54 protein-coding genes (2 of these 54 only partly in view) are annotated in these 56,300 nt (G+C 69.4%); 35 read left to right on the top strand and 19 right to left on the bottom strand.

The window, feature by feature from the left end; translation table 11 throughout:
- The 5 genes from ACIPC1_RS28410 to ACIPC1_RS28390 form a co-directional block, all read left to right on the top strand.
- Positions 1–764: the 3' portion of an ABC transporter ATP-binding protein gene (locus ACIPC1_RS28410; RefSeq protein WP_402521854.1), read on the top strand. Its footprint begins 7 nt before the window's first position; 764 of the gene's 771 nt are visible here — the last part of the coding sequence; the start codon falls outside the window, past its left edge; its stop codon occupies positions 762–764.
- Between the two features lie 7 nt (positions 765–771).
- On the top strand, positions 772–1,710 hold the full coding sequence (locus ACIPC1_RS28405) for an LLM class F420-dependent oxidoreductase (RefSeq protein ID WP_402521851.1): 939 nt from the start codon (positions 772–774) through the stop codon (positions 1,708–1,710).
- 9 nt (positions 1,711–1,719) lie between these two features.
- Positions 1,720–2,217, top strand: a complete 498-nt coding sequence (locus tag ACIPC1_RS28400; RefSeq protein WP_402521849.1) for a glutathione peroxidase — start codon at positions 1,720–1,722, stop codon at positions 2,215–2,217.
- A gap of 217 nt (positions 2,218–2,434) precedes the next feature.
- A complete protein-coding gene (locus ACIPC1_RS28395) occupies positions 2,435–2,722 on the top strand; it encodes a DUF6355 family natural product biosynthesis protein (RefSeq protein ID WP_402521847.1) in 288 nt (95 codons plus the stop codon).
- A 74-nt stretch (positions 2,723–2,796) separates the two neighbouring features.
- Entirely contained in the window at positions 2,797–3,705 is a 909-nt protein-coding gene (locus ACIPC1_RS28390; protein ID WP_402521843.1) for a MerR family transcriptional regulator, read from the top strand.
- Between the two features lie 136 nt (positions 3,706–3,841).
- Here the strand turns inward: ACIPC1_RS28390 and ACIPC1_RS28385 are convergent, their stop codons facing one another.
- Positions 3,842–4,675 carry an IclR family transcriptional regulator gene (locus ACIPC1_RS28385; RefSeq protein ID WP_402521841.1) on the bottom strand — a complete coding sequence of 278 codons (834 nt, stop codon included), beginning with the start codon at positions 4,673–4,675 and terminating at the stop codon, positions 3,842–3,844.
- A gap of 132 nt (positions 4,676–4,807) precedes the next feature.
- On the opposite strand from ACIPC1_RS28385, the gene ACIPC1_RS28380 reads away from it, so the two are divergent.
- Genes ACIPC1_RS28380 through ACIPC1_RS28370 form a run of 3 tightly spaced genes read left to right on the top strand, consistent with a single transcriptional unit; the run spans position 4,808 to position 7,691 of the window.
- A complete protein-coding gene (locus ACIPC1_RS28380) occupies positions 4,808–5,626 on the top strand; it encodes a cupin domain-containing protein (RefSeq protein ID WP_402521839.1) in 819 nt (272 codons plus the stop codon).
- 39 nt (positions 5,627–5,665) lie between these two features.
- Positions 5,666–6,424: an HpcH/HpaI aldolase/citrate lyase family protein gene (locus tag ACIPC1_RS28375; protein WP_402521838.1), complete on the top strand. Its 759-nt coding sequence runs from the start codon at positions 5,666–5,668 to the stop codon at positions 6,422–6,424.
- Positions 6,425–6,440: 16 nt separating this feature from the next.
- A complete protein-coding gene (locus ACIPC1_RS28370; RefSeq protein ID WP_365432085.1) occupies positions 6,441–7,691 on the top strand; it encodes a DUF3500 domain-containing protein in 1,251 nt (416 codons plus the stop codon).
- Between the two features lie 215 nt (positions 7,692–7,906).
- Here the strand turns inward: ACIPC1_RS28370 and ACIPC1_RS28365 are convergent, their stop codons facing one another.
- The gene (locus ACIPC1_RS28365; RefSeq protein ID WP_365432088.1) at positions 7,907–8,527 is read right to left on the bottom strand and encodes a TetR/AcrR family transcriptional regulator; all 621 of its coding nucleotides are present in this window, start codon (positions 8,525–8,527) and stop codon (positions 7,907–7,909) included.
- A gap of 56 nt (positions 8,528–8,583) precedes the next feature.
- Here ACIPC1_RS28365 and ACIPC1_RS28360 point away from each other — a divergent pair, with 56 nt between their 5' ends.
- Positions 8,584–9,774: an FAD-dependent oxidoreductase gene (locus ACIPC1_RS28360; protein ID WP_402521835.1), complete on the top strand. Its 1,191-nt coding sequence runs from the start codon at positions 8,584–8,586 to the stop codon at positions 9,772–9,774.
- A 4-nt stretch (positions 9,775–9,778) separates the two neighbouring features.
- Complete coding sequence (locus ACIPC1_RS28355; protein ID WP_402521833.1) at positions 9,779–10,708, top strand: SDR family oxidoreductase; 930 nt, start codon at positions 9,779–9,781, stop codon at positions 10,706–10,708.
- 568 nt (positions 10,709–11,276) lie between these two features.
- On the opposite strand, the gene ACIPC1_RS28350 is transcribed toward ACIPC1_RS28355, so the two are convergent.
- On the bottom strand, positions 11,277–11,483 hold the full coding sequence (locus ACIPC1_RS28350) for a hypothetical protein (protein WP_402521830.1): 207 nt from the start codon (positions 11,481–11,483) through the stop codon (positions 11,277–11,279).
- A gap of 223 nt (positions 11,484–11,706) precedes the next feature.
- On the opposite strand from ACIPC1_RS28350, the gene ACIPC1_RS28345 reads away from it, so the two are divergent.
- From ACIPC1_RS28345 to ACIPC1_RS28305, 9 genes are all read left to right on the top strand, one after another.
- Positions 11,707–12,318 carry a TetR-like C-terminal domain-containing protein gene (locus tag ACIPC1_RS28345; RefSeq protein WP_402521827.1) on the top strand — a complete coding sequence of 204 codons (612 nt, stop codon included), beginning with the start codon at positions 11,707–11,709 and terminating at the stop codon, positions 12,316–12,318.
- A gap of 115 nt (positions 12,319–12,433) precedes the next feature.
- Positions 12,434–13,933 carry an MFS transporter gene (locus ACIPC1_RS28340; RefSeq protein ID WP_402521825.1) on the top strand — a complete coding sequence of 500 codons (1,500 nt, stop codon included), beginning with the start codon at positions 12,434–12,436 and terminating at the stop codon, positions 13,931–13,933.
- 54 nt (positions 13,934–13,987) lie between these two features.
- On the top strand, positions 13,988–14,839 hold the full coding sequence (locus ACIPC1_RS28335; RefSeq protein WP_402521823.1) for a DUF2993 domain-containing protein: 852 nt from the start codon (positions 13,988–13,990) through the stop codon (positions 14,837–14,839).
- A gap of 31 nt (positions 14,840–14,870) precedes the next feature.
- A complete protein-coding gene (locus ACIPC1_RS28330; RefSeq protein ID WP_402521821.1) occupies positions 14,871–15,476 on the top strand; it encodes a carboxymuconolactone decarboxylase family protein in 606 nt (201 codons plus the stop codon).
- Between the two features lie 26 nt (positions 15,477–15,502).
- Positions 15,503–16,423, top strand: coding sequence for a fumarylacetoacetate hydrolase family protein (locus ACIPC1_RS28325; RefSeq protein WP_402521819.1), 921 nt, complete (start codon positions 15,503–15,505; stop codon positions 16,421–16,423).
- Positions 16,420–17,670, top strand: a complete 1,251-nt coding sequence (locus ACIPC1_RS28320; RefSeq protein ID WP_402521816.1) for a VOC family protein — start codon at positions 16,420–16,422, stop codon at positions 17,668–17,670. Before ACIPC1_RS28325 ends, ACIPC1_RS28320 begins: the two co-directional genes overlap by 4 nt.
- A gap of 3 nt (positions 17,671–17,673) precedes the next feature.
- Positions 17,674–19,272: a bifunctional 3-(3-hydroxy-phenyl)propionate/3-hydroxycinnamic acid hydroxylase gene (locus tag ACIPC1_RS28315; protein ID WP_402521814.1), complete on the top strand. Its 1,599-nt coding sequence runs from the start codon at positions 17,674–17,676 to the stop codon at positions 19,270–19,272.
- Positions 19,273–19,364: 92 nt separating this feature from the next.
- The gene (locus ACIPC1_RS28310) at positions 19,365–19,793 is read left to right on the top strand and encodes an SRPBCC family protein (RefSeq protein ID WP_402521812.1); all 429 of its coding nucleotides are present in this window, start codon (positions 19,365–19,367) and stop codon (positions 19,791–19,793) included.
- 122 nt (positions 19,794–19,915) lie between these two features.
- Positions 19,916–20,515, top strand: coding sequence for a TetR-like C-terminal domain-containing protein (locus tag ACIPC1_RS28305; RefSeq protein WP_402521810.1), 600 nt, complete (start codon positions 19,916–19,918; stop codon positions 20,513–20,515).
- A 64-nt stretch (positions 20,516–20,579) separates the two neighbouring features.
- Here ACIPC1_RS28305 and ACIPC1_RS28300 read toward each other — a convergent pair whose 3' ends face one another.
- Complete coding sequence (locus ACIPC1_RS28300) at positions 20,580–22,553, bottom strand: MFS transporter (RefSeq protein ID WP_402521808.1); 1,974 nt, start codon at positions 22,551–22,553, stop codon at positions 20,580–20,582.
- Between the two features lie 243 nt (positions 22,554–22,796).
- Positions 22,797–25,331, bottom strand: a complete 2,535-nt coding sequence (locus tag ACIPC1_RS28295; protein ID WP_402521806.1) for a serine hydrolase — start codon at positions 25,329–25,331, stop codon at positions 22,797–22,799.
- 775 nt (positions 25,332–26,106) lie between these two features.
- On the opposite strand from ACIPC1_RS28295, the gene ACIPC1_RS28290 reads away from it, so the two are divergent.
- The 3 genes from ACIPC1_RS28290 (at position 26,107) to ACIPC1_RS28280 (ending at position 28,668) form a co-directional block, all read left to right on the top strand.
- On the top strand, positions 26,107–26,862 hold the full coding sequence (locus ACIPC1_RS28290; protein WP_365432135.1) for a GPP34 family phosphoprotein: 756 nt from the start codon (positions 26,107–26,109) through the stop codon (positions 26,860–26,862).
- Between the two features lie 491 nt (positions 26,863–27,353).
- Positions 27,354–28,211, top strand: a complete 858-nt coding sequence (locus ACIPC1_RS28285; RefSeq protein ID WP_402521803.1) for a helix-turn-helix domain-containing protein — start codon at positions 27,354–27,356, stop codon at positions 28,209–28,211.
- 247 nt (positions 28,212–28,458) lie between these two features.
- Positions 28,459–28,668, top strand: coding sequence for a DUF397 domain-containing protein (locus tag ACIPC1_RS28280; RefSeq protein ID WP_384381918.1), 210 nt, complete (start codon positions 28,459–28,461; stop codon positions 28,666–28,668).
- A 148-nt stretch (positions 28,669–28,816) separates the two neighbouring features.
- On the opposite strand, the gene ACIPC1_RS28275 is transcribed toward ACIPC1_RS28280, so the two are convergent.
- Positions 28,817–29,656 carry a hypothetical protein gene (locus ACIPC1_RS28275; RefSeq protein ID WP_402521801.1) on the bottom strand — a complete coding sequence of 280 codons (840 nt, stop codon included), beginning with the start codon at positions 29,654–29,656 and terminating at the stop codon, positions 28,817–28,819.
- 81 nt (positions 29,657–29,737) lie between these two features.
- Here ACIPC1_RS28275 and ACIPC1_RS28270 point away from each other — a divergent pair, with 81 nt between their 5' ends.
- On the top strand, positions 29,738–30,526 hold the full coding sequence (locus ACIPC1_RS28270; RefSeq protein WP_402521799.1) for an SDR family oxidoreductase: 789 nt from the start codon (positions 29,738–29,740) through the stop codon (positions 30,524–30,526).
- Between the two features lie 209 nt (positions 30,527–30,735).
- On the top strand, positions 30,736–32,298 hold the full coding sequence (locus ACIPC1_RS28265; protein WP_402521796.1) for a sodium:solute symporter family protein: 1,563 nt from the start codon (positions 30,736–30,738) through the stop codon (positions 32,296–32,298).
- Positions 32,299–32,524: 226 nt separating this feature from the next.
- On the opposite strand, the gene ACIPC1_RS28260 is transcribed toward ACIPC1_RS28265, so the two are convergent.
- The 3 genes from ACIPC1_RS28260 to ACIPC1_RS28250 all read right to left on the bottom strand — a co-directional run bounded on the left by ACIPC1_RS28260 (position 32,525) and on the right by ACIPC1_RS28250 (position 36,846).
- Positions 32,525–33,640 (bottom strand): ADP-ribosylglycohydrolase family protein, encoded by a 1,116-nt coding sequence (locus ACIPC1_RS28260; RefSeq protein WP_402521794.1) that lies wholly within the window; start codon positions 33,638–33,640, stop codon positions 32,525–32,527.
- A 275-nt stretch (positions 33,641–33,915) separates the two neighbouring features.
- Positions 33,916–34,263, bottom strand: coding sequence for a hypothetical protein (locus ACIPC1_RS28255; RefSeq protein WP_402521792.1), 348 nt, complete (start codon positions 34,261–34,263; stop codon positions 33,916–33,918).
- A 162-nt stretch (positions 34,264–34,425) separates the two neighbouring features.
- Positions 34,426–36,846: a tetratricopeptide repeat protein gene (locus ACIPC1_RS28250; RefSeq protein ID WP_402521790.1), complete on the bottom strand. Its 2,421-nt coding sequence runs from the start codon at positions 36,844–36,846 to the stop codon at positions 34,426–34,428.
- 107 nt (positions 36,847–36,953) lie between these two features.
- Between ACIPC1_RS28250 and ACIPC1_RS28245 the strand changes: the two genes are divergently transcribed.
- Positions 36,954–37,475, top strand: a complete 522-nt coding sequence (locus ACIPC1_RS28245) for a DUF2165 domain-containing protein (RefSeq protein ID WP_402521787.1) — start codon at positions 36,954–36,956, stop codon at positions 37,473–37,475.
- A gap of 169 nt (positions 37,476–37,644) precedes the next feature.
- A complete protein-coding gene (locus ACIPC1_RS28240) occupies positions 37,645–39,657 on the top strand; it encodes an NPCBM/NEW2 domain-containing protein (protein ID WP_402521785.1) in 2,013 nt (670 codons plus the stop codon).
- A gap of 224 nt (positions 39,658–39,881) precedes the next feature.
- Here the strand turns inward: ACIPC1_RS28240 and ACIPC1_RS28235 are convergent, their stop codons facing one another.
- Positions 39,882–42,467 (bottom strand): bifunctional FO biosynthesis protein CofGH, encoded by a 2,586-nt coding sequence (locus ACIPC1_RS28235; protein WP_402521782.1) that lies wholly within the window; start codon positions 42,465–42,467, stop codon positions 39,882–39,884.
- Between the two features lie 315 nt (positions 42,468–42,782).
- Between ACIPC1_RS28235 and ACIPC1_RS28230 the strand changes: the two genes are divergently transcribed.
- Together ACIPC1_RS28230 and ACIPC1_RS28225 are read left to right on the top strand one after the other, a co-directional pair.
- Positions 42,783–44,333 (top strand): CehA/McbA family metallohydrolase, encoded by a 1,551-nt coding sequence (locus tag ACIPC1_RS28230; RefSeq protein ID WP_402521779.1) that lies wholly within the window; start codon positions 42,783–42,785, stop codon positions 44,331–44,333.
- 119 nt (positions 44,334–44,452) lie between these two features.
- Positions 44,453–44,926: a hypothetical protein gene (locus ACIPC1_RS28225; protein WP_402521777.1), complete on the top strand. Its 474-nt coding sequence runs from the start codon at positions 44,453–44,455 to the stop codon at positions 44,924–44,926.
- Positions 44,927–45,110: 184 nt separating this feature from the next.
- Here the strand turns inward: ACIPC1_RS28225 and ACIPC1_RS28220 are convergent, their stop codons facing one another.
- The 3 genes from ACIPC1_RS28220 to ACIPC1_RS28210 form a co-directional block, all read right to left on the bottom strand.
- Positions 45,111–45,632: a hypothetical protein gene (locus ACIPC1_RS28220; RefSeq protein ID WP_402521775.1), complete on the bottom strand. Its 522-nt coding sequence runs from the start codon at positions 45,630–45,632 to the stop codon at positions 45,111–45,113.
- A 123-nt stretch (positions 45,633–45,755) separates the two neighbouring features.
- Positions 45,756–47,255, bottom strand: a complete 1,500-nt coding sequence (locus tag ACIPC1_RS28215; protein ID WP_402521773.1) for an alpha/beta hydrolase — start codon at positions 47,253–47,255, stop codon at positions 45,756–45,758.
- Positions 47,256–47,574: 319 nt separating this feature from the next.
- On the bottom strand, positions 47,575–48,012 hold the full coding sequence (locus ACIPC1_RS28210; protein ID WP_402521770.1) for an ATP-binding protein: 438 nt from the start codon (positions 48,010–48,012) through the stop codon (positions 47,575–47,577).
- Between the two features lie 210 nt (positions 48,013–48,222).
- On the opposite strand from ACIPC1_RS28210, the gene ACIPC1_RS28205 reads away from it, so the two are divergent.
- The 4 genes from ACIPC1_RS28205 to ACIPC1_RS28190 all read left to right on the top strand — a co-directional run bounded on the left by ACIPC1_RS28205 (position 48,223) and on the right by ACIPC1_RS28190 (position 50,881).
- The gene (locus ACIPC1_RS28205; RefSeq protein ID WP_402521767.1) at positions 48,223–49,074 is read left to right on the top strand and encodes a helix-turn-helix transcriptional regulator; all 852 of its coding nucleotides are present in this window, start codon (positions 48,223–48,225) and stop codon (positions 49,072–49,074) included.
- An 8-nt stretch (positions 49,075–49,082) separates the two neighbouring features.
- Positions 49,083–49,265, top strand: coding sequence for a DUF397 domain-containing protein (locus ACIPC1_RS28200; RefSeq protein WP_402521764.1), 183 nt, complete (start codon positions 49,083–49,085; stop codon positions 49,263–49,265).
- A gap of 48 nt (positions 49,266–49,313) precedes the next feature.
- Positions 49,314–49,712: a nitroreductase family deazaflavin-dependent oxidoreductase gene (locus ACIPC1_RS28195; protein ID WP_402521762.1), complete on the top strand. Its 399-nt coding sequence runs from the start codon at positions 49,314–49,316 to the stop codon at positions 49,710–49,712.
- Between the two features lie 209 nt (positions 49,713–49,921).
- Entirely contained in the window at positions 49,922–50,881 is a 960-nt protein-coding gene (locus ACIPC1_RS28190) for an alpha/beta hydrolase family protein (RefSeq protein WP_402521760.1), read from the top strand.
- A gap of 12 nt (positions 50,882–50,893) precedes the next feature.
- Here the strand turns inward: ACIPC1_RS28190 and ACIPC1_RS28185 are convergent, their stop codons facing one another.
- Positions 50,894–51,214: an EthD domain-containing protein gene (locus ACIPC1_RS28185; RefSeq protein WP_402521758.1), complete on the bottom strand. Its 321-nt coding sequence runs from the start codon at positions 51,212–51,214 to the stop codon at positions 50,894–50,896.
- Between the two features lie 77 nt (positions 51,215–51,291).
- Between ACIPC1_RS28185 and ACIPC1_RS28180 the strand changes: the two genes are divergently transcribed.
- A complete protein-coding gene (locus tag ACIPC1_RS28180) occupies positions 51,292–51,888 on the top strand; it encodes a TetR/AcrR family transcriptional regulator (RefSeq protein ID WP_402521756.1) in 597 nt (198 codons plus the stop codon).
- A 54-nt stretch (positions 51,889–51,942) separates the two neighbouring features.
- Here the strand turns inward: ACIPC1_RS28180 and ACIPC1_RS28175 are convergent, their stop codons facing one another.
- From ACIPC1_RS28175 to ACIPC1_RS28160, 4 genes are all read right to left on the bottom strand, one after another.
- The gene (locus ACIPC1_RS28175; RefSeq protein ID WP_402521754.1) at positions 51,943–52,791 is read right to left on the bottom strand and encodes an aldo/keto reductase; all 849 of its coding nucleotides are present in this window, start codon (positions 52,789–52,791) and stop codon (positions 51,943–51,945) included.
- Between the two features lie 41 nt (positions 52,792–52,832).
- Complete coding sequence (locus ACIPC1_RS28170) at positions 52,833–53,540, bottom strand: TetR/AcrR family transcriptional regulator (RefSeq protein WP_402521751.1); 708 nt, start codon at positions 53,538–53,540, stop codon at positions 52,833–52,835.
- Between the two features lie 24 nt (positions 53,541–53,564).
- Positions 53,565–54,461 carry an SDR family NAD(P)-dependent oxidoreductase gene (locus ACIPC1_RS28165; protein ID WP_402521749.1) on the bottom strand — a complete coding sequence of 299 codons (897 nt, stop codon included), beginning with the start codon at positions 54,459–54,461 and terminating at the stop codon, positions 53,565–53,567.
- Positions 54,462–54,522: 61 nt separating this feature from the next.
- Entirely contained in the window at positions 54,523–55,278 is a 756-nt protein-coding gene (locus ACIPC1_RS28160) for an SDR family oxidoreductase (protein WP_402521747.1), read from the bottom strand.
- Between the two features lie 143 nt (positions 55,279–55,421).
- On the opposite strand from ACIPC1_RS28160, the gene ACIPC1_RS28155 reads away from it, so the two are divergent.
- Both ACIPC1_RS28155 and ACIPC1_RS28150 read left to right on the top strand, forming a co-directional pair.
- The gene (locus ACIPC1_RS28155; RefSeq protein WP_402521745.1) at positions 55,422–55,652 is read left to right on the top strand and encodes a hypothetical protein; all 231 of its coding nucleotides are present in this window, start codon (positions 55,422–55,424) and stop codon (positions 55,650–55,652) included.
- On the top strand, positions 55,649–55,948 hold the full coding sequence (locus tag ACIPC1_RS28150; protein WP_402521742.1) for a type II toxin-antitoxin system PemK/MazF family toxin: 300 nt from the start codon (positions 55,649–55,651) through the stop codon (positions 55,946–55,948). The genes ACIPC1_RS28155 and ACIPC1_RS28150 overlap by 4 nt, the downstream gene beginning before the upstream one ends.
- 20 nt (positions 55,949–55,968) lie before the next feature.
- Here the strand turns inward: ACIPC1_RS28150 and ACIPC1_RS28145 are convergent, their stop codons facing one another.
- On the bottom strand, positions 55,969–56,300 hold the end of the coding sequence (locus tag ACIPC1_RS28145) for an aldehyde dehydrogenase family protein (RefSeq protein WP_402521739.1). The gene runs 1,123 nt beyond the window's last position; the window shows 332 of its 1,455 coding nt (coding positions 1,124–1,455); its start codon lies beyond the right edge, outside the window; its stop codon occupies positions 55,969–55,971.

Here is a 56,300-nt window from a genome sequence, read left to right as displayed (position 1 = left end):
GAGTACGCGGTGTGTCGAAGAGCTTCGACGGCCGCAGGGGGACCGTGGAAGCCCTGCACGACATCCAACTGGACGTCGATGACGGGGAGTTCGTCGCCATTCTGGGACGCTCCGGCTGCGGCAAGTCCACCCTGCTGAGGGTGATCGCGGGGCTGCTCCCGGCCACCTCCGGCGAGGTACGGATCGCCGGTGAGCCGGTGCGCGAGCCCCGCCGGGACGTCGCCATCCTCTTCCAGCGTCCGGCCCTGCTGCCCTGGCGGTCGGTGCTCGACAACGTGCTGCTGCCCATCGAGGTGCACGGCCGTCCCCGCCCCGAACACCGGGAATCCGCAGCCCGGTTGCTGGCAACGGTCGGCCTCGACACCCCCTTCCACAAACGTCTGCCGCACGAACTTTCCGGCGGTATGCAGCAGCGGGTGGCCCTGTGCCGGTCCCTCATCCAGCGCCCCCGCGTCATGCTGATGGACGAGCCCTTCTCGGCCCTGGACGCCCTGACCCGCGAGGAGTTGTGCGAGGTACTGCAACGCGTGCACATGGAGCACGGCTCCACGGTCGTCCTCGTCACCCACTCCATCGAGGAAGCGGTCCTGCTCGCCGACCGGGTCGTGGTGCTCAGCCCGCGCCCCGGTCAGGTCCGTACCGTCATGGACGTGCCGGTCCCCCGGCCCCGCTCCCTGGGCCACGACGCCCACGCCACCGAACTCGCCCGCTGCCGCGCCGAACTCCACGACCTGCTGCTGGCCAGTCACAGGACAGGGGTGTGAGCAGGCGATGGAGCTGCGCGTCTTCACCGAGCCGTACCACGGGGCCACGTACGACGAACTGCTGCGCGCCGCCCGGCACGCGGAGGACTGCGGCTTCGACGGCTTCTTCGTCGCCGACCACTACCACGCCATGCACTTCACCGACGCCCTGCCCGGCCCCACCGACGCCTGGACCACCCTGGCCGGACTGGCCCGCGAGACCTCGACGATCCGCCTCGGCACGCTGATGACCTCGGCCACCTTCCGACAGCCCGGCGCGCTCGCGGTCATCGCCGCCCAGGTCGACGCGATGAGCGACGGCAGAGTCGAACTCGGCCTGGGAGCAGGCTGGTTCACGCTGGACCACAGCGCGTACGGCATTCCGTTCCCGCCGCCCGCCGAGCGCTTCGAGCGGATGGAGGAACAGTTCCAGGTGATCACCGGCCTGTGGGCCACGCCGCCCGGCAAACAGTTCTCGTACGAGGGCCGCCACTACCGCCTTACCGACTCGCCCGCCCTGCCGAAGCCGGTACAGCAGCCCCGTATTCCGCTGATCGTGGGCGGCCGGGGCCCCCGCCGCACACCGGCCCTCGCCGCCCGCTACGCCGACGAGTTCAACCTGCCGTTCACCTCACCCGCGCAGAGCGCCGAGCTGTACGCCGGGGCGCGGGCCGCCAGAACCGCCGTCGGCGGACCTCCCCTGATCCTCTCGGTGTGCCTGGGTATCGCCTCCGGCCGCACCACGACGGAGATCGACGCCCGCCTCGCCCTCCTGCACGAGCCGTCCCGCCTCCCCCCGGAGGAGCCCCTGCACGGCTCCCCCGCGAGGATCGTCGACCTGCTCGGCGAGTACGCCGACCTCGGCGCATCCCGCGTGTACGTCCGCCTGCGCGACCTCTCCGACCTCGACCACCTGGAACTGCTGGCCACCGAGATCGCGCCACACCTGCGGGATAAACGGAGTTAGCATCCGTTTATGACTACTGACAACTCTGTCCTCGATGTCGAGATCGACTCCCTGCAAGGCGGTTCCGCGGACCTCGGCCAGTACCGGGGCAAGGCCGTGCTCATCGTGAACGTGGCCTCCAAGTGCGGACTGACCCCGCAGTACGCGGGCCTCGAGCGGCTGCAGGAACGGTACGCCGCGCAGGGGTTCACCGTGCTCGGCGTGCCCTGCAACCAGTTCATGGGGCAGGAGCCCGGGACCTCCGAGGAGATCGCCGAGTTCTGCTCGGCGACGTACGGCGTGACCTTCCCGCTGACCGAGAAGGTGGACGTGAACGGGGACGGGCGGCACGGGCTGTACGAGCGGCTGGTGGAGACCGCGGACGCCGAGGGGCACAGCGGAGACATCCGCTGGAACTTCGAGAAGTTCCTGATCGGACGGGACGGTGCGGTGGTGGCACGCTTCTCGCCGCAGGTCGAGCCGGAGTCGGCGGAGGTCGTGGCGTCGGTGGAGAAGGCGATCGGCTGAGTTGAGCAGGTCGGCTGAGGTCATCGGCTGAGGTCATCGACTGGTCCGTCGGCCGGACTTCTGATCCGATGATCCGGCAGCGGGGGCACCCGGAAGCGTGAACCCCGTACTCCGTCCGAGGAAAACGCTGGGCCCATGGATTGGTGATCATCGAAGCTGCCTGTGTCCGAGCCTTCCGGCTCTCGACCTGGCACTTCGCCTCCCAAGGAGATCGTCCATGAGCGTCCGCCGATTCCTGCCCACTGTCATCGCCGCCGTGGTTCCCGCCGCCAGTGCCCTGGCGCTCGTCGTCGGCGTACCGGCCACGGCGGCCGCCAACCCCTGCGGGTTCTACGCCACCGGCAGCGACGCGTTCTACAACCACTGCACGAGCGACGGTTCGCGCGTCGTCATCGAGGTGGAGGTGTTCGGGCCCAACTACGAGAGGTGCGTGGGCCCCGGCAACTCCTGGCTCGGCCGCTCCAGCAAGATCGACGGCGCGCACTACGTGGGGCGCACCTGCTGATCCAGCCTCGTATGGGTTGACCTTGCCCCTGGGGCAGGGACCAGCGTCCTGTGTCACCGGGTGGAAGGCGCCCGGTGACGGAGGATGGGCCCGTGGACCAGGAACGTTCCGAACACGCTCACGATGTGGGCGAACTGCTCACGATCGGCGCGTTCGCCGCTCGGTCGCGGCTCTCGCCCAAGGCACTTCGGCTGTACGACCGGCTCGGGCTGCTGGCCCCGGCGCACGTCGACGAGGTCAGCGGCTACCGGTACTACCGCGCCGACCAGATCGAACGCGCCCGCCTGGTGGCGCTGCTGCGCCAGCTCGACATGCCGCTCGCGCGGATCGCCGGGGTTGTCGAGACCGGCGATGCGGAGGGCTCCTTGGCCGCTGCCGCGCTGCTCGACGCGTACTGGGCGGACGCGGAGGCGCGGTTCGCTGCGCAGCGGACCCTTGCCGAATACCTCCGTGGACGGCTTTCGGGAAGGAGTTCCGAGATGTACGAGAAGTTCGTGATCGAGACGGTGGACGTGCCCGAGCAGGTGGTGCTGACGGAGTCGCGGCACACGCTCGCCGACGAGTTGCCGACGTGGATCCCGGCGTCGCTGGGGCGGCTGGAGGAGGGCGCCCGGGTCTGCGGTGGGGTGACCGCGGCGCCCTTCGTCGTCTACCACTCCGAGGTGTCCCAGGAGAGCGACGGGCCCGCCGAGTCGTGTGTGCCCGTCGCCGACGCGGACGCGGCGCGGGCGTGGGCGTCTTCGCGGGGGCGCGCCTTCGACACCCGCGTGCGGGTCGAGCCCGCGCGGCGGCTCGCGTACACCCGGCTCACCAAGGCGCAGGTCGCCCATCCGCAGATCCTTGCCGCGTTCGAGGCGGTCGAGGGGTGGATGGCCGCGCGGGGGTTGTCGTACGACGGTCCCTGTCGGGAGGTGTACTTCGCGGACTGGGATGCGGCGGGGCCGGAGGACGCGGTGTGTGATGTGGCGTTTCCGGTGAGGTGACGGGGCGGGGGCGTGGGGGTGGTTTTCGCCCCCACGCCCCCCACGCCCACGCCCCTGCCCGTCCCTTGTTCCTGGGGTTCCGCCCCAGACCCCGCTCCTCAAACGCCGGAGGGGCTGGCTGGAGTGCCATCGGGAACTACCGCGACTGCCCTTCCCGTACGGCAATGTCCGCCCGGACCCGTGCGGACAACTCGGCCGCGGCCCGGTCCAGTTCCTTCCTGACCGGGATCAGATCCGGTTCCCGCAGGGTGGTCTGGAAGGCGAGCGTCGCGATCACTCCGACCAGTGTGTCGTCGACGAGGACGGGGACGGCCATGGTGGTGGTGCCACCGTCGGTCGGCACGTCGTGGGAGACGAACTTCTCCTCGCGTGCGCGTCGGAGCTCGGGTTCGAGTTCGCCAAGGCGCGGATTCGCGGCGTGGGTTCGTCGTGCGTCCTCGGAGAACGCCAGGAATATCCGGCCCTGCGCCGAGTCGAAGACCGGAAGGGCGGAGTACAGCGGCATCGCGATCATGACGAGTCGCCGTACCGGAGTGCCGATGCGGACCAGAACGGGACTTTCGCCGTTCCATGCGGAGGCTACGGAGGTGTAGTTCGTCTCCTCGGACAGCCTCCGTAGAACCGGTTCGGCACGCCGGACGAAGGCACTGGTGAACAGCGCCGCCTCCTGCACCACCGCCGCATAGTCGAGCGTCTTGACGCCGAGCGAGTACACCCCCTGGGAGGGCTCGTAGGCGAGCAGATTGGTGGCTCGCAGAGTGATCAGGTACCGGTGCGCGGTCGCCCGGGACATGCCGAGGCGGGCGGCTATCTCCCCGAGCGTGAGTTCCGGTTCCTGGACCGTGAACAGGTTCAACACGGAGACCGCCTTCTGCACCGCCTGGATCGGCTGGACCCCGCCCGGGCGCTCGCCGTCGTCCCGGCTCACTCGCGCCTGGTCGGCGTGCACGTCCTCAGCTGATTCGGTCACGCCACCCATCTTGACAGTTCGGTGCCCGGCTTGACGGTACGGTGTCGGCGGTCTAGCGTCCGTATCGCAGAGCGATACGCTGCATATCGCAGAGCGAGCCAGTAATCTCCCCCGTCCATCCTGGAGGGCGACATGAAGCACGTAAGGCCGATCGATTTCGACTCCGCGGAAATACCTGGCGAAAAGGGGTACAGGGGCAAGATCCTCTACAGCGGCGAGACCTGCACCCTGATCGCCACTGTCGTACCGCCGGGCGCACAGGGCCCACAGAACCACGCCCATCCGGTGGACCAGCTGTACTTCGTCACCGAAGGAGAGGTGACGATCAAGCTGGGAAAGGACATACACAAGGCCGCCGCCGGCTCCGCGGTGTTCATTCCGGCCGGCGTCCCCCATCACAACTGGAATGAGGGGAGCGAGACCGAAGTGCACCTGGAGGTGCTCGCGCCCGGCAACGCCGGAATCCGGCCGCTGCTCGAATTCACCGAGTCGGACGACGCCCACGGCCTCCCTTATGCCGTGGTCGCACCCGCCCCGGAGCAGACGGTGACACTCGACGCCGGAATGACGGTCACACCCCTCCTCGGACACGAGCACGTCCTAGGGAAAGGGCAGGACCCGACCTCCAAGAACGCGCTCATCTATGTCGCGGGAATGCCCGCGGGGTCAGCCGGCCCAAGCCTCCACACGCACGCGTTCGACCAGTTCTACCTGGTGCTCGAGGGTCTGCTCAACGTGCAGATCGGGCTGAGGGAATTCACCGTCGGTCCGCAGCAGCTCGTCGTTCTGCCGGCCGGCGTTCCCCACCGGCAGTGGAACGCGGGTGCGGAAACCGAGCGGCACCTCACGATCCTCACACCTCCGCCTGCGCAGACGAGTACCGAGGAAGAACCCTGGGACCGCTCCGTCGAGCTGCGGGCGGTAGCCAACACGACGCATCTCGCGCTGTAAACCGGCCGCAAGGAAGATCCCCACGCACGGAGTCACACCATGAGCACGCTTATTTCCACCTGGTCCGCGGGCGCCACCACGCTCGGCTCCTGGACCACGCTGAACACCCCGGTGGTCGCCGAGAGCCTGGCGCTGGTCGGCCACGACTACGTATGTCTCGACCAGCAGCACGGCATCGTCAACGACGACAGCCTGGTCGCGAGCCTGATCGCTGTCGCCGCGGGCGGCGCCGCACCTCTCGTCCGCGTCTCGGCGAACGAGGCCGGCCTGATCAGCAAGGCCTTGGACAGCGGCGCCGAGGGCGTCATCGTCCCGCTGGTCAACGACGGGTCCGACGCCGAGCGCGCGGTACGGTCCTGCCGGTATCCGCCGCGCGGCGACCGCAGCATCGGGCCGATCCGCACTGCCGGCAGCGGCAGGACACGGACCTTCGCCGAGGGCACCTGCATCGTCATGGCCGAGAGCGTGTCCGCCGTGGACAACATCGACGACATCTGCTCCGTACCGGGCGTCGACGCCGTGTACGTGGGCCCGGCCGATCTCGCGGCAAGCCTCGGGGTCCCGCCCGCGCTGGGCGTCGTACCCGGTGTTCACGCCGAGGCGATCGCCAAGATTCTCGACGCCTGCGCGCGCCACGACATCGTCGCCGGTATCCACTGCGGCACCACCCAGCAGGTGATCGAGTGCGCCGAGATGGGATTCCGCATGATCACCATCTCGACCGACACCCAGCTTCTCTCCACCGCGGCCGCCGGCCGATTCGGCGAAGTCCGTTCGGCCATGGCGTCGAACTCCTGAAGGGGCAGTACCGATCATGACGGAACCCTCATACGAGAAGGCGCGCTACCGGGGCTTCGGGCCGTACCCCGACGGAATGCTGCCGCTCAGCCGCGGCGAGATGGACCTGTCGGCCATCCCCCCGGATTTTCATTCACTGCTGCCGCAGGTGCCCAAAGCGGCCGAGGAGCCGTTCGTCGGTATCACCACGGACGGACATGTCGTCCCCGGTCTTTACGCTCTCCGGGACACCGGCTGGAGTCCCGAGCCCGCCGTGAAAGCCGCCTGGGCCTTCCTCGACAGCCTCGACTCCGCGCAGCGCAAGGCCGTTCGCTTCGAGGTGGACGCGACCGAGTGGCGCATGTGGATCAACGCGTTCCCCACCTGGGACCCGCACGGTCTTCGCCTGGAGGACATCGAGCCCGGGCAGCGGGACCGCGCACTGGCGATCGTCGAGGCGTGTCTCTCGGACACCGGGTTCGCCGACACCCGGACGGCGATGAAACTGAACGCCGCGCTGGGCGAGTTGATCGACCAGTACCGCGACACCCTGACCGAATACGGCTACTACTTCGCGTTGTTCGGCACTCCGTCCCCGACCGAACCCTGGGGATGGCAGCTGTGGGGGCACCACCTCGACGTGCACTGCTTCGTCCTCGGCCGTCAACTGGTGCTCACGCCGGCCTTCATGGGCGCCGAGCCCGCGGAGGCCGACCGAGGCACGTACAAGGGACTGCGGCTTTTCGACGCGCAGCGCGAGGCCGGGCTCGAACTGCGCCGCAGCCTGCGCCCCGAACAGGCGCGGTCGGCCGTCCTCCACGAGTCGATGCGCGTCGAGGACCTCCCGCCCGATCTCGCCGGCCCGGCCGACGGCAGGCACCTCGGCGGCGCCGGCCAGGACAACCGCGTCATCCCCTACGAAGGACTGGGGGCAGGAGAACTGGCCCCCCGTCAGCGGGATCTGCTGCTCCAACTTGTGGGTACGTACGCGCACCGGCTGCCGAGCGGCCCCTCCGACGCACTGATGGCCGACGTCCTGCGCCATCTGAACGACACCCACCTCGCCTGGATCGGCGGAACCGGCGACGACGACCCCTTCTACTACCGGGTCCACAGCCCCGTCCTCATGATCGAGTACGACTGCCATCAGGGGGTCTTCCTCGACAACCCGGAGCCCGAACCGTTCCACGTGCACACCATCGTGCGGACCCCCAACGGCGGTGACTACGGACGCGATCTGCTGCGCCGCCACCTCGCGCGCCACCATGCGGGGGGCGCGGAACACTGACTCCGAGGCCGGGTCCAGGCCGAGGCGTCGGAGCCGAAGGCGGCCGGCACGGCCGCGGCCGTTGATGACCAGCTGGTCGGGATGCTGGTCGAGCGGGCCCGTACCGAGGGACTGCGGCCGACCGGCGAGGGTCTGAGGCAGACCCGCGTTTTATCGTTGAAGTGCAGCTCAGGCCCAGCCCGGCGAGTTGGACTCGCCTGACTGGGCCTCAGCCGTCAGGTTGGCCGGTCCCACTCGGAAAGGGCCGCGGCAACGTCGATTTCGGGGTCGAGGCGGGCGGCCTGACGGAGCAGTTCGGCGAGGGTCGCGACGAGCACCTCGACAAGGTCGGCCGCGGGGATCGGACGACCTTCCTGGAGCCAGCCTGCCGCGGCCTCCAGGACGGAGCCGATCCAGGAGCGCAGGACCACCCGCACCGCGGGCCGGTCCGGGTCGAGGCCGAGGACCTCGCTGAGGCCCCGGACGCCCAACTGCCGTGAGGCGTTGAGGATGGCGCGGGTGTCCGGGTCCGCACCGAGGATCAGCCCGAGATAGGCGTCCGGGTCGCGCTCGATGGAGGCGAAGTGGTCCTCGGTGAGGTGCCGGATTCGGTCGGCGGTGGGGCCGGGCGGGGGAGGGCCCTGTTCGAAGCGGCGGGCGATCTCTCGCACCGCCTCCAGGAGGATGCCTCTCTTGTTGCCGAAGTGGTGGGAGACCAGCCCGTAGGCGACTCCCGCGGCGTCGGCGAGGGCGTGCACGGACACCTCGTCGTAGGGCTTGTCGAGGAACTGCTCGACCGCCGCGTCGAGCAACTTGTTCCTGGTGGAGGCGGCGCGTTCCGCTCGGCTGGTGGTCACGTTCCCCGAGTTTAGCTGATCCCTTATCATTGATCTGAAATCAACGAGGAGGCACTGTGGCAGACATCGCGATCATCGGAGGCGGCCCCGGCGGGCTGACGGCGGCCATCGCGCTGGCCCGGCGCGGGATCCGCAGCACGGTGTTCGAGCGCGACGGCCATCCCCAGGGCATGCCGCGCTTCAATCCCGACCGCTCCTACCCGATCGACCTCACCGGCCACGGGCTGAAGGCGGTACGGCACATCGACGCCGTCGCCCACTTCGACGCCCACATGACCCCGTTCCACGGCATCAGGCACCGCGGCCGGATCCTCGACCCCTGGTCGGAGCCGGGTTGGATCGGCTCGCGCGGGGACATCATGCGGACGCTCATGTCGCTCACCGAGGAGCGCCACCGCGATCTGGTCGACGTCGCCTTTCACCGCGACATTCGCGCCGACGACGTGGACGTGCACGCCGGCAAGGTGGCCGGGCAGTCCTTCGACCTCGTCATCGGCTCCGACGGCGCGGGCTCCGCGGTCCGCAAGGCGATGCAGGATCAGGTCGAGGGATTCACCGTCGAGGCCTCTGCCGTCCCCAACTACGGGCTCATCCTGGAACTCGACCGGGTCGGCGACACATTGGACAAGCACTACCTGCAAGGGCTGGCGATGAGCCCGCTCACCCTCGCCGGGGTGACCATCGACGAGTCCAGGGCGGACGGCGTCCGCTGGATCTGCGTCGTCGGCGTGAACAAGCCGCACACCTTCGCCTCGGCCGACGAGGCCACCGCCTGGCTTCGCCGGAATGTCCCACGCGCCCTGGAACTGACGAGCGAGCAGGCCGTCGCCGAGTTCTCCCGCCGCAACGCCGTCCACCTGGGCCAGCGGCTGACCTGCTCGCAGCTGTACGGCGGCCGGGCGGTGCTGCTCGGCGACGCCGCAGCGGCTTTCCCCCCGATCGGCCAGGGCGGCAACGCGGCCCTGGAATCGGCGATGGTGTTCGACCAGGCGCTGGCCTCCGGACCGCTGGCGACCACGGGCGCCCGCTTCGAGGCGGCCTGGAAGCCCGAGGCGGACGCGCTGACCTGGATCAGCAGCCAAGTGCGCTACCAGAGCCCGTTGATGATGGCCCGTGTGACCATTTCCCGGATCCTCGGGGTCAACCCCATGAACGATGCCAAGAGTTCCGTCCGCTCCTACTCCGAGGTGCGGCGCTCAGCCCGCCGCCTCGGACCGCTGTGGGCCCAAACGCCCGGAACGGACTGAGGCCATGAATCATCAGGTCGGCAATCGACTGCAACGGGTGGAAGCGTTGGCCGTGGCGCCCGACATGCGGGGCCGGGTGACCCTGGTCACCGGCGCAAGCGACGGTGTCGGCCGGTCGGTCGCCGTCCAGCTCGCCGCGACCGGGGCGGTCACCCTCATCGCCGCCCGCAACCGGGCCAAGGGCGAACGGGTCCGGGACGAGATCGTGCGGACCACGGGCAACAAGGAGGTCCACGTCGTGGACCTGGACCTCGCCGACCTCGCCTCGGTGCGCCAGGCAGCGGCCACCGTGCTGGAACGCTGGGACCGGCTCGACCTCCTGCTCTGCGTCGCCGGCTACGCGGGGCGCGGCACTCGGACCGAGACGGCCGACGGCTTCGAGACGACGTTCGGCGTCAACCACCTCGGGCATGCGCTGCTGGCGCGGCTGCTCACCGACCGGCTGCGGGACGGCGCCCCGAGCCGCATCGTCCTGGTCACCTCCGAAGCGCACCGCCGCGCCAAGGGCGGCCTCGACTTCGATGACCTGATGATGGCTCAGGGAAAGTTCCATCCCCTCCTCGCCTACAACCGGTCGAAGCTGGCAAACGTTCTCTACGCCCGCGAACTGGCCCGCCGGCTCGCGGGATCGGGGGTGGACGTCAGCGCCGCGCATCCCGGGGGCGTCGACACACCGATGATGCAGTCGATGTTCGACCGCCCGGTGCTGCGCCATCTCTATCCGCTGTTCCGCCAGGGGCTGATCTCTCCGGACGAGGCCGCCACCGGGCTGCTGCGCGTGGCGCTGGACTCCACACTCACCGGCAGGACAGGCCTGTACTACGAAAGGGGGCAACTCGCCGAGCCGGGTGCGGTGGCCCTGGACAACGACGCCGCGCGGCGGCTGTGGTCCGTCACCGAGGAGCTGATCGGCCTCGACACCGCTGATCGGTGACCCTTCCTCCCCCACACGGTTTGGCCGGTTGCCTTTCGGCGGCGACCCAGGCTGCGAGGACGGCTTGGGCTTCTTCGGGTGTCGCCCGGTCGGGGCATGAGGGCCGGTGATCGGTATCCCTTTTGGGGACGGAGTCCGGGTCCTTCGACCGCGTCCAGGACCGGGTGCGGCGTCGGCGCACACCCTCCGCGAGCAGGACGCGGCGGACCTGCGAGCGCCCCACCTCGGTCCCTGCGGCGGCCAGGGAATGCAGTGTGCACTCCGGTGACCCCGCTTCGTCGAAGGCCCGCAGCTCCCCGACGGGCTCCCGCCTCAGCCGCCCCGGCGGCACGGTGGCCGGCGTGCCCCCTGCGAGCATGTGGCCGAGCACGCTTGCGGCGGGTCAGGAAGGCGTCGGCGAAGTCGTTCGCCTGGCGCTTCGACGGCCGACGCGGCTTTCGCCGGCTCAGCCTGGGGTCCTGAGCGCCGCCGGTCTGAGCCGTACATCACCAAGGCTCCAGGTCCGGGCGCCACAGGTACCGGATGTGTGCCTTGGCATACCGGGCAGGCAGCTTGCTGAACCGATCCGTCAGGCATACAGGACAGGCGGCCTGGTGAACCGATCGGTCACGGTGCTTTCGGCGCCGGTGATCGCCACGGCCAGGAGGACATGGCCGCGTCCGCGTACCGCTCTGCCCGTGGCAGCGGTGGGCAGGACGACGGTGTCGGGCGTGAGGAGTGCGGGGGCGGGGAGTGCGGGGGCGGAGAGTGCGGGGGCGGGGAGCCGCATGGTCACCCCGGCCGGGACCTCGTGGCCTGGGGCCGCCGCGGTCAGTGCGCCGGCCAGCCGTTACGCGGCACGGTGGGGGCGGCGGGAGGTGAGCGGGAGCGCTCTGCCGACCAGTTCCACGCGGTGGCCGAACCGTGGCCCCACGGCCAGCGGGTAGTACGGTTGTGTTTTTCCCGAGCACGGTCTACGTTGATGGTACAGAACAGTTCTGTACTAAATGGAGGACCTGATGCTCGACGTCACGGACGAGCCGTCGACCCGCCGCTCCCGCGTTTCCCGGGCCCGGGAGATGGAGCTGCCCAACGCGGCGCCGGATGTGCTGGGCGAGGTCAGCTACGAGGAACTGTCGATGGACCTGATCGCAGCCCAGGGGCGGTGCAGCAAGGCCACGCTCGACAAGCTGTGGCCGACCAAGCCACAACTTGTCGGTGCAGCGCTCCACGCCACGCGCCCGATGAGGCCGGAGGAGGTCGACACGGGCACGCTGCACGGCGATCTGTTGACCATGGTCGGGCTGCTGGTGGCCGGTGGGGAGACGATGACGGCGCCGGCTGCCGCAGTGGGGCACGGCGTGCTCACGGACGAGGAACTCGCCCGAGCGGTACGGACATCGGTGGTGGAGCCCTGGTTCGCTGATCCGATCGGGTCCGTCGAGCGGGCGGTCGAGCGGCGCGAGCCGGCCACCCGGCCGCCGGGCGCGCACTTCCTGCCCGAAGTGCTGCTCAGCCTGGCACTCACCCGTCCGCTGTTCGGGCGCGGCCCCGCCGACACCGACCACCTCACCAGATGCGTCGACCAACTGCTGCTGCCCCTGCTCGAGCCCACGGCGCTGCAGCCCTGATCACGCCTTCCCTGCCTTCCCCCTGCTGTCCCGATCCGTCCTCCCTGCCCCCTCCCCCGGCTTCGCCATGGCCTCGTGCCCGGCCGCCGCCGGCAGCCCTCTCTGGAGATCCACCATGTCCGTCCGTTCCGCCGACACAAAAGGTGTCGGCACGGCAGCCCCTCCGTCCGACCGAGCCCGCCACCGGTGGTGGATCCTCGCAGTCGTCTGCATCGCCCAGTTGATGGTGGTGCTCGACGCATCGATCGTGAACATCGCCCTGCCGTCGGCCCAGCAGGACCTGGGCTTCAGCAACGGCAACCGGCAGTGGGTCATCACCGCCTACGCGCTGGCCTTCGGCAGCCTGCTGCTGCTCGGCGGCCGTATCGCGGACCTGTTCGGCCGCAAGATCACCTTCCTGGTGGGCCTGGTCGGCTTCGCGGGCGCCTCCGCGCTGGGCGGCGCGGCCGACAGCTTCGGCATGCTGGTCGGCGCCCGCGCCGGCCAGGGGCTGTTCGGTGCGCTCCTGGCACCGGCCGCACTGTCGCTGCTGACCACCACGTTCACCGACGCCAAGGAACGCTCGAAGGCGTTCAGCGTCTACGGCGGCATCGCGGGCGCCGGTGCGGCCATCGGCCTGCTCCTGGGCGGCGTCCTCACCGAGTACCTCGACTGGCGCTGGACGCTGTACGTCAACCTGGGCTTCGCCCTCGTCGCCTTCGTCGGCGGGGTCCTGCTGCTGACCCGTACCGCCCGCGACAGGACCGCCACTCTGGACGTGCCCGGCACGATCCTCGTGTCGTCCGGCCTTTTCTGCGTGGTCTACGGATTCTCCAACGCCGAGACACACGGCTGGAGTTCGCCGGCCACCTGGGGTCTGCTGCTGGCCGGCACCGTCCTGCTGGCGGCGTTCGCGGGGTGGCAGACCAGGGCCGCCAACCCCCTGCTGCCGCTGCGGGTCCTGCTGGACCGCAACCGCGGCGCCTCCTTCATCGCCGTTCTGATCTGCGGCGCGGGCATGTTCGGCGTCTTCCTCTTCCTGACCTACTACATGCAGGAGAGCCTGGGTTACAGCCCGGTCAAGACCGGTCTTGCCTTCATGCCGATGGTCGTCGGACTCATGGTCACCACCCCGCTCGCCACCAACGTCCTCATCCCGCGCTTCGGCCCCAAGCCGGTCGTGCCGGTGGGCATGGGCGTGTCCGCCGTCGGCCTGGCGTGGCTCACCACCCTGGACCTGAACAGCGGTTACACCGCGAACGTGATGCCGCCGCTGATCGTGGTCGGACTCGGGATCGGGCTGGTGATGGCTCCGGCGATGAGCGTGGCCACCTCCGGGGTGGCGACCGAGGACGCCGGTGTCGCCTCCGCGGCCGTCAACACCATGCAGCAGGTGGGCGGTTCCATCAGTACGGCGCTGCTCACCACGCTGTCGGCCACCGCAGCCACCGACTACCTCACGGGCCGAAACCCCAAGGACCCGGCGGTTCTCGCCGAGGCCGCCCTGCACAGCTACGCCGCCGCCTACTGGTGGGCCGCCGGCTTCTTCGCCGCGGGCATGGTCGTCTGCGGGCTCCTCTACCGCCGTGGCGTGCCTCAGCCGGACGCCGACGCCGCACCGGTCGTCCACATGTGACACCGCCGCCCGCACCGGACGCACCGAACCTGACAGACCGAAAGGTCCCCCCCAATGCCCGAGAAAACAGATTGGTCCGCGCCGCCCGCCGGCATGCCGCACGGGACAGCGCAGTCCGCCCGCCGTCCGCGGGGCACAGGGCGCATTCGCCGCCGGTACCGCGTGCTCATCGGGGTCGTCGCAGCCCTCCCCTTGGCGGCCCTCGGTACCGACTACGGCGTACGCGTCTACTCGGAAGCGCAGACCGCGCACGCCTTCCAGAAGGCCACCGGGACCGCGACAGCACCGGAGGTGCACATCCGGGGATTCCCGTTCCTGACCCAGGCGGCCCGGGGAACCCTGGACCAGGTGGACGTCTCTGCCGAACAGATACCGGCCGGGACGGACAGCCCGGTCCCGATCTCCCGGCTGGACGCCCATATGACCCACCTCAAGCGGAGCTCGGACGCGGACAGCGCCCAGGCGGGCTCCGCCGAAGCCACCGCGTTCGTCTCGTACGAGGACCTGTCCACAACCCTGGGCCTGGACGTCAGGGCCGGGTCGGCGCCGGGGCGGATCACCGCCTCACTGAGCGTGCCGATAGCCGGGAACATCGCGGTGAACGCCCAGGTGACCAAGGACGGGCCCACCACCATCGCCTTCAAGGTGCTGGGCATCTCCTCGGACCAACTGCCGCAGTCCGTCCTGGACTCGGTCAGCAGGACCTTCGAGCAGAAGATCCCGCTGCAGAACCTCCCGCACGGGATGACCCTGCGGTCGATCTCCACCGGTTCCTCCGGTATCGGCGTCACGCTCTCGGGCCACGACGTCACCTTCAAGACGTCCGAGAAATCCGGGACTTCCGGGACTGCCACGGATTCCGGGACCTCCACGAATTCCGGTGCTTCCGGCACATCGGCCGCATAGCCGATCTCCGACCACGTTCGAAGGGAGAACCATGCCCAAATCACAGCCGGTCAGGCCCCCGTCGCATTCACCGACGCAGCGGCACCTGACCCCTCTCGGGAGAGCACAGCGCACCGACGAGCAGCGCGAGCTGCTGACCGACGTCCTGGGTGAGGACGCGCCCAACCTCTTCAGCACCTTGGTGCGCCATCCGGCGCTCTACCGGAAATGGCTGCCGTTCTGTCTGCATCTGCTGACGGAGTCCGCGTTCCCGGCCCGGGAGCGGGAGTTGGTGATCATCAGGACCGCGTCGCTCTGCGGCTGCGCGTACGAACTGCACCACCACGTCGGGCTCGGCTCCGAGGTCGGGCTGACCGACCGCGAACTCGCCGCGCTGAACGGCGAAGGATCAACAGCCTGGTCGACGCGTGAGCGGCTGCTGGTGGCCGCGGTCGACCAACTGCACGCCGGCCACACGATCGGCGACGTCACCTGGCGTGCGCTGAGCGCGCTGCTGACCACCGAACAGCTCATCGAACTGCCCGTGCTGGTGGGCCACTACGTCCTGCTCGCCGGAACGCTCAACTCCCTCGGCGTACCGCTCGACAGCCCGCGGACAGCGCCGAACGGCGTCCAGTACCCGGACGCCGTCAAGTAACCGATCCATCCCAAGGAGGCACCGTCATGCGCATCGGAGTCATCGCCAACCGGCTGGTCCTTGTCGACAGGCATTCGGCCGTCGACGTCGAACGGGCCAGTAAGGGCCGCTTCCCGGCCGATCCCGCACAGCTCTTCGACCACTGGCAGCCGCTGGTCGAGTGGGCCGCCACCGCCGAACCCGACGGGGAGCGGCTGCCGTTGGACGGCCTACAGAACCCGGTCCCGGCACCGCGCCAGGTCTTCGGCATCGGCGCCAACTACCTCGACCATGTCCAGGAGGCCGCCGCCGCCCGCGGCCACACCGGGGACGTCAAGGCGCTGCTGCCCAAGGACCCGATGATCTTCACCAAGTTCCGGACCAGCCTGTCCGGTCCCCAGGACCCGATCCCGGTGCCCAGCGGGAACGTCGACTGGGAGGTCGAACTCGTCGTCGTGATCGGCCGGTACGGCGAGCGTGTCGCGGAGAAGGACGCCTGGGATCACGTCGCCGCCCTCACCGTCGGGCAGGACATCTCCGAACGCGTCATCCAACTGGCCGGCCCAGCACCGCAGTTGTCGATGGGCAAGTCCTTCCCCGGCTTCGCGCCACTGGGTCCGGTCCTGGTCACGCCCGACGAGTTCGAGGACCCGGACGACCTGGAGCTGGGCTGCGCGCTGAACGACCGGATCGTGCAGAAGGCCCGCACCTCCGAAATGATCTTCTCGGTGGCCGAGTTGATCGCGTACATCTCCTCCATCGTCCCCCTGCTGCCCGGCGACCTGATCTTCACCGGTACGGGCGCGGGCGTCGGTCTCTTCCGTACCCCGCCGGTCTTCCTCAAGCCGGGCGACAAGCTCGTCAGCTGGGTCAAGGGCATCGGCGAACTCCACAACCCCGTGACGGCGGCCTCCGGATACCCCGCCGCCGACGACAACAACGACAGCCGGACAGGAGCCCAGTCATGACCACCATCCCGGAGCGGAGCCCGCAGCAGTACGACGTCGGCGGCCTGATGCTGCCGCGTCCGTTCAAGATCCGCCGCCTCGGCCACCTCGGGCTGAACATGGAGCGGCTGGACGAGGCGATCACCTTCTACTGCGACGCGCTCGGATTCCGCGTCACCGACCAGCTCGACGTGCTGAGCCAGGTGCCCGAAGAGGCGCGCCCGTTCGTGAAGGACATCCTGACCGACCCGCGGCTGACCTTCACCACCCACAACAGCGACCACCACGCACTGGTGCTCGCGCACAAGACCTTCGGAACCCTGTGGGGCAATGACCGCAAGGTCAAGGACATCACCTTCAGCCAGCTCACCTTCCAGGTCGGCAGCCTGCAAGAGGTCGTGGAGGCCGAGGCGTACCTCAAGGAGCGGGGCGTCGAGATCGGCCACTACGGCCGCGACATGCCCGGCAGCAACTGGGAGATCTACGCCTACGACCCCGACGACAACATGATCGAGCTGTACTACGGCATCGAACAGATCGGCTGGCAGCGCAAGTCGAAGCCGTACGGCATGCACTACCGCGGGCTCATGGACGTGATGCCGTCGCTGCCGCAGATGTCGGAGGCCGCCGAGGTCCGCGAGGCGCTGGCCAAGGGCATCGACATCGACTCCGGCCACCACCCGTCCGAGGAGCACCTGGACGAGACGTACGTCGTCGGCGGCGTGCTGCTCCCGCGGCCCTTCAAGGTGACCGGGGTCGGCCCGGTCTCGCTGTTCACCGAGCGCATGGACGAGATGATCGCGTTCTACACGGGCATGCTCGGCTTCGAGGTGGTCGAAGAGGTAGAGCTGCACGGCCGGCGGATCGTGTACTTCCGCACCGGCACCGAGCACCACACCTTCGCCCTCGCCGACAAGGCGCTGCGCGGCATCCTCGGCCTGAGCGAGCACACCTCGTGCCTGAGCATCGGCCTCCAGGTCGGCAGCTACACCCAACTGCGGGACACGGCCAAGTACTTGATGGACCGCGGCTACACCCTCGTACACGGACTCCCGCAGGAGATCTACGTCGGCATCGACTACGCCGTCCACCTGAAGGACCCCGACGGCCACCTGGTCTGTCTCTACTACTACATGGAGCAGATCGGCTGGGACGGCAAGCCCCGGCCGCGGAGCGAGCGCCGCGACATGGTCCTCCCGTGGCCGGAGACGCTCGAGCCCGTCTCCGACACCTACGGGGGCACGGCCTACCTGGGACCCCTGGGCTGAACCATGACCGACAACGAGAACATACGAGCCACGACCGAACGGCACGACTGCGATGTCCTCATCGTGGGCGCAGGACCGATCGGCCAGGTACTGGCGCTGCTGCTCGCCCAGCAGGGAGTGCGTGTCATCGTGGTGGAGCGCTGGGAGCAGCCGTATCCGCTGCCCCGCGCCGTCGCTCTCAGCCACGACACCCTGCGGATCCTCTACCAGCTCGGTCTGCGCGAGGAGTTGGCCCCGCTGCTGGAGCCCTGGGGGCAGGACGGGCACACGTTCAAGCTCACGGACGCCTCGGGGGAGACCCTGGCCGAATCGCGGTTCGGCCTGGACTCCGATTCCGGCTTCGCCCACATGACGGGTTTCTCGCAGCCGGACCTGGAGGGTCTGCTCGAACAGCGGGTGCGAGAACACCCGTTGATCGACCAGCGCCGGGGCTTCTCACTGGAGGCGCTGTCCGACGACGGGCCGTCCGGGTCCGGGGTCACCGCCATCGTCCGCCCCCACAACGGCCTCGAAACGACCCCCGGTGGCGAACCGGAGACCGTACGGGCGGGTTACGTCGTCGGCTGCGACGGGGCCAACAGCACCGTCCGCACCCTGCTCGGGACGGAGATGACCGACCTCGACTTCAGCCATGACTGGCTCGTGGTCGACGTCCTCCCGCACACGCCGCCGGCCTGGCTGCCGTACGCGTGCCAGCACCTGGATCCTGCCCGGTCGACGACCCTGGTGCCGTCCGGGCCCGGCCGGCGGCGCTGGGAGTTCATGATCATGCCGGACGACGACCAGGACAACGTCGACACCGACGAGAACGCCTGGCGGCTGCTGAAGGCCTGGGACATCCACCCCGGCAACGCCGACCTGGTCCGGCACGCCCGGTACACCTTCCGGGGCCGCTGGGCCAACGAGTGGCGCACGGGCCGCGTGCTGCTGGCCGGTGACGCGGCCCATCTGATGCCGCCGTTCACGGGGCAGGGCATCAACTCCGGCCTCCGCGACGCGGCCAATCTCGCCTGGCGCCTGGCCCTGCTGGTCGGGGGCGGAGGCAAGGACTCGCTGCTGGACGACTACAGCACCGAACGCTCCGGGCAGGTCGCGCAGATCATCGAGCAAACCGTCTTCATCGGCCGGATGTTCTGCGCGACCGACCCGAAGGAGTGCGCCGAGCGGGACGCCATGATCAGGTCCATGGGCACCCTGGACATCCAGGAGGCGTCCAAGAACTGGAACTTGCAGGGCGGGACGCTGCAGGACGACGGGATCGGCGGCACGCTGGGCGTCCAGGCCCAGGTGGGCACCGGGACCCGTACGGCTCTCCTGGACGAAATGGTCGCGCCCGGCTTCCTCATGCTGGGCCGCGATCGTGACCCGGCCGGACTGCTCTCCCCGGTCCAGCGCACCGCCTGGCAGCAACTCGGCGGCCGCAGCGCCCACTTCGGACCCGGCGGCCTCACCGACCCCGAGGGCAAGTACGCGGCGTGGTTCGAGCGGCTCAACGCCTCGGTCGTCCTCGTCCGGCCGGACTTCCAGCTGTTCGGCGGCGTACGCACCCCGCACGCCGCGGACGCACTGGTCCACCACCTGATCCAGCGCGTGAAGGCCTGACCGAAGTGTGGCCCCCACTCCACGAACTCCGTCCGCACCGTGGGCGACATGTCAAAACACGGCCCGCAGGGCCCATCAGAAGAGGAGCAGTCATGCCCCAGGTTTCCGTCAGCACATCCGTGGCCGCCCCCGCCGACAAGGTGTGGGCGATCATCACCGACTTCGACCGCTTCGGTGAGTGGAACACCATCCACACCGAGTTCCCCGACGGCGGCCCGGCCGCACTCGCCGTGGGCGCCGAGTACCGCGAGAAGATGACCCTGATCGGCATGCCCGCCGAGGTGGCCTGGACCGTCACCGAGGTCGAGGCCGGACGGGCCTACCGACTGCAGGGCAAGGGACCGATGGGGGTCTCGGTGGGCCAGTACTACGTGCTCGCCGACGAGGGTGAGGGCACCCTGGTCACGGTGGAGAACGAGTTCAAGGGCGCGGCCGTGAACATGATGGCGGCCCGGGTGAAGGAGGCCACCACCATCGCGCTCACCGAGTCGCTGGGCAAGCTCGCCGCCCTGGTCGGATAGGGCCGGATCCGGGTGTGGTCCTTGCGGGCGCCCGTCGCCTCCAAGGACCACACCGTCGGCGTAGTCCTCCCGAGCCACCTACAATTCTGGTACGAAACTGTTCTGTATCAAATGGAGTGCTGATGTCACGCGCCAACGGCGATGAGGCGATCCGTCGCCCTCGGATGACCCCCGACCGGGAGGCCGAGTTGCTGGTCGCGACCATCGACGTGCTGCGCGAGGTCAGCTATGAAGAGTTGTCGATGGACATGGTCGCGGCCCGGGCACACTGCAGTAAGGCCACGCTCTACCGGCTGTGGCCGGGGAAGCCGCAGATCGTGGCGGCTGCGCTGTACGCCACGCGGCCGATGAAGCCGGAGGAGATCGACACCGGTACGCTCCGCGGCGATCTGCTGGCCATGGCACAGGTGTTGGGTCCCCACGGGGAGAAGGACGTACCGCTGTTCGCCGCGCTCGGACACGCTGTACTGACCGACGAGACTCTCGCCGACGCGATGCGTAAAACCCTGGTGCAGCCTTGGTTCGCGGATCTCATTGAGGTTGTCGACCGAGCGGTTGAGCGTGGCGAGCTGTCCCACCGACCGTCCGCCACGGACTTCCTGCCACAGATCCTGCTCAGCGTGATGGTCACCCGTCCGATGCTCGAAGGCATGCCCGCCGACACCGACTACCTGACCAGATGTGTCGACCAGTCGCTGCTGCCCGCGCTGCTCCACAGCTGATCGAGCGGCCTACCTCTCGGCGGGGCGACGGGGGCGACGGGGGCGAAAACCCATCCCCGTCGCCCTACCGCAGCTCCTCCGGGCACGGTGTCCCCCGTGGGAGTTGGTACGGCGCCGCCAGACGGTAGGTCCCCGGTTTCGGGGCCAGGAGTTCCGTCCACTTGTCGCCGGTTGCGTTCTCCGTGGCCGGGGTGAGGCAGCCGTTGAGGTTGTCGTAGGTCTTCGGGGTGTCGTCGTTCTCGCGGTTCTTGGATGCCTCGGTCTCCTGCGGAGCCTTGAGGCTCTTGCCGTCGGCGTCGACGATGCTCAGCCACGGGGAGTACGGGATGCGGATGAGGACGCGGCCCGCCTTCTTCACCTCCAGGATCATCTCCCCCTGTTCGGCGCGGTCGACGACGGCGTTGGGCTCGGCGAGCGGCGTGGGGTCGGTGACGGTGAAGAGCTGCCAGTTGGCGTCGCCCCAGACCTGCTTGAGGTACGGCATCCCGCGCTGGACGAGCTCGCGTTCACGCTCAGCGCCGTCGCCGTCCAGCTCCCCCTTCGGCAGCACCACGTAGTGGACGGCCCAGCGCTGCAACCACTCGTGGTAGTTCGCGGAGTTGAGGGTGTCGTCGTAGAAGAGCGGGTTGCGCTCCATGTCGGCCTGGCGGCTCCAGCCGCGGGCGAGGTTGACGTACGGGGCGAGGGCGGAGGCCTCTCGGTGGGAGCGGGAGGGGACGACCTCCACCCGGCCCTTGTCGGCGCCGACGACCTGGAGCTCGTTGACCAGCGGGGCGAGCTCGCGTGCCCAGGACGCCTCCGGTGTCGTATGCACGACGTCGTCGACCGACTTGAAGCCGATCCACCCGGTGAAACCGACGAAGGCGAGGACGATGGCGTACCACTTGCGCGAGCGCGGCATCGTGAACGGCAGGGCCGCCAGCAGCACGACGCCCGCGAACAGCATCGACAGGCGGGTGATGTTGGAGCCGATCTGGGAGCTGATCAGCCAGACGAGGAGTACGGAGAGGCCGTACACCGCCGCCGTGATCCGTACCGTCTTCCACTCCTCGGGGACGAGGAAATAGACGACCACGGCGGACAGGAACGGCAGTGTCGCCGAGCCGAAGGCCATCGGCTGGGTGCCGGAGAAGGGGAACAGCCAGGCCGAGAGGGCCACCACGACGGTCGGCGCGATACCGAGTGCGTACGCGCCCGGGCGGCGTTTCTGGAGGAACAGTGCCACCGCGACCAGGCCGACGAACAGGCCGGCCACCGGCGACGAGGCGGTGGCCAGCGCGGCGAGTGGCGCCGCGCTCAGCGCCTTCGCCCAGCGTTTGTAGCGCCAGCGGTACGGCCAGCAGAAGACGACGGCGACCGCGGCGAGCCCGAACAGCATGCCCAGGCCGTACGTCACCCGGCCCGAGGCGGCGTTGCAGAGCAGCGCGAACACGCCCGCGAGGGCCGGCCACAGCGGCTGCCGTACCGCCCGGCTGCGGATCAGGATCAGCGTCAGCAGGCTCGCCGAGAGCGTCCCCGCGATCATCATCGTCGTACGGACGCCGAGCACCGACATCAGATACGGCGACACCACGCTGTACGACACCGGGTGCATCCCGCCGTACCAGGCGAGGTTGTACGCCGAGTCCGGATGCTGCCCCACGAACTCCGCCCAGGCGTCCTGCGCCGCCAGGTCACCGCCACTGTTCGCGAACGTGAAGAACCAGACGACGTGGAGGACGCCGGCGACGACGGTGGCGACGATGATGGGGTGGCGGAGGAGACGGGTCAGCAGGGGTACTCGGGACGCAGACGGCTCGTCGTGGGCAGGGGGCTCGCCGTCCTGCGGACGGGGCTCAGTGTCCTGCGGACGAGGCTCGGTGTCCTGCGGGCGGCGTTCGCCGTTCTGCGGACGGGATACGCCGTTCTGGGGGCGGAACTCGTCGTCGTGCGGACGGGATTCGCCGTTTCGCGGATCGGCGGTCAGCGGTATTCGCGGGCCTGATCCTGGGCTGCCCGGATCGGCGTCATCGGCGTGTGTCGGCTCCGCTGTCGCCACTGCAAGGCACTCCCGTGTCCCGTTTTCCGTTCTCGGCCGGGACCCGCGGCCCGCGACCAGGCCGCTTAGCGACGCTAGCACGCACCTCGCCGGTGAGCGCCCCGGGCGGGGCGTCATCGGCGAGGTGCGGGGCGTTCGGAGGGCGTTCACGGGGTGTTCGCCACGCCCTCCGGCGTACGCCGGTTCAGCTTGGCGCGCATCGGCTCTGCGCAGGTCAGCTGAACCGGGTGGGCTCTGCGCAGGTCAGCCGACGCGGGTCAGCTTGGCGCCGAAGCCCGGTTCCGCGAGGTCCGACTGGAGCGCGACGGGAATCGTCACGGCGTGGTCGGAACCGTCGCCGACCGTCAGCTCACCGACGACCGTGCCCGCCTTGCCGGAGTGCGGAACCGTATCGCCACCGGCGGTGCCGAGCGCGAGCTTCGTCTTCAGACCGGGCCAGCCGACCGCCGTCATGTCCTTGGTGGCGACCACGGGGGTCTGGCCGCCGAGCTGGTCGTCCACGTAGCCGACGACGTCGCCCTTCTTCACCACCGTCGCCGACGTCAGGCTCTGCTGGACCGCGTCGATCAGCTTCTGGCTGTTGGTGAGGGCCAGCTGGAGGCTGTCCCAGACCTTGCCCGTGCCCGCGTTCTGGCCGAGGACCGCGCCGTAGACCGTCTGCGTCTTGCCGTTCACGGTCTTGGTCGCGGCCCACACCAGGTTGCCGCCCGCCGGCGTCGAGGAACCCGTCTTGAGACCGGTCACGCCAACCTGCTTCACCAGCAGGTCGTTGTTGTTGTAGATGGTGCCGTCGAGCCCGGGGATCTTCGCGCTGGCCATCCCGACGATGCCGGCGAACACCGGGTTCTGCATGACCTCCTTGGCCAGCTTGAGCTGGTCGGTGGCGGTACTCACCGTCGTCTTCTCCAGACCGCTCGGGTCCGTGTACGTCGAGTTCGTCATGCCGAGCTTCTTGGCGGCGTCGTTCATCTTGCCGACGAAGGTCTTGCTGTCCGAGTCCCAACGGGCCAGCAGCCGCGCCGCGTTGTTCCCCGAGGGGATCATCAGCATCTGGAGCATCTGCCGCTCCGTGAACTGCTGCCCCTTCGTCATGGCCGCCGTCGACTCGTCCTCGTTCTTCGACTCGTCCTCGGCCTGCTGGTCGACGGTGATCTTCTCGCCGCCCTCGTTCCCCTTCAGCGGGTGGTCCTGAAGGATCACGTACGCCGTCATGATCTTCGCCACGCTCGCGATGGGCGCGGACGTCTGCTTGCCGTCGGTACCGAGGCTGCCGACACCCTCGACCTCGATCGCCGACTGGCCCTGCCCCGGCCAGGGCAGGTCGAGGGTGCCGCCCTCGAACGTGTAGGTCGCGTCGGCGGTGAGCGCGAGGCCCGCCGCCGGAAGCGGTCGCACAGCCTGTACGACTGCAAAGATCACCGCGAGCAGGACGACCAGCGGGGTCCAGATCTTGACCCGCCGCACGATCGTCCGCACCGGGGTCTGCGGGGGCGGTGGCGTGTTCGTCAGCTCGGCCAGCAGGTCCAGCGGCGGCTTGGGCGGCAGGGGCTGCTGGGTGGTCCGATCGGGGCCTAGCGGAGGACGCTCGGGGACGACCCGAGGACGCTCGGGGCCGACCTGAGGGAGGGCGGCAGTGCCACCGGGAGCACCCGGAGCGACCGGAGCACCCGGGGCCCCTGGAACGGCCTTCGGCCTCACCGGGGCGGCTTCGTCGAGGGGCTTGAGGGCGACGAACTTGCTCGTGCGTTCGGCGGGGGCCTCGGGCCTGGGCTTGTCGGCGGGCTGGGGCCTGTCGGTGGGCTCGGGCTTGGCCTTCTCCGTGGGCGGCTTGGCGTCGCCCAGCTTGAGCATGGTGGTGGGCTGGTCCACGGCCGGGCGGCGAGGAGCCTTGAAGACGGCGGTGGGCTGGTCCACCCGGGGCTCATCGGAGGGGGCCTTCGGGGAGCCGTTCGGGCTGGGTACCGCGTCGTCGTCCGGGGCTGCGTCGGAGGCGTGCTCGGCGTCGGCCTCGGAGGCGGAGGCGGAGGCGGACTCCGCGCTCGCGTCACGCCCTGAGGCGCTCTCCGTCCCGGGAGCCGCAGCGGGCGGCGAGGCGTCCGCTGCGGGCTTGGCGTCAGCAGGCTCGGCGTCAGCAGCACCGGCACCTGGCTCTGCGTCGGCGCCAGGCTCTGCGTCGGCGACCGTCCCGCGCGCGGACGCGCTCCCGGCAGCGGAAGCCACAGCCGCAGCCCCAGCGGGCCGCTCAGCGGCCTCCTCAGGCCCGTCACCGGCGCTGTCGCCGGCGTTGGCGTTGGCGTTGGCGTTGGCGTTGGCGGCGGGCGCCACGTCGGCAGCCTTGTCGCCCGCAGACGCGCCGGAGGGCGGTCTACCGGCGCCGTCGGCAGCCTGCGGGCCATCGGCAGACCCGGAAGCGGGAGCGCCCTCCGTCACGACGCCGGCCGCACTCGCGGAACCGGAACCGGAACCCGAACCGGACTCCGGCTCGGTAGCACCGTCCGTCGCCATACCCGCCGCACTCGCCACACCCGCCGCACCAGCGGCCCCGTCGGCGCCTTCCGCCTGGGCCCCCGCCGCGGGCAGGGCTCCGCCCTCCCGCTCCCCGTCATCGCCCGTCGTACCGCCAGGCACGGAGGGGTCACTCGCAGAGGCGTCGTCACTCGCGGAGGTGGCACTCGCGGAGGAGCCACCACCGGCCGGGGCGCCATCGCCCCCGCCCTCCGGCTCCGCGTCGGCGGTGTCCGCACCCTGCATGGACACCTCGCCGGCCACGGCGCTCACCGCATCCGTATCCGCACCGGCACCCGCACCCGCACCCTCCGAAGACGGCTCAGACGGCTCAGACGCCTCAGACTGCTCCGACGGCTCCGCACCCTCATCGGCGGTTGCCACCCAGGCGGCAACGGCCGCCCGAAGACGCCCGTCCCCGGGGACACCGCCCTCGGCCCCCTCCGGCCCGGGCCCGACCTCACCGGCCCGGCCCGAACCCGACGAACCGTCGGAGCCCGCACCGGCCGACCCGGCTGACCCGGCCGACCCGCCGCCGGCGAGGGCCACCCCATCCGCCCCGTCCGTCAGCGCCCGCGTCGAGAACACCGCCGTGGCCTGATCGACCCGCACCGTGGCCGCCCTCTCGCGGGCCATCGCCATGCGCGGGTCGGCCGGGGCCGAAGCCGAGACCGGCCCCGCCCCCCGCGTCGGCCCCGGAACCACGGCTGCCGTCCCCGACGTCGGTTCTCCCGACGACGCCGTCGCCGACGACTCGTGCTGCTTCGACCTGTCGGGGGACTCGCCCGCCACCGATGCCTCCTCCTGCGGCGCACACCCGCAGTGCGCCCATCCGAACCGTGAAAACCCGCGAAAACCCGTGAAAACCCTTGACCCGCCGCCCGGACACCGCTGTCCGAACCATGTACCAGTGTCCTGTGTGGGGGGATGTCCCCCGCGGTAGACGAGAACGACATACCTACCGGTTCCACTACGAACCGGTCACGCCCTCTCGACAGATGAATGTGAGAGGGGTCACCCTGTCATTCATCCACGCGGGGAGGCATGGATGGGCAGGAGCCGCAGATCAATTCCGGAAGAGCTTCTTCTGCTGGCGCTGGACCCGACCACGGGTACCACCGCACAGCCGCAGTCGCTCGACCTCGGTCTGGCCGGAGCACAGCTAGTGGAGCTGGCGCTGGCCGGACGGATAGCCCCGGACGGGGATCGTATCGCCGTGGTCGTACCACGGCCGACTGGAGATCCAACACTGGACTGTGCGTTGGAACTGCTTCGCCGACGCGGAGCACCCGTACGCGCAGTGAACTGGATTGGCGGACCCCGCCTGGGGCTGCGCCAGACCTATCTCTCGCATCTGGAGAGGTGCGGCATGGTTCATGCCGTGGCTGGCCAGATGTGCGGGGTGCTGCCGACGACTCGCTACCAAGCGACGGACACGGCGATCAGCCGGGAGATCAAGGCCCGGCTGGACAGCGCGATCCGTACCGGCGTTCCGCCGGACCCACGGACCGCGGCGCTCGCCGCACTGGCCCACGCGGTCGGACTCGGCAAGCACCTGTATCCGGGTAATGAGGGACGCTCGTCCCGCTCCCGGCTACGGGATCTGATCAGGCACGACCCCATGGGCGGCCTCGTGGCACACGCGGTCATGGACGTCCAGAACGGTGTGGCCGCACAGCCACGCCGAAGCCCGGCACCGGCAGGCCGTCCGGCCTCCGCCGGAGTCAGGTCCGCACCGGAACCCGCTCGCGGTGTTCCGATGCAACCGCGCCACAGTTCGATGGCGCGCGCCGTGGCCCACTGAGCCGCAGTACCACGGCACAACAGCAGGACTGCTTGACCGCAGGACCCGTATTACCGCACCACCAGCGCCGCACCGCAGTCCCCAGGAACCGGTCCGGGAGCCGCTGGATCGCGCGGGGCGATGGGACCGTACGTCCGGACGACGACACGGTCCCGCCGCCCCGCGCGGCCGCGTTTTCACGCACGGACGCGACTCATTCACGCACGGACGCGTTCATTCACACACGTTCATGCGCACTCGTCCGCGCCCAGGAACCCCGACCGGACCCGCCGCGGCCGGCCGCACATGCACGCCCTCGCCGTGCCCCCGTCGTGCGTGCTCGTACGTGCTCGTAACCCGTGCTCCTGCACGCGCGGATACCGGCCAGATCCCCGAACTGGCGGCTACCCAGCGCATATCCAGTGTTTCCCAGCGGTAGAAAGCACCTTGGTGGCAGTCTGCTCAACAGCAGATACGCAAAGTAGAGGTTCGCACCCGGAGGTGCACGTCCCGTGGCGTCAAGTGTCAATCCCACCGTCCGGCGGCGCCGGCTGGGCCAGGAGCTGCGTCGGCTCCGTGAGCTCAAGGGCATGACGGCCGAAGAGGTCGCCGAGCGACTGCTGGTCTCCCAGTCGAAAATCAGCCGCCTGGAGAACGGGCGGCGCAGCATCAGCCAGCGCGATGTCCGTGATCTCTGCGGGGTCTACGAGGTCGAGGACGTCCGTATCGTCGACTCGCTGATGCAGATGGCCAAGGACTCACGCCAGCAGGGTTGGTGGCACTCCTTCGGCGACATCCCGTACAGCGTCTACATCGGCCTGGAGACGGACGCGGCGAGCCTGCGTGTGTACGACCCCCAGGTCGTCCCCGGGCTGTTGCAGACCCGGCCGTACGCGGAGGCTCTGATCGCCGGCGCGCTGCCGGAGACCGCGATCGGCGAGATCGAGAAGCGGGTCCAGGTCAGACTGCGCCGACAGGAACGTATCTCCGCCCCGGAGAACCCGCTCCGCCTGTGGACCGTCCTCGACGAGGCCGCCCTGCGCCGGGTCGTCGGCAACCGCTCGCTGATGCGCGAGCAGCTGGAACACCTCGTCGAGCAGTCGCAGCTCCCGCATGTCACCGTGCAGGTGATCCCGTTCGAGATGGGCGCGCATCCGGGACTGAACGGGCAGTACGCGATCCTGGAGTTCCCCGACGCGGCGGACTCGAGCGTCGTCTACATCGAGGGTGTCACCAGCGACCTGTATCTGGAGAAGGCGAACGACGTCCAGAAATACAGCGTGATGTACGAGCATCTGCGGGCGCAGGCTCTGAACGTGGAGCAGTCGCGGCAGTTCATCGCGGACATCGCGAAAGACTACGCACGCTGAGGCTCGCGAGGCCCACAGGGGCACCCTCGTCGCGAAGGTGCCGGACTGTACACCTTCGTCACAGCTGAGCGGAAGCCCCATTGGAATATGCCATCCGGTCGAGTGAATACTTCATTCGCCTGCCGATGTTGGCGAGTAGCGTCGATCACGCCATCAAGCAACAACGTTGGCGCAAACCGAACCGCGGGTTCCGGAAGGAACTCGTTGTGCGGTGACAGCTACTCACCAACTGGCTACCGGAGTGATCATGGCAATCCAGCAAGGCGCGCTGAACACCTGGACCAAGTCCTCGTATTCCACCGGCAACGGCGCATGTGTCGAGGTCAAGTCCCCCGTTCTCGCGGCGATGGCGGTTCGGGACTCAAAGGTCCCCCAGGGCCCCACGCTGGCGTTTCCCGCGAGTTCGTGGAACGCCTTCGTGGCAGAGGTGAGCCGGGGTACTTCCGACCTCGCCTGATGCACATAGACCGCCCGCTACCCACCACAACTGCACCGACCAACCGCATACGCACCACCGACAGAGCCCTCTCGACTGGCCCGCCGTCCTGGCCGAGGGGGCTCGGCTTTTTCCGGCCGACCCGCTCCACGATCTTCTACCCGGCCCGCTACCGGAGCCGGTCCACGTACTTGTCCGTCCCCGGCACCGTCGGAATGAACGGCGCCACCAACTCCACCTTCCCCAGGCCCACTTCCGCGACCGCCGCGTCCATCCCAGCGAAGTACCCCTCCCAGCAGTCCCGCGGATCCGCCTCCAGGAACCAGAGCAGCGTCAGCCGCGTATCCACCCCCTCGACCTGCTTGACGTACGTCATCCGGTCGCCGGGGAGCGGGGTCGGGCGGAAGATCGTGACCAGCGCGGACGGGGACCCCGCAAGCCGTTTCGGGAGGTGCCGGGAGCACAGCCACTCCAGCAACTCGACGCGCTGCTCGGCCGATTCGGCGTCGATGACCTGCAACACCAGGCCCGCGTACGGGTGGTCCAGGGCGTGGAAGTCACGGGGGCCGGCGGCTCCGTCGCGGTAGACGGTGGCCTCGTGGTCCTGGAAGGCCGTGAAGACGTGGGTGCGGTCCTGGTAGACGCGCCCGTCGCGGTTGAGCCGTTTGTTGATGCCGACGGTCCACTTCATGTGGTCGTCGTAGCGGCCGTCGGTGACCCAGTACGTGGAGAGGTAGCAGCCGGCGGTGACGGGCTGGGCGACCGCCGACTCGCTTGGGCAGCGCAGGAGTTGGAGGTCGCGCGTGGCCACCCAGCGGCGCCCCGCGTACATCCAGGGCATCGCCATCGCGCCTGCGTAGTAGTGATCGTCCTCGTACCAGCGGTTGTAGGCGTACTCGTGGCCCGGGTCCGGTTCGACCATGGTGATCAGGGCGTGGCCCGGGTGGACGCCGTACGGGCCGACGGCGGCCAGCTCCGCGTACACCTCGCTGCGGGTCTCCTCGCTCACGTCACTCCCCTTCCTTCCTCCGGTGGACGCCCATACTCTGACGCCCCGTCAGGAAATGTGCCATAGCCGGGGAGGCGTCCGATGTCAGCACTGCTCGCGGGCAGGACCATCGTCGTGTCGGGGGTCGGAGCCGGGCTGGGGCATCAGGTCGCGGCGGCCGTGGTGCGGGACGGGGGCAACGCGGTCCTCGGGGCGCGCACGGAGGCGAATCTCGCCAAGTGCGCGGCCGAACTCGATCCGGACGGCGCGCACTCGGCGTACCGAGCGACGGACATCACGGACGAGGGGCAGTGCGAGGACCTGGCCGCGCTCGCGGTGGAGCGGTTCGGGCGGATCGACGGTGTCGTCCATGTGGCCGCCTGGGACAGCTACTTCGGCGGCCTTGAGGACGCCGACTTCACCACCTGGCAGTCGATCATCGACGTGAACCTGCTGGGGACGCTGCGGATGACCCGCGCCTGCCTCCCCGCACTGAAGGCGGGCGGCGGGTCGGTCGTCGTCATCGGGACCCAGTCGGCGGTGGCCGCGCCCTCGCAGGTGTGGCAGGCGGCCTACGCGGCGTCCAAGGGTGCGCTGACGAGTGCGATGTACTCGCTCGCCCGGGAGCTCGGCCCGCACCGGATCCGGGTCAACACGGTGCTGCCCGGCTGGATGTGGGGCCCACCGGTCCAGGCGTACGTCCAGTTCACCGCGCACACCGAGGGCGTACCGGAGGCGGAGGTGCTGGGACGGCTCACCGAGCGGATGGCGCTGCCCGAGCTGGCCACGGACGGGGACGTCGCGGACGCGGTGGTGTTCCTGGCGTCGGACCGGGCTCGCGCGATCACGGGACAGTCACTGCTGGTCAACGCGGGCGAATTGATGCGGTAGCAACCGATGTGACACCCTCCAGCTGTTCATTCATGTGAACCGAGGTCAGCAACCAGAACATTTTTACTCCCTCTTGACCATACGGGCTGTTGTCGCCACCATGCCGCCGAACTCACGATGAGCGGGCACTTCATGGCCTCTTCGGGCTGCACTGGCGAAGTGCCGCGCATGTCATCACAGTTCACAAGGCGGACCCTGGGAGGGGGCATATGAACAGTCTCGACTGGGCCGTGCTCGTCGGCTACTTCGGTGTGATGGTCGCGATCGGCGTCTGGTCCCACAAACGGGTGGACGACGTCAGCGACTTCTTCACGGCCGGAGGAAAGATGCCGTGGTGGCTGTCCGGCATCTCGCACCACATGTCCGGCTACAGCGCGGTGATGTTCACCGGGTACGCGGCGATCGCCTACACCTACGGCGTCACGTCGTACGTCACCTGGTCCTTCCCCATCGCCATCGGCATCGCGATCGGCGCGAAACTCTTCGCCCCGCGGCTCAACCGGGTGCGCTCACGGCTGCACGTGGCCTCGCCGCTGGAGTACCTGAAGAACCGGTACAACCTGCCCACCCAGCAGGCCCTCGCCTGGTCCGGTGTGCTGCTGAAGATCGTGGACGTCGGCGCCAAGTGGGCCGCCATCGCGACCCTGCTTTCGGTGTTCACGGGCGTCTCGCTGAACATGGGCATCCTCATCACCGGCGCGGTGACGGCCGTCTACTGCACGGTCGGCGGGCTCTGGGCCGACGCGCTCACCGAACTCGGCCAGTTCGTCATCCAGTTCATCGCCGGTATCGCGATGCTCGTCGCGGTCCTGTCCGAGCTGGGCGGCTTCAATCAGCTGTGGAACGTCTGGGACGCGCCCGCGCTCGAGGGCCACACCAAGCCGCTGGCCGGCCCGTACATGATGGTCTTCCTGATCGCCTATCTCTTCATCAAGACCTTCGAGTACAACGGCGGCATGTGGAACCAGGCCCAGCGCTACATGGCCACCGACTCCGCGAAGTCCGCCACCCGCTCGGGCATCCTGTCCGCCTCGCTCTGGCTGGTCTGGCCGCTGGTGCTGTTCTTCCCCATGTGGGTCGCACCGCTGGTCATCAAGACGGACGTGCCGGCGGACTCGTACGCGCTGATGGCCGAGAAGCTGCTGCCGCACGGCCTGCTGGGGCTGGTCATCGTCGGCTTCTTCTCCCACACGATGGCGATGTGCTCCTCCGACGCCAACGCGATCTCCGCCGTCGTCACGCGCGACATCATGCCCGCGGTCTCGAAGAAGGCACGCGAGTGGGACACCCGGGCCGGGCTGCTGGCCGCGCGCCTGACCACGCTGCTCTTCCTCGGTCTCTCGATGTCCATCGCGACGCAGGTCAACTCCGCCTTCTTCGGCGACATCATCACGGTGGTCATCAAGTGGGTCGCCGGGCTGATGGGCCCGATCGCGATCCCGCTGATGCTCGGCCTGCTGCCCTGGTTCCGCAAGAGCGGTCCCACCGCCGCCCTGATCAGCTGGGGCGTCGGCCTGCTCACCTTCTGGCTGATCAACTACCCGATCAGCTGGAACGTCGACGGCGGCGTGCCGTTGCAGTACCAGATCTCGGTTCCGCTGGCGGTCTCCCTCGTCCTCTACATCCTCATCGGCTACATCAAGCCGGAGGACACACCGGAGCGGGACGCCCTCATCGCGAAGATCAACAGCGACGACGGCGGTTCGGGTTCGGCAGCGGCGGCGATCCCGAACCAGGCGGGCACGGCCAGCCCTTCGGGCGCCGGTCTCTAGCCCGCCGGGCGCCGGTCTCCAGCCCGTCCGGCGCCGGTCTCCAACCCGTCGGACGCTTGAGGACGAGGAGCACCATCCCGATCCCCCACCCACCCACGGGGGGCGGCCCTTTCAGCCCGTCCGGCGCTTGAGGACGAGGCCGTTCAGGCCGAAGCGGGGGTCTGGGGGCGGCAGCCCCCAGGGTCAAGGGACGAGTAGGGGCGGAGGGGGCGAAAAACCCTCCGCCTCACGCCCGCGGATACCGGGTGAGCCACCCGGGAGACGACCCCCCGGGCCCGTGCAACGCGGGCCCCTGCGTCATCTCCATCGCGAAGTCGTCCGCAAGGACGAGCATCGTAGGACGGCCCTCCAGCTCGGCCAGCCAGGCCGGCGGGAGGGCCGTTTCGCCATGCAGCGCCCCCAACAGCCCCCCGGTGAGCGAACCCGCCGCCCCCGAGGCCCCACCGTGGTTCACCGCAAGACACAACCCGTGCCGAATGTCCTCACCGACCAGCGCGCAGTACACGGCGACGGACAGCAACCGCTCCGCCGTACCCTCCCCCGCGAGTTCCTCGACCCGGGCCGGCGTGGGCATGCCCTGCCGTACGGCGCCCAGGGCGCGCTGGAGGGCCTCCGTGACGGGCTGGTGCCCCGGGCGCGCGGCCAGCATCCCCTGGGCCCGCTGGACGGCCCCGTCGATGCTCTCGCCACGGGCCAGCCCGTGCACGATGACGGCGTACGCCCCCGCCGACAGGTACGCCGTGACGTGCCCGTGGGTCTGCGCGGCGCACTCGACGGCGAGCTGCATCACGAGCTGCGGCTCCCAGCCGACGAGGAGCCCGAAGGGTGCGGAGCGTGCGGCGGCCTCGGGTCCGGGCTCCCCCGGGTTCTTGGGAGCGTCCAGTGTGCCCATGGTGTCGTCGCCGAAGCCGAGGAGGCAGGAGCGGGCGGGGTCGCGGCGGGCGTACAGCCACTCCTCGCGGGCCAGCCAGCCGTCGTCCTTGCGGCGTTCGTCGGGGCCCCAGTCGCTCTGGGTCGCGGCCCAGCGGCGGTAGGCCCGGTGGAGGTCGGTGGGCGGGTGCCAGGCGCCGGTGTCACGGCGTACCTGGGCGCGGACCAGCCCGTCGAGGGTGAAGAGCGTGAGCTGGGTGAGGTGTGTGACGGCGCCCCGCCTGCCGTGCCCGAAGGTCAGGTCGGTGAGGCCTTCGGCGCCGTACGACTCGCGGATCTCCTCCAGGCCGAGCCCGTCGAGGGGGGCGCCGAGCGCGTCGCCGACGGCCGTACCCAGCAGCGTTCCGCGCACCCGGCTACGGAAGTCCTGCTGTTCGGCACGGCCCCAGACGGCACCGGCTGTCGCACCCACCGAGACCTCCCAGCCACCGTCCGCACGTCCGACTGCCAGCACTGTAATCGAACGGGAACGGTCGGTTTAGGTCCGGAACGGTATGCGAAATGTCGCCCGACTGATCACCATTGGCGACCTTTTGACAGGTGTTCGGTGGGCTTTCCGGACGTTCGGCAGCCCGGGCGCCTCAGCAGTCAGCCGTACCAGGTGACATCGCAGACGTAGACACACTCATGGCGGGCACGGCGAGGAAGCTGATGAAGCCTCGCCCGCCCAAGAGCAGGACCAGTCGGTCACAGACCCGCCTCGGCCTCGGCAGCCGCGCGGATCGTACGGATCTCGGCAATGGCCTCGGTGGGCTCGTCCTCCCCGACGTCCACGAGAGGCTCCAGCTCCCGCAGCCGGGCAGCGCGTTCGGGGTGCCGCTCAATGGCGACGAACACGGCCCAGGAGTGGACGAAGGCCCGCAGCGGCGCGAGGCTCTGTGTCTGCTGCGCGTTCGTCGTGGCCTCGAACAGGTGCTGGGTGAGGGCCGGAATCCGGCTGGGAGCGATGCGCGCCACCGCGGCCCGCAGAGCGTCCGGAGTGAGCTCAGGCATGGGAATCGGCGGTCCGTACGGGCCGCCGCTCTGGGCGCTCACGGTGTCCTCCGGTGCTGCCGGCCGAATTGGCCGTGATCACCCGTCCGAGTGACCAGGGGTGCGGTGGGAGACGGGCTGGGTGGGGTGGGGGTGGGTTCTTTCCCCGGTTCTTTGTTCTTTGGCGTCGGGCGCGCCCGGGTCACTGGTCCACGCGACCCGGAGTCAGCTCGGCCCACACCGTTGCTGGTAACCCAGTTGAGCCCCCACCCGGGCTCGCATCGCCAACGCCCAGGCATAGCCGGGGTTCAACTCGACAGCACGACTGAGGTCGATCAGGGCCTCCTCGTTCCGGCCCAGCTCATGGAGGGACGCTCCACGGCCCGCCAGGGCCGAGGCGTAGTCGGGGGTGAGGGAGACAGCCCGGCCGAGTTCGTTGACAGCCTCCTCGTAGCGACCCGCGACCCGATAGGCATCACCCCGTTCCGACGCGACCCAGGCGGAGTCAGGTGCCAGAAGGGCGGCCCGGTCCAGATCGGCGAATGCCCCGTCCCACTCCCCCCTCACACAGCGCACTCGAGCCCGGCGGACACGCGCCCACAGGTTGCCCTCGTCAAGGCTCAGCGCACGGTTGAAGTCGTCAAGTGCCTTGTCGTACTGCCCGAGCGCGTGTCGGCACACCCCTCGGCAGGCCGGAGCGTTGGAATCGGCCGGGTCGAGGTCTATGGCCCGGTCGAGGTCGACCACGGCCTCCGTGAACCGGCCCGCCATCCGGTAGGTCTCCCCACGCTCGGCGACGATCCGCGCGGTGTCGGGGGCCAGTTCGTCCGCACGGTCGAACGCGGCCAGAGCGGCAGCGAGGTCGCCCAATGCCTGGCAGGTGATGCCCCGGCCGTAGTGGGCCATCGCCCAGCCTGGATCAAGCTCGACCGCCCGGTCGTATGCGACCAGGGCCGCTCTGTGTTCGTCTGCCTTCCGCAGCTCCCGGCCCCTCAGCACGTGTGCCATCGCCCTGCCCCTGCCGCTCAGCCCAGGCCAGGCGAGGAGCAGGTCCATCGCCCGGGACACCCCGGCCGGCTGATCGGCCAGCGCCTCGGACAGCCGACGGCCCCAGTCGCACAGGACGGGGTCATCCACGGCCCCGCCCGCGTCCACCAGCATCCGCACCCAGCGGCGGCCCACCGCCGGATCCGCGAGGCAGGCCGTGACAACGTCCCCCAACGCCCCGGACAGCGCCGCTCTCGGCCGCGCACACAGCGAGTGGTACATCTCCTCCAGCCGCAGCCCGCGCCACGGCTCGTGCTCCCACTCCTCCCCGGGGCGCAGGCCGCTCGCCGCCTCCTCCCTCCAGCCGCCGAACACCTCCGCGAGCCTCTCGTGCCGCCCAGTCCAGCCACGCGGCGAGTCGCTCCGCTGCAACCGGAGCATCGGCTCGCGCACCAGGTCGTGGTACCGCACCCGGTCGCCGCGATCGTCCACGAAGGGCAGCCCGCGCAGCCAGCCGAAGAGCGCGTCGGCCTCCTCGTCCGTGCAGTCCACGACCGCCCGGAACACATCCATGTCCAGGCGCCGGGGCAGCGCGCATGAGAGTGCCGCCATCCGGTATGCCGGATCCTGCTCCCACTTCAGGAAGCGTTCGACGGCCGTGGCACTGGGGTCGCCCATGTCGTCCGGGTCGGCGGGGCGCTGCTCGGCCAAGGTCGAGACCAGCACCGGCAGCCCACCGGTGAGCCGCAGTACCTCCTCGACCACCGGCTCCGACATCACCCCCTTGTCGGCCAGCAGCCCCCGTACCTCCGTCTCCGTGAACGGCCCGAGCGGCACCTCCGTGACGAAGTCCGCGAGGCCACCCCAGCGGGCGGGGTCCAGTCGGTGTTGCCCAGCGGTGACCACCACGAGGTTCGCGGGCAGGGCGGCGCCGTACCGGTCCGTGGTCATCACGTCGTGGAGCCAGGCGTCGAGGAAGGGACGGGTCCGTTCGTATGTGTCGAAGACCAGGACCAGCCACGGAACTTGGTCCGCGGCCTCGGCCAGTTCCCTCAGAATCACGGGGGTCAGGACGCGCTCAGGGGATACGACCAGCTGTACGTCCTCCTGCGTGCGAAAACGGGCGCTGAGGCCGGCCCTCAGTCGGTCGGCGCCCTGGGCGAGTTGGGCGGGGTCCAGGGCTCCCGTGAAGGCACCGACCACCGGCACAAGGCCCAGTCCCACCAGACCGGCACGGGCCGCCGCCATGCTCGCGGCCGACGGCTCCCCGCCCTCGGGACCGGCGTCCACGACTGCCGCCGCCTCGTGCCGCCGCTCCCGGTGGCTGGTCAACAGCCGCTCCAGTTCCTTGAAGCGGTGGCCCTGGCGCGCGAAATGCTCCGCGATGGCCGCCATCGCCTCCGGCAGACTGCCGACCGACTCGTCGACGTACGACGTCAGCGCCCCGCGCTCCCGCGCGAGCTGTTCCAACTCCCGTACGAGAAAGCTCTTTCCGACCCCCGCGTTCCCGTGCACATGAAACAGGAACCGGTGCCGCTCGTCCTCGGGCGCCAGCTCCAGGTTCTCCCGGAACGCGGCACGCTCCGCCAGCCGCCCGACGAACCCGCGCCGCGTGCGGTCCCTGATCAGCTCCCGCATCGACGGACGCGCCCGTACCATTAGCCCGACTCCTCCGCATCGCCCGTCCGGACCGGTCTCCAGTCTGACCCAACTCGCCCGATAACGCCTGGGTGTTGGCTGTTCGACGTGTCGGCCATAGTGGGAACATGCCGCTCTCCAGAACCCCCCACTCCACCGTCCTCCGCCTCACCTCCACCCTCCTCACCGCCACGGTCGCGCTCTACATCACCCTCGTCGCCTTCGGCAACATCACGGACTTCGGCACCAACCAGCAGTTCGTCCGCCATGTCCTCGCGATGGACACGACGTTCAAGGACGACGACCTGATGTGGCGGGCCATCACGTCACACGCCCTCCAGGACGCCGCGTACGTCGCGATCATCGCCTGGGAGACCATCGCGGCCCTCGTCCTCATCGCCGGCACGTACCTCTGGGCCCGCCGCGACGACACCCGCGCCCGCTCCGTCTCCACCCTCGGCCTCCTGATGCTCCTGCTCCTCTTCGGCGCCGGCTTCATCGGCGTCGGCGGCGAGTGGTTCTCCATGTGGCAGTCGGGCGACTGGAACGGGCTGGACGCGGCGATGCGGGTGTTTCTGCTGAGCGGGGTCGTGCTGGTGGTCATTCATCTGCCGTGGGGCGAGACGACGACCGGTTCGAGCGGCCGTTGATCCGAGGTCCGTCGAGCAGCTCTTATCCGACCCTCAGGATGCTCATACATTCGGTCGCTAAATTGCCGACACCTGAGAATGACCACCACCCCGGGAACCCCGACCGGTCTCCAAAATTCTTTTCTCTTCCGGTCCCCGACCTCTGCACTTTCCGTGAAGGAGGGGTTCGATGTCCATCCGTTCAGTGATGGCCGCGGCGGCGGCCGCCGTGCTCACCATGGGGACGTGCGCCATGGGTTTAGTGGCCACGACCTCCTCCGTCAACGCCTTGGACAACAATCTCGCACTTACTCCGCAGATGGGATTCAACAACTGGAATTCCACCCAATGCACCTCGACGTTCAACGAGAAGATGATCGAGGACATAGCCGACCTTTTCGTCTCCTCCGGTCTCAAAGCCGCCGGCTACCAGTACGTGAATCTCGACGACTGCTGGGCGCTTCCCACACGCGACGCCAACGGCAACCTCGTGGCCGATCCGGTGCGCTTCCCGAACGGCATCAAGGCCGTCGCCGACTATGTGCACTCCAAGGGCCTGAAGTTCGGCATCTACTCCAGCGCCGGGACCAAGACCTGCAACTACGCCGCCGGGTTCCCCGGTTCACTCGGCCATGAGCAGCAGGACGCCGACCTGTGGGCTTCCTGGGGCGTGGACTACCTGAAGTACGACAACTGCAACAACGAGGGGTTGAGCGCCCAGCAGCGCTACACCACGATGCGCGACGCCCTGGTGGCCACCGGACGGCCGATCCTTTACGCCATCTGCGAATGGGGCGAGAGCGATCCCTGGACCTGGGCCGCGCCGGTCGGCAACTCCTGGCGTACCACCCTCGACATCACCGACACCTACAGCAGCCTGCTGTCGATCTACAAGGCGAACATCCAGCTCGGCCAGTACGCGGGGCCCGGTCACTGGAACGACCCCGACATGCTGGAAATCGGCAACGGGGGAATGACCGACGTCGAATACCGCTCCCAGTTCAGCCTCTGGTCGATGATGTCGGCGCCGCTGATCATCGGCACCGACATCCGGGAGGCGACTCCCGCCACGATGGACATCCTGAGCAACTCCGAGGTCATTGCCGTCGATCAGGACCCGCTCGGCGTGCAGGGCACCGAGATCAGCTCGGCGAACGGCCTGCACGTGATCACCAAGCCGCTGGAGAACGGCGACCGGGCCGTCGCGCTGTTCAACGAGACCGACGCGGCGGCCACGATCAGCACCACGGCCTCGGCCGTCGGCCTGCCGAGGTCCTCCGGGTACGCGGTCGAGGACCTGTGGGCAGGCACGAGTGCCGAGTCCGCGGGTGGGATCAGCGCCGTCGTACCGCCGCACGGGACCACGATGCTGCGCGTCCGATCGGGCGGCGACTGGCAGAGCCTGCCGCCTGCCGTGCACACCGCCATCGAGTACCCCGCCCTCTTCGCTGGCGCGCCCCCACTGGTCGAAGCCGGTACGACCACCACGGTGACCACCGTCACCGGCAACGACGGTGTCCAGCCCGCGCGTGACGGCAGCGTCGAGCTGACCGGCCCCGCGGGCTGGACCGTCAGGGCCACCTCACCGACCGGGTTCGCACGGCTCGAGACCGGCCACGAACTGAGCACCCGGTGGTCGGTGACCGTGCCGGAGGGAGCGCCAACGGGCAACTACACACTGCACGTCGGCACCGGATACGAGCCCGGTCCGACCACGGTGGGCTACGACCTGACCGTCTCCGTGGTCGCCGAGCAACCCGCGGGCGTCAGCTCGCTCGGTGACGACCAGTGGGTCGCCACGTCCAACGGCTCCGGGCCGGTGGAACGCAACACCGGCAACGGCGGTGCCGCCGCGGGCGACGGACAGGCGATCACCCTGAACGGGCAGACGTTCGCCAAGGGACTGGGCACGCTCGCACCCAGCGAGGTCAGCTACTACCTGGGCGGCACGTGCTCGACCCTGGAAAGCACCGTCGGCCTGGACGACCTGACGACGTCGCTCAGTGGCTCGGTCACCTTCCAGGTGTGGGCCGACGGCAAGCTGGTGAAAGAGACCGGGGTCATCTCACGCGGCGACCCGCCCCAACAGCTCACCGCCGACGTCACGGGGGCAAGCCTGCTGAAGCTCGTGGTCACCGACGCCGGTGATGCCAATATCGGCGACCTCGCGGACTGGGCGGGCGCCGAGGTCACCTGCGAGTGATCCGGCTTCACCGAGTGGGACCACCGGGCCGCGTCCCGTGCGGCTGCGGCCCGGTAGTCCCTTGAGTCTTCTGCTCCTGGTCAAGTACCGCTCCCCTGTTGCTCCTTGAGGCTCATGGATCACAGGAGCCGCAGGAGGCCGACAGGGGCCACTGACACTCCGAGGCGGATTCCCCGCCACCGCCAGGTGGGAGGCGGCCTCTTCGGCCGGGAGCGGTGTCTCCCTCAGTCCAACACCGGCAACAACTCCGGCAGATGACCGTCCGAAGCAGCCGCCGCCTGCTGCCGCTCCTCCGACACCGTCCCGTAGAACGTCGTACGCGGCTTCGCCGGACGCCCCGCCGCTTCCGCCACCGCGACCAGTTCCTTGACGGACTTGTACGAGCCGTACGACGAGCCCGCCATGCGGGAGATGGTCTCTTCCATCAGGGTGCCGCCGAGGTCGTTGGCGCCGGAGCGGAGCATCTCTGCCGCGCCCTCGGTGCCCAGTTTCACCCAGCTGGTCTGGATGTTGGGGATGTGCGGGTGGAGGAGGAGGCGGGCCATGGCGATGACCGCGCGGTTGTCCCGCATGGTGGGGCCGGGGCGGGCGATCCCGGCCAGGTAGACGGGCGCGTTGGTGTGGATGAAGGGGAGGGTGACGAACTCGGTGAAGCCGCCGGTCTGTTGCTGGATGCGGGCAAGCGTGCGGAAGTGGCCGAGCCAGTGGCGGGGCTGGTCCACGTGGCCGTACATCATCGTGGAGGAGGAGCGGATGCCTAGTTCGTGGGCCGTGGTGACGACCTCGATCCAGGTGGCCGTGGGGAGCTTGCCCTTGGTCAGGACCCAGCGGACCTCGTCGTCGAGGATCTCCGCGGCGGTGCCGGGGATGGAGTCGAGGCCCGCCTCCTTGGCGGCCGAGAGCCATTCGCGGATGGGCATGCCGGTGCGGGTCGCGCCGTTCACCACCTCCATCGGGGAGAAGGCGTGCACGTGCATGCCGGGGACGCGCTCCTTCACCGCACGGGCGATGTCGAAGTAGGCGGTGCCCGGCAGATCGGGGTGGATCCCGCCCTGCATGCAGACCTCAACGGCCCCGACTTCCCAGGCCTGTTGGGCTCGGTCCGCCACCTGGTCCAACGACAAGGTGTACGCGTCCGCGTCCGTACGGCGTTGCGCGAAGGCGCAGAAGCGGCAGCCCGTGTAGCAGACGTTGGTGAAGTTGATGTTCCGGGTGACGATGTACGTCACGTCGTCGCCGACCGCCGACTTGCGCACGTCGTCGGCGATGCGGCAGAGGGCGTCAAGGGCCGGCCCGTCCGCGTGCAGCAGCGCCAGCGCCTCGTCGTCGGTGAGGCGGGTCGGGTCGTCGGCGGCCGTCGCGAGCGCGGCCCGTACGTCGGTGTCGATCCGCGACGGCACCATCCCCGGTGCCGCCGCCTCCCGCAGCGCGTCCCAGTCGCCGTAGACGTGGTCGAAGTCCTCGCGGCGGTCGCCGGTACGGCCCTCGGTGTCGATCGACGCGTGCAGATCCGTACGCCCCGACGACGTGAACGCCTCATCGGGCTCCTGCCACGGGTGCCCCTCGACGACGGCATCCGCACGCGCCAGCCCCGACTCCGGGTCCGCCAGCGCCCGTACGTGCGGCAGCAGCCGCGGGTCCAGCCACGGCTCGCCCCGCTGCACGAACTCCGGGTAGACACAGAGGCGTTCGCGCAGTTCGAAGCCGACGGCCGCGGACTCCGCGGTCAGCAGGTCGATCTGCGGCCACGGACGCTCCGGGTTGACGTGGTCGATGGTCAGCGGCGAGACCCCGCCCCAGTCGTCGATCCCCGCGCCGATCAGCCGCCCGTACTCGGAGTCCACCAGGTTCGGCGGCGCCTGGAGGCAGGCCGCGGGGCCCATGATGTGCCGGGCCACCGCGACGGTGGCGACCAGCTCGTCCAGCTCGGCGTCCGGCATACCGCGCATCGCCGTGTCCGGCTTGGCGCGGAAGTTCTGGATGATCAGCTCCTGAATGCCGTGGTAGGCGCGGGAGATGCGCCGCAGCGCGAACAGCGAGTCCGCGCGCTCCTCGTACGACTCCCCGATCCCGATCAGGATCCCGCTGGTGAAGGGGACGGAGGAACGGCCGGCGTCCTCCAGCACCCGCAGCCGTACGGCGGGCTCCTTGTCCGGTGAGCCGTGGTGCGGCCCGCCGGGCTCGGACCACAGACGGGTCGCCGTCGTCTCCAGCATCATGCCCATCGACGGGGCCACCGGCTTCAGCCGCTGGAAGTCCGTCCACGACATCACCCCGGGGTTGAGGTGCGGGAGAAGCCCCGTCTCCTCCAGGATGCGGATCGAGATGGCCCGTACGTACGCGATCGTGTCGTCGTACCCGTGCGCGTCCAGCCACTCGCGTGCCTCGGGCCAGCGGTCCTCGGGCTTGTCGCCGAGGGTGATCAGCGCTTCCTTGCAGCCGAGTTCGGCGCCGCGGCGGGCGATGTCGAGGACCTCGTCCGGGGACATGAACATCCCGTGGCCGGCCCGGCGCAGCTTGCCGGGGACGGTGACGAAGGTGCAGTAGTGGCATTTGTCCCGGCACAGGCGGGTGAGCGGGATGAAGACGCTCTTGGAGTACGTGATGACGCCGGGGCGGCCCGCCGCCGCCAGGCCCGCGTCGCGCACCCGGGCGGCGGAGGCGGTGAGGTCGTCGAGGTCGGCGCCGCGGGCCTGGAGCAGTACCGCGGCCTCGGTGACGTCGAGGGCGACGCCCTCACGTGCACGTTTGAGGGCGCGACGCATGGAGTTCTCGGTGGGGCCGGTTCCAGAGGTCGCGGAAGTCGTCATCCTTCGAGCATACGATCGTGGTGATCAGAGACCACAGGGCGCAGGCGTATTCCTCCGGTGCGGCAGGTCGTCACAGACCGACGCCGGTACGGGAACCCCGCCCACCACCGGCCACACACTCCGCTCCAGGCCCACCAGCCTCACCTCAAGCCTGCCCGGCACGCCGTCTGCGTCCAAGCGAAAGCTGCGGATCCCTTTCCCTTGCACCGCAGTTCACGACCGCATACAAGCCTGGTACAAGACCGCATAGAAGCCTTGTACGAGCCGACCCGCACCGCCCGCCCATGTCAGTCACGACGTCTTGGGAGCAGCAACATGCGTGAGGACGATCAGGGCACCGACAGCACCGCCAGCACTGACGGAATCAACGGCATGGGCAGACGCGCCCTGATCGTGACGGGAGGGGCTGCCGCGCTTACGTTGGGGAGCGTGACCTTCTCACCTGGCTATGACGCGGAAGCAGCGAGCGAGCTGGAGACGAGGACGGTGCGCGGCACGCTGCCCACCGGCTCGCCGGACTTCGTGTACCTCCCCGTCGAAGTCCCGGCGGGCGTACGGGAGATCAAGGTCTCGTACACCTACGAACGGCCGTCCGTCCCGGTCGGCACCCAGGGCAACGCCCTCGACATCGGCGTCTTCGACGAGCACGGCACCGAACTGGGCGGCAAGGGCTTCCGCGGCTGGTCGGGCGGGGCCCGCACGGAGTTCTTCATCCGCGCGGACGACGCGACGCCGGGCTACCTCCCGGGACCGGTCCGCGAGGGCACCTGGCACATCGCCCTCGCCCCGTACACGGTTTCGCCGCAGGGACTGCCGTACGAGGTCACGATCACGCTCACCTACGGGGACCCGAGTCCGGCCGCGAAGCCGGTGTACCCGCCCGCGCGGGCGAAGGGCAGGGGCCGCGCCTGGTACCGCGGCGACTGCCACCTGCACTCCTGGTACTCGGACGGCCGCCGCACCCCGGCCGAGCTCGCGGCCCTCGCGCGCGCTGCGGGCCTGGACTTCATCAACTCCTCCGAGCACAACACCACGTCCGCGCACGCCCATTGGGCGGACCAGGCGGGTGACGACCTGCTCATCATGGTGGGCGAGGAGGTCACCACACGCAACGGTCACGTCCTCGCCCTCGGCACCGACCCCGGCACCTTCGTCGACTGGCGCTACCGTGCCCGCGACAACCGTTTCGGCAGGTACGCCCGGGAGATCCGCCGCTCCGGCGGCCTGGTCGTGCCCGCCCACCCGCACGCCACCTGCATCGGCTGCAACTGGAAGTTCGGCTTCGGGGAGGCGGACGCCGTCGAGGTGTGGAACGGCGCGTACGGACCCGACGACGAGGTGGCCCTCGCGGACTGGGACGGCATGCTGGTGGCAGCGGTGCGGGAGGGCCGTGGCTGGATCCCGGCCATGGGCAACAGCGACGCCCACCGCGACCCCGACCCGGTCGGCCGCCCGCAGACGGTCGTCCTCGCCGACGATCTGACCCGCGAGGCCATCCAGGACGGCATCCGGGCGGGCCGCTCCTACGTGGCCGAGTCCCGGGCCGTGTCGCTCGCCTTCTCGGCCGCCGGGTCGAAGGGGGAGCACGCGGGCATCGGCGAGCGGCTGAAGGTGGACAAGGACACCCCGGTCACGCTCCGCCTTGAGGTCACCGGCGCACCCCGCTGCACGGTCCGCTTCGTCACCGACCAGGGCGTCCTGTTCACCAGCGACCCACTGCCCGTCGACGGCTCCGGCACGGTCGAGTGGCGTACGACGGCTTCGTACGCGGCGTACGTACGGGCCGAACTCCGCCACGAGGTGGTGCTCGCGCCGCTGCCGGGGGCGTTGGCGGCGTTCACGAATCCGATCTTCCTGGGGCGTTGACGTCGGAGGTGTGGGGTGCCGCCTGATGCAGGAGGGTATCCGGGCGGCACCGTGTTGCTGCACACTGCACGGAGTACCCAGCGTGTCCGGTGTATTCCTCTGTGTGACAGGAGAGTTCTGTGTCCGTACCGCGTCACGGCGTCCTCGTAGCCATCACCGCATCGACGTTCGCCCTCGTGGGGCTTACGGCTCCGGCGGCCACCGCGGCCCCCTCCGGACTCGCCGAGTCTGCCGCCGCCGCGGCCAGGGCGGCCGCCGCCTACCCCACCAACGCCTTCGACGCGACCTACGGAGCCACCTACGCCCGCGGCACCCTGACCTGGCAGAACCGCTCGGTCGGCGTCTCCGGGAACCAGCGAGCCCTCACGGCCAGCGGGTGTCGTAAGACGTACGTCTTCACCTACGACTCAGGCGTGAACGAACTGGACGTCAGGAGCAGTACCGCGGTGTGCAACGGCATCGCACCGCTCTCCTTCAGCGTCCCGGCGGATGTCCCCGGTGGGGCCGCCTTCACCACCGTCTGCCTCACCGACGGAGCGGGTGCCGCGCTCAAGTGCGTGGCGTACGCCCGGTCCGACGCGTCTGTTGCCTGATCCGCACCGGACAGGTCCTAGGTATCGCTGTCGAACGCGACGTGCAGGTGGTCCGGGTGGACCCGGTGGACCCGGTGGACCCGGTGGACCCGGTCCGAGAAGAAGCCCGGGAGGCCGAACACGGTTCGAAAAGCTCGCCACCCGCTACCAAGCGGGACCGCAGCTGAGTTCGCTCATCTTGTGGCTACGCGATCTGGTGCCGTGACCACCGGGCGAACAGGCCTCGCCGCCTGCGAGGTTGCGTCGTGAACGCCGTTTGCGGAACACCCAGCGCATCGAGCCGTGACATGAGCCGAACCTCTTGCTCTGACGTGACAGCGATCCACAGGGCTGTGCCCGTGTCGCCGGCGCTGAAGATCGCTCGCCCCTGTCGCCACGCCTCGGCATGAATCGTGTAGGGAGCCAAGGCGAGAAGCACGTCGAACTGCGTGTCGTCGCAGACATCGACGTCAATCCCCATGCCAGGATCACCTTTCGCAGACCGGACGCCCTCGGCCACCTCGTTGGCGGCCATCGACAACACCTGCTCGTACGCGGGCGCCACTTCCGGTGGCCATGCGATATCGCTGTAGGCATCGACGTGAGCCGTCTCGATGCTGTCTCGCAGGACCCGAAGCGCCTCGCGGTGAACACGTACCACGTCTGCCGCCTCCAGGCCGTCTCGGAGGAACAGGTCTCGACGTGGTTCATCGGCTTCACTGGTCATGCGGCTCAGCCTTGCACGCGCCGATGTCGTCCGTTTGAAGGGCCTGACCGGCTGCGGCTGCCGTGGTAGCCGCGCAGCTGACGACTTCGCTCGCCCACAGCTTGATCATTTATCAGACAGGGCCTAGCCGCAGTAGGTGTCCCGGCGAGGCAGTTCCCCCGTCGCCAGGTAGCGGGAGACGATCCGGTCGCCGCACTCGTTGCCGTTGGCGAGGTAGGCGTCGTGGCCGGTGGAGTTCACGGTCACCATGACGGCGCGCCTGCCGAGGGCGGCGCGGAACTTCAGGGCGCCGCTGAGCGGGGTGGCCACGTCACGCCGGTTCTGGACGAGCAGGACGGTGGACGGACCGCGATCGGTGATCCGTACGGGATTCTCCTTCACCGGATACGGCCAGGCAGCACAGGCCATCGCGTTCCTCGGCATCCCGGCGGTCAGCGGATACTTGGCCCGGCTCTCGTCAACTTCCTTCTGGTACACAGATGTTGACCTGGGCCACTCGTCGTCGTTACACATGGTGGCGAGGGCGACGGCAAGGCCGTTCTGCAGCAGCGGCTCGGGGGGCGCCTCGGGCGCGGGTGGGACGGTGCCGTTCTGCGCGGCCAGGATCAGCTGGGCCAGAGCCGGAAACCCGTCGGGGTCGTAGAACGTGTCCACCATGGTCTGCCGGAGCGCATTCCCGTTCAGCTCGGCCGGATTGGCCCCGGGCCACGGGATCGGCTCACGATCCAGCCGTGCGGCGAGCCGCAGGAACAGCGGCCGCACCCCGGCCGCCGTATCGGCCAGCCGGTACGGATTCCCCGGCGCAGACGCCCACTTGGCGAACTCAGGAAAGACGTCCTCGACACCGGTCTCGAACCCCGCCCACAAGGCACGGGAAGCCTGGCCGTGTTCGGGGTCGCCATTGCCGTCCAGGTTGCTGTCCAGCACGAAGCGGTCGGTGCGGTGCGGGAACAACTGGCTGTAGACAGCGCCGACATACGAGCCGTACGAGACACCCCACGCGGACAGCTTCCGCTCGCCCAGCGCCGCCCGGATACGGTCGATGTCACGGGCGTTGTCGGCACTGCTGATGTGCCGAATCAGCTCACCGCCGTCGCGTGCGCAGGCGTCGGCCATCCGCCGGGCGGTGACCATGTTCTCGGTGACCGACCCGTCCGGGGCGGGCCAGGGGAAGAACGTGGACCTCGCAAGGTCGTCGGCTTCGAGACCACAGCTGACCGGCGCGGAACGGCCGACCCCCCGGGGATCGAACCCGATCAGGTCGTACGCGTCCCGCACCTCCTGCGGCAGCTCCTGTCCCTTCCCGGAGAGTTCGTCGAGGCTGCCGCCGCCTGGCCCGCCGGCGATCAGCAGCAAGGCTCCGCGGCGTACGGCCGGCTTCTCGCTGGGGATACGGGAGACGGTGATACCGATCTTCTTGCCACCGGGATCGGAGTAGTCGATCGGCACCTGCACGGTCGCGCACTCCTGCCGGGGATCGAGCCCGCTCCCCTCACACTTCGCCCAGTCGAGGAGCTCAGGAGTAGAGGGGGCCACGGCAGCCGTCGCGGTGAGCGGCGCGGTGACGCCGAGCACGACGGACGCGGCCACGATCAGGGCGACATTTCGCGTGGTCTTCGTCATACCGAAGAGCTTCGCCGCCCGCTCCCCACCGTCACATCCCGCCAACCCCCCTATGCCTCCTGGGGTTTACCGCACGGGTCTCGTAGGGCCTGCCCGAACGCGCCGGCGTCGGCCGCCGGGTTCACCTCCCCCGGGGCGTTACTGATCCACGACCTGTGGATCACGGAAGTAGTACACGACGGTCACACCCAAGCCAGGGGGTGCGTATGGACGACGGTGATCGCTTCGGCGGAGTCGTGAGCAAGCGGTGTGGTGTACGTGTACTCCGCGGAGGGCGGGCGCCATCGCTCGGCATTCCCCACCGCCCGCACCGCCCCGCTCACCACGTCGCCACCCCGCGCCCGCACTCGGCCCACAGCAGCTTGCCGCCCTTCGACGCGCCCAGTTCGCGCAGCACGGACGCGCCCCACGCGTCGGCGCAGGCCCGTACGAGGTGCAGGCCGCGGCCGTGCTCGGCGGTTTCCGCGGCAGGTCGGGGTACGTCGCCGAAGCCGGACGGGACTCTTGGGTCGGAGTCCCATACGGCGACCCGCAGCCGGTCCGACTCGGTCGAGAGGACCCGGAGGGCGTACGGGCCACTGGTGTGGCGGTGCGAGTTCGTCAGCAGCTCCGCGGCCAACAACTCTGCCGTGGGGGAGAGTTCGGACATTTCATGGGCGGCCAGAATCAGCCTGAGGGTTCCCCGGGCGATGCCCGGAGCCCGTGGATCGTGCGGAAGTTGCAGGGTGTAGGACCAGGGCGGGGATACGGTTGCCATGGAAGTTTCCGATCACGAGAGGGAGTTGGGGTCGTTGGTCTGCGAAGCCCAGTGACGATGCCGCTCCGTCGAGCGGGGTGCTCCTGAGCAGGGCGCCTGGGAACGAAGATAGGGCACGTACAAATAACTTTTGGCGAATCCGAGAAAACTTCGAGAGACTTCGCCCATGTGAGTGACACCCCAACTCGGCGCAGAGCCAGAGGAGTTCACATGCCCCAAAAGCCCTCGGCGTCGGCCCGCCGCATCCGGCTTGCCGTTGAGCTGCGCAAAATGCGCGAACGAGCCGGCATGACGGCAACCGAGGCAGCCCGCGCACTCGGGGTCAGCCAGGGGCAACTCAGCAACATCGAGTCGGCACGATTCGGCGTCAGCCCGGACCGCCTCAGGGCGATGGCCCGCGCCTACACATGCTCGGACCAGGCTTTCGTCGAAGCCCTGGTCGACATCGCGACCGACAAGACGCGTGGCTGGTGGGAGGCGTACCGGGAAGTCCTGCCAACGGGTCTGCTCGACCTCGCCGAACTGGAGCACCACGCCACCGCCGTGCGCACCGCGTACACCACCCACATCGCGGGACTGCTTCAGACCCATGACCACGCCCGCGAGATCTTCCGCCACGTGATCCCCGCCCCCACACCCCCCGAGGTGGAACACCGTGTCTCGCATCGGATCAAGAGGCAGGACGTCATCTACCGGGCCGGTCCAATCCCCTACCGCACCGTGATCCATGAAGCAGCCTTGCGCATGCGCGTCGGGGGCCGGGACGTAGCACGCACCCAGCTTCAGCACCTGCTCGACATGAGCGAGCAGGAGCACATCACCGTGCGAGTACTCGCGTTCGACGTCGGCGCCTTCCCGGGGTCAGGCCAGTCCATCAACTACCTGCACGGCCCTGTCCCACAGCTCGACACCGCGCAACTCGATCAGTTCCACGGGCCTGTGCTCCTGGACGCCGAAGCGCTCCTGGAGAAGTACCGGAACCTGCTCGACGTGGTGGAGGCCACCGCCCTCAGCCCCGAGAAGTCCCGGGACCTGATCCACGCCATCGCCCACGACCTGTAAGGAGCCCCATGTCCACGCATGACTGGCAGACCTCGTCCTACTGCCAGGAGGGTGACGCCTGCGTGCATGTCGCCGCCACCGCAGAAACGGTCCATCTGACCGAAAGCAGCGACCCCGCCGGGGTCATACTCTCGGCGCACCCCGACACCTTCGCCACCCTCCTCCGAGCCCTCAAGAAGAACCACGACTGAACCGCCACCCGGATCCACCACCGGATCCACCGACGAAAGAGCCCCCGCATGTCGCGCCACCACGAGCTCAAGTTCAGGGTCGTCACGTCGCTCCAGCGGCGGATCGGCAACCCCGTCATGAAACTGCTGCCGTTCCAGACACTCCTGGAGACGACCGGCCGCAAGTCGGGGCTGCCGCGCCGGACGCCGGTCGGTGGGCGGCGGGTCGGGCGGGAGTTCTGGATCGTGTCGGAGTACGGCGAGAAGTCGCAGTACGTGCGGAACATCAAGGCCGACCCGAGGGTCCGGGTGCGCGTCAAGGGGCGTTGGCACGATGGGACGGCCCACCTGCTGGTCCAGGACGACGCCCGCGAACGGCTCAGGTCCCTGCCCCGGCTGAACAGCGCCGCGGTCCGCACGGTCGGCACGAACCTGCTGACGGTGCGGGTGGATCTGACGGACGGCTGATCCCCGCCGTGGCCCCAGGCCCTCCCCTCGGCGGCCGTTGACAAAGCGGAGCGCTGTTCCGTATCGTAATCGGAACGACGTTCCGCTTCAGCGTACCCAAGTTCCTGAAGCCGGACGCTCCTGACCACCTCCCCCGCCATCGGCCGAACGAGACCGACAACAGGCAGGAGAGGTCATCGCACGGCCGGCCATTGAACGGACACCGCAACATGAGCGCATCGACCCACCCCGCCGACCCCTTCAGCTCACCCACCCCCGTCCTCTCGGTCAGTCCGGTGGTGCTGCCGGCTCCCGACCGAGCGGTGGACCTGGAGGTACGGGTCTCCGCCCCCGTGACCGGGAACGACCTGCCGGTCATCCTCCTCTCGCACGGGCAGGGCTACTCGAACCACCTCTCCTCCCTGAACGGCTACGCCCCGCTCGCCAACTTCTGGGCGGCCCACGGCTTCGTCGTGATCCAGCCCACCCATCTGAGCTCCAGGACGCTGAGCCTGGATCCCGAGACCCCGGGGGCGCCGCTGTTCTGGCGTTCACGGGCCGAGGACATGAAGCGCATCCTCGACCAGCTCGACGTGATCGAGGCCGCCGTACCGCAGCTGGCCGGACGCCTGGACCGGAGCAAGGTCGCCGTGGCCGGGCACTCGATGGGCGGGCACACCGCGAGCCTGCTCCTTGGCGCCCGTCTCACCGATCCGGAGGACGGAACGGTGGTGGACCTGGCCGACTCCCGGGTCAAGGCGGGCGTACTGCTTGCCTCGCCCGGCAGGGGCGGCGATGCCGTCAGCGAGTTCGTGGCCGAGAACTACTCCTTCTTCCTGACCATGGACTTCACCGAGATGGCGACGCCCGCGCTCGTCGTCGCAGGCGACAAGGACACCTCCACCCACCTGACGGTCGCGGGCGCGGACTGGCACGCCGATCCGTACGTCCTGTCCCCCGGCCCCAAGTCCCTGCTCACCTTGTTCGACGCGGAGCACGGGCTCGGCGGGGTCTCCGGATACGACGTCGCCGAGACCACGGACGAGAACCCGGCGCGAGTGGCCGCGGTCCAGCGGCTCACCTGGGCCTACCTCCGCAGCGAGCTCAACCCGGGAGACACCGCCTGGCAGACGGCGCGCGACGCGCTGGCGGCCGGCCCCGACCCGCTCGGCCGCATCGAATCGAAGTAGGCCGGATGCTCCCTAGACCAACTGCACCCTGCGGTCCAGAACGGCCGAATGAATACCGACGGACGTCTCCCGCATGTACGCCGTCCGCAGTTCGTGCGCTTTCCGGTATTCCTCGGTCGCGAGGGCCTCGCGCATCTCCTTCTCCGACTCGAAGCCGATCCGCACGATCGCGTCGATCGGCTCCTCCGCCCCGTCCGCCACGAGGTCCGTCAGGTAGTACTGGACGTACTCCTTGACCTGGGGAAGTGCCACATAGGTCGGTCCGTACTCCAGTTCCATGAACCGGCGGAAGTCCTCCGTGGAAACCTCCGGACGCTTTCTGATCACCGTCATCAGTCTGAGCATGCCGCCACCACCTTCCTGAACACCTGTTCATTGCACGCTACCATGAACGGGTGTTCAATGAATCAGTGACCAAGACAGACACCCGCGACCTGCGCTCCGAGCTCGTTGCCGCCGCGATCGGCATGCTGGCGGAGCCCCAGGCGGTGGCCGTTCCGTCGCTGCGCTCGATCGCCCGGGCCTGCGGGGTGGCCCCCTCGGCCGTGTACTGGCACTTCCCCTCCGAGGCGGACCTGCGCTCCGCGGTGCTCGACGCCGAATACACCTCGCTGGTCGAAGCGGTCGAGTCGGCCCTCGACGCCACGGACGAGGCCGACAGCCAGCTGGTCGTGGCCGGCGACGCCTACATCGCCTGGGGCGCCGCCCACCCGGGCGCGTACCAGCTCCTGTTCGAGAGCAATGACGCACTGCCGGAGACCAGAGCCGCGCACGGCCCCCGCCTCCAGGCGCGCATCGTCGAACTCGCGCGGCTCGTCGACCCGGACGCGCCCTTCGCCTCCGCGCTCCTGTTGTGGTCGGCATGGCACGGTGTCGTCTCCCTTCGGCTCCACAAGGCCGAGTGGGACTGGGGAATGACCGCACAGGAAGCAAATCGCCGACTGGTTCAAGCATTGGCGACCAGGAGGACCAGTGCCACCGATGCGGACAGGCCCACCGCTCTCTAGGAAGCCGCCTTGCTGGTCGTAGCCATCAACAAGTGGCCGCGGCTGGCACTTTCATCACACGCCCTGACCCTGCTCGTACAACCCGTCGAGCCGGTCCAGGTGTGCCGGCGTCAGCTGGAGCTGTGCGGCAGCGAGGTTCTCCTCCAGGTGGTCGATACGGGCGGTGCCCGGGATCGGGAGGATGACCGGTGAGTGGGCCAGCAGCCAGGCGAGGGAGAGCTGGGTGGGGGTGGCGCCGAGTTCGGATGCCACGGCGGCGACCTCGGCTCTTGCTCCTGAGTCTCCCGCCGCGACCGGCCGCCACGGCAGGAACGCAATGCCCGCCGCCTCACAGGCCGCGAGCACGGGCTCGTACTCGCGGTCGAGGACGTTGTAGCGGTTCTGCACACTGACGATGCCGACGATCTCCCGCGACCGGTCGAGTTCGGTGACGGTGACCTCGGACAGCCCGATCCGGCCCACCTTGCCCTCGTCCCGGAGCTCCCGCAGGGTGCCGAGCTGGTCGGCGAGGGGTGTCTCCGGGTCGATGCGGTGGAGCTGGAGCAGCTCGATCCGGTCGGTGCGCAGCCGGCGGAGGGCCTGGTCGACCTGAGTACGCAGGGTGTCCGGGCGGCCGTCCAGCCCCCATTCCCCCGTTGCCGCCGATCGGGAGACACCGACCTTGGTGGTGATGAGCAGCCCGTCCGGGTAGGGGTGCAGGGCCTCGGCGAGGAGTTCCTCGTTGGCTCCCCAGCCGTACATGTGGGCGGTGTCGATCAGCGTCACACCCAGCTCGACGGCCCGGCGGACGACCGCCACGGCGCCCTCGCGGGCGGGGCCCGGATCGGTCGGCAGGCGCATGGCTCCGAAGCCGAGCCGCCCTACGGTCAGATCCCCACCGATACGGAACGTGCTCTGTGTCATGTACGGCCTCTCCCTCGGCACCCCCAACTTCACCCTCAACCTCATTCGTTCGAGAGGCGGTTCAGCCACTCGGTGAGGAGAGTCGTTTCGGCGAGGGTGAGGGTCGGGGCCGCGGCCTGGCGGAGGAGGGCGTTGAGGCGGGCGGCCGTGGCGGGGACCCTGGCCTCCCCCGCGTCGGGGCCCGATGCCGTACGGGAGTCCATCACGTCCGGCGTGAAGACCGCCGCGTGCACCGCGTCCCGTACCCGCCGCGCCACCGTCCCGTCGGTGAAGGTCGCGGGGCGCGAGACCAGCATCAGGGCGACGCCGACGTTCGCCGACATGATCATCTGGGCGGCGAGTTCCGGGGCGAGGCGCAACTTGCCCTGTTCGGCGGCCCGTTGGAGGTCGGAGGTGAGGATCTGGTGGGACTCCAGGGCCGCGGCCGGGGGTGTGCGCATCGCCGGGGAGTTCATGAGGCGGTAGAGGTTCGGGTTCTGGAGGGCGAACTCGATGTGGGTGTCCCAGCCGTCGCGCAGGTCCTGGACGGGGTCCGTGCCGGGGGTGCGGTGGCGTTTGGCCGCCAGGTACCTTTCCCAGCCGTGGTCGACGACCGCCGACAGCAGGCCCTCCTTGTCGCCGAAGTGGCGGTAGAGGGCCGGAGCGCCGACTCCCGCCGCCTCGCAGACGGCCCGGGTCGAGACATCGCCGTCCGGGGACTCGGCGACCAATGCGGCCGCGACTTCGAGAATGCGCGCCTTCGTACTCACGGTAGCGACGCTAACGGATGCCACTCAGGCCACCTGGTGGGGGGCGAGCAGGTCGTCCAGGCCGATCCGCTTCAGGAATGCGGCGCGTATGCGGTCCGCGACCGCGCTGACCTCCTCGGAGCCGTCGTTCGCCGGGTCGATGTGGACCCGGAACGGGCGCTCGCCGTGCGGGGTGGCGACGACCTCGACGATCGCGTCGGCCACCTGGGACACGTCTGCGTCGGCGGGCGCGAGGGCGGCCAGGCGTTGGGATACCTGGTCCATCAGGCCCGCATAGCGCTCCTCGTACGCGGGGATCACGGTCTGTTCGGAGGGGCGGCCGCCGGTGGCGAAGTGGTTGGTGCCCGAGGTGAAGGAGCCCGGTACGACGATGGTCGTCTCGATGTCGAAGCGGGCGAGCTCGGCGGCGTACGACACCGCGAGCGCGTCCATCGCGGACTTCGCGGCGAAGTACGGCGCCAGGTACGGCGGGGTGCCGCCCCTCGTCGAGGTGGAGCCGACCCACAGCACCAGGCCGTGGCCCTGTGCTCGCAGGTGCGGCAGCGCGGCCCGGTTGACCCGCTGGGTGCCGAGCACGTTCGTGTCGTACACCGCCGCCAGCTCCTCGGGGGTGAAGGCCTCCGTGGGGCCGGTCACCATGTGGCCCGCGTTGTGCACGACCACGTCCAGGCGCCCCGCCTCCGCGAGGATCGTGGCGACGGCCGCGTCCGCCGACTCCTGGGAGAGGACGTCCAGTTCGACCGTACGCAGGTCGACCCGGTGCTCGGCGGCGTACGCCGCGGCCTCCGTGACCCGGTCCGCGTTGCGGCCGGTCATGTCGCGCATCGCGGCGTAGACGGTGTGCCCGGCGCGGGCGAGTGCGCGGGCGGAGAGGGCGCCGAAGCCGGAACCGGCGCCGGTGATCACGATCACCTTGCTCATGACTGAACTCCTGAAGGTCAGAGGGCTGTTGAGGACCAAAAGGCCAGACGACTGTTGGGGACTACGCGATGCCGCCGTTGGCGCGGATCACCTGGCCGTTGATCCAGCGGCCCGCGGGACCGGCGAGGAAGGAGACGACGCCTGCGATGTCCTCGGGGGTGCCCAGACGCTCAAGCGGCGGCTGGGCGGCCATCCGCGCGATGGTCTCCTCGTCCTTGCCGTCCAGGAACAGGGCGGTGGCCGTCGGGCCGGGCGCCACCGCGTTCACCGTGATGTCCCTGCCGCGCATCTCGCGGGCGAGGATCAGGGTGACCGCCTCGACGGCGCCCTTCGTGGCGGCGTACGCGGTATAGCCGGGGATCGCGAGTGCCAGCACGGAGCTGGAGAAGTTGATGATCGCGCCGCCCGCGCGCAACCGCCGCGCGGCCTGCTGGTCGACGACGAACGTGCCGCGGATGTTCGTGCGGTGCATCCGGTCGAGGGCGTCCAGGTCGAGGTCCACGAGCGGGGCCAGCGCCATGACACCGGCCGCGTGGACGACGACGTCGACCCCGCCGTACGTGTTCTCCGCCGCGTCGAAGAGTGCCGCGACCTCGGTCTCGTCGGCCACGTCCGCCCGTACGGCGATCGCCTGCCCGCCGGCCCCGGTGATCGCGGCGACGGCCTTGTCCGCCTCGACCTCGTTGCCCGCGTAGTTGACGACGACCGCGAATCCATCGGCGGCGAGGCGCTCGGCGGTTTCTCGTCCGATACCGCGCGAACCGCCGGTGACGACGGCCACGCGGGCGGCGGCGCTGCTGCTGGGCTGCTCAGTCATGACGTTGCTCCTTGTCGCGGCTGGGGTAGCGGCTTTCGCTCCCCGACAGGAACAACGCTAACACTCAGACGATAGCAGCGCTACCCGTGACCGTAGCGTCGCTACGCCCTAACCATCGACATTGAGCTATGTATGATGACGACATGACGGTCAACATGACGATGAGCCTGCCCGACGACGTGGCCGCCTACGTGAAGGCCAAGGGCAACGCCTCGGCGTACACCGCCCGGATACTGCGCCGCCAGATGCTCGCCGAGGAGCTGGAGAGGTCCGCGCGGGTGCGGGCCGAGGCCGGGATCGTCACCACCGCCGCGGAGCCCGCCGAGAGCGAGGACGCCACTCTGGAGCGCTGGGCACGGGTGGCCGGCCGGTGAAGCGCGGACACGTCTACCAGCTGTCCTTCGCCGGAGGTCCCGCACATGTCCTGGTGATCTCGTCCGATGCCCTGAACGCGCAGAACAAGACCGCCACCTGCGTACTGATCTACCCGCAGCAGGTGCGCGAGGCGACACTCGTCGACATTCCGGTCAGTACCCCCTCGTCGGGCACCGTCATCCTCGGCGAATTCCGCACTTTGTCGGCCCCTCGATACACCGAAGACCTGGGCCCCGTGGACGAACGGGTCATGGAAGCCGTCGAGATCGGGCTCCGAGCAGTCTTCGACCTGTAGCCATGCAGGGCTCGACCTGCTCACCCCTGCCACACGATCGCCTGCACCTCGCTGTACGCGTGCAGCGCGTACGACCCCACGTCCCGGCCCACCCCGCTCTTCTTGAACCCGCCGAACGGGGCCTCCATGTTCCGGCCGACGGTGTTGACGCCGACGCCGCCCGCGCGGAGGCGGCGGGCCACTCGGAAGGCGCGGGCGATGTCGCCGGACCAGACGTAGTCGATGAGGCCGTAGTCGCTGTCGTTGGCGAGGGTGATGGCCTCCTCCTCGTCGTCGAAGGGGACGACCACGACGACGGGGCCGAAGATCTCCTCGCGGACCACCCGCATGTCCGGGGTGCAGTCGGCGAGAA

The sequence above is a fragment of the Streptomyces sp. NPDC087263 genome, from assembly GCF_044744645.1.
Lineage (GTDB): Bacteria > Actinomycetota > Actinomycetes > Streptomycetales > Streptomycetaceae > Streptomyces.
Note: the sequence above shows the minus strand (reverse complement) of the source record. Positions and strands in the feature narration are given on the sequence as shown.

Coding starts and splice junctions, on each gene's coding strand:
- ACIPC1_RS28405 (WP_402521851.1), top strand. CDS start 772: ATGGAGCTGCGCGTCTTCACCGAGCCGTACCACGGGGCCACGTACGAC.
- ACIPC1_RS28400 (WP_402521849.1), top strand. CDS start 1,720: ATGACTACTGACAACTCTGTCCTCGATGTCGAGATCGACTCCCTGCAA.
- ACIPC1_RS28395 (WP_402521847.1), top strand. CDS start 2,435: ATGAGCGTCCGCCGATTCCTGCCCACTGTCATCGCCGCCGTGGTTCCC.
- ACIPC1_RS28380 (WP_402521839.1), top strand. CDS start 4,808: ATGAAGCACGTAAGGCCGATCGATTTCGACTCCGCGGAAATACCTGGC.
- ACIPC1_RS28375 (WP_402521838.1), top strand. CDS start 5,666: ATGAGCACGCTTATTTCCACCTGGTCCGCGGGCGCCACCACGCTCGGC.
- ACIPC1_RS28370 (WP_365432085.1), top strand. CDS start 6,441: ATGACGGAACCCTCATACGAGAAGGCGCGCTACCGGGGCTTCGGGCCG.
- ACIPC1_RS28355 (WP_402521833.1), top strand. CDS start 9,779: ATGAATCATCAGGTCGGCAATCGACTGCAACGGGTGGAAGCGTTGGCC.
- ACIPC1_RS28345 (WP_402521827.1), top strand. CDS start 11,707: ATGCTCGACGTCACGGACGAGCCGTCGACCCGCCGCTCCCGCGTTTCC.
- ACIPC1_RS28340 (WP_402521825.1), top strand. CDS start 12,434: ATGTCCGTCCGTTCCGCCGACACAAAAGGTGTCGGCACGGCAGCCCCT.
- ACIPC1_RS28335 (WP_402521823.1), top strand. CDS start 13,988: ATGCCCGAGAAAACAGATTGGTCCGCGCCGCCCGCCGGCATGCCGCAC.
- ACIPC1_RS28330 (WP_402521821.1), top strand. CDS start 14,871: ATGCCCAAATCACAGCCGGTCAGGCCCCCGTCGCATTCACCGACGCAG.
- ACIPC1_RS28325 (WP_402521819.1), top strand. CDS start 15,503: ATGCGCATCGGAGTCATCGCCAACCGGCTGGTCCTTGTCGACAGGCAT.
- ACIPC1_RS28320 (WP_402521816.1), top strand. CDS start 16,420: ATGACCACCATCCCGGAGCGGAGCCCGCAGCAGTACGACGTCGGCGGC.
- ACIPC1_RS28315 (WP_402521814.1), top strand. CDS start 17,674: ATGACCGACAACGAGAACATACGAGCCACGACCGAACGGCACGACTGC.
- ACIPC1_RS28310 (WP_402521812.1), top strand. CDS start 19,365: ATGCCCCAGGTTTCCGTCAGCACATCCGTGGCCGCCCCCGCCGACAAG.
- ACIPC1_RS28305 (WP_402521810.1), top strand. CDS start 19,916: ATGTCACGCGCCAACGGCGATGAGGCGATCCGTCGCCCTCGGATGACC.
- ACIPC1_RS28290 (WP_365432135.1), top strand. CDS start 26,107: ATGGGCAGGAGCCGCAGATCAATTCCGGAAGAGCTTCTTCTGCTGGCG.
- ACIPC1_RS28280 (WP_384381918.1), top strand. CDS start 28,459: ATGGCAATCCAGCAAGGCGCGCTGAACACCTGGACCAAGTCCTCGTAT.
- ACIPC1_RS28270 (WP_402521799.1), top strand. CDS start 29,738: ATGTCAGCACTGCTCGCGGGCAGGACCATCGTCGTGTCGGGGGTCGGA.
- ACIPC1_RS28265 (WP_402521796.1), top strand. CDS start 30,736: ATGAACAGTCTCGACTGGGCCGTGCTCGTCGGCTACTTCGGTGTGATG.
- ACIPC1_RS28250 (WP_402521790.1), bottom strand. CDS start 36,846: ATGGTACGGGCGCGTCCGTCGATGCGGGAGCTGATCAGGGACCGCACG.
- ACIPC1_RS28245 (WP_402521787.1), top strand. CDS start 36,954: ATGCCGCTCTCCAGAACCCCCCACTCCACCGTCCTCCGCCTCACCTCC.
- ACIPC1_RS28240 (WP_402521785.1), top strand. CDS start 37,645: ATGTCCATCCGTTCAGTGATGGCCGCGGCGGCGGCCGCCGTGCTCACC.
- ACIPC1_RS28235 (WP_402521782.1), bottom strand. CDS start 42,467: ATGACGACTTCCGCGACCTCTGGAACCGGCCCCACCGAGAACTCCATG.
- ACIPC1_RS28230 (WP_402521779.1), top strand. CDS start 42,783: ATGCGTGAGGACGATCAGGGCACCGACAGCACCGCCAGCACTGACGGA.
- ACIPC1_RS28220 (WP_402521775.1), bottom strand. CDS start 45,632: ATGACCAGTGAAGCCGATGAACCACGTCGAGACCTGTTCCTCCGAGAC.
- ACIPC1_RS28215 (WP_402521773.1), bottom strand. CDS start 47,255: ATGACGAAGACCACGCGAAATGTCGCCCTGATCGTGGCCGCGTCCGTC.
- ACIPC1_RS28210 (WP_402521770.1), bottom strand. CDS start 48,012: ATGGCAACCGTATCCCCGCCCTGGTCCTACACCCTGCAACTTCCGCAC.
- ACIPC1_RS28205 (WP_402521767.1), top strand. CDS start 48,223: ATGCCCCAAAAGCCCTCGGCGTCGGCCCGCCGCATCCGGCTTGCCGTT.
- ACIPC1_RS28200 (WP_402521764.1), top strand. CDS start 49,083: ATGTCCACGCATGACTGGCAGACCTCGTCCTACTGCCAGGAGGGTGAC.
- ACIPC1_RS28195 (WP_402521762.1), top strand. CDS start 49,314: ATGTCGCGCCACCACGAGCTCAAGTTCAGGGTCGTCACGTCGCTCCAG.
- ACIPC1_RS28190 (WP_402521760.1), top strand. CDS start 49,922: ATGAGCGCATCGACCCACCCCGCCGACCCCTTCAGCTCACCCACCCCC.
- ACIPC1_RS28185 (WP_402521758.1), bottom strand. CDS start 51,214: ATGACGGTGATCAGAAAGCGTCCGGAGGTTTCCACGGAGGACTTCCGC.
- ACIPC1_RS28175 (WP_402521754.1), bottom strand. CDS start 52,791: ATGACACAGAGCACGTTCCGTATCGGTGGGGATCTGACCGTAGGGCGG.
- ACIPC1_RS28165 (WP_402521749.1), bottom strand. CDS start 54,461: ATGAGCAAGGTGATCGTGATCACCGGCGCCGGTTCCGGCTTCGGCGCC.
- ACIPC1_RS28160 (WP_402521747.1), bottom strand. CDS start 55,278: ATGACTGAGCAGCCCAGCAGCAGCGCCGCCGCCCGCGTGGCCGTCGTC.
- ACIPC1_RS28155 (WP_402521745.1), top strand. CDS start 55,422: ATGACGGTCAACATGACGATGAGCCTGCCCGACGACGTGGCCGCCTAC.